Source organism: Anabaena sp. UHCC 0187, assembly GCF_009712035.1.
GTDB lineage: Bacteria > Cyanobacteriota > Cyanobacteriia > Cyanobacteriales > Nostocaceae > Dolichospermum.
The window spans coordinates 54,068-102,669 of record NZ_VILB01000020.1 but is presented as its reverse complement, the minus strand read 5'-3'; the positions used below and the strand labels follow the sequence as shown (position 1 = coordinate 102,669).

The following is a 48,602-nucleotide window of genomic DNA, read 5'->3' as shown; positions in this document are numbered from 1 at the left end:
GTATTTTTAGTATTTTTTCTAATTAGCTGCGGAAATAATGAAACCCAAACAAAATCATCTTCACCTATTTCCGTACCCTCTACACCTTCCGTACCTTCTACACAAAATACTGTAGTAGCTAAACCTGAAGTTACTCCATCACCACCTGCAACGGATTCATACCAAGATGCGATTTCAAAAGCTATAGGTGCAGCAACCATTACTCAATCAGCACAATCACAAAATGATTGGACTTTAATCATTGGTATGTGGCAAGGATCAATTAATTTGATGGAAACAGTTCCTAAAACAAGTCCTAATTATGCCTCAGCACAAAGCAAAATCAAGGAATATCAAGGTAACTTAAAATTTGCCCAACAAATGGCTCTTAAACCTCCATCTACGGCTAATCCAGAACCATTAACATATAGAGTATCTAATGCAATTAAACCGCAAAATAGTAAAATTAATATACAGTCTATAGCGACAAATCAAGTCTCAAATAAAAAACCTTCTCTGGTTAAACCAAGTCCAATTAATAAAAATACTACAATTTCTAATAGTAGTCGAATTTCCGGATATTTAGAGTTAGTTGATTCAAATATTGGAGGAACAGATAGTAACTGTTATGGTACTGAAGGTTTTAAAGATATTGAAGGAGGTATGCCAGTAACAGTTAAAGATGGACAAGGAAAAATTATATCACTTGGAAAAACAAGTTATGGTAAACGACCTAAAGGAGAATATTCTAGTGTTCGTTGTATTTTTTATTTTCAAGTTAACAATGTACCAATAGTAAATTTTTACAGTATTGAAGTAGGTCGTCGTGGTCAATTAAATTATTCATACGAAGAATTAAAAAATAAGAACTGGAAAGTTTCTTTCTCGCTTTCTTAACATATTTGTATCATAGAATATCATTGAGTAAAAAATAATGACCACCTCACTTGTCTAACTAAAATAGCAATAAAATTTAACATCTAATCCCAAATAGTAATCATGACTGCAAAATCTCTCAAATTTTCTCACAAATCGGATAGGCAGGAATTAGATATCAAACTTTGGCTGATTTTAGTTATAGGATTAATTGTTACATTATGTATTTATGCAGCAGTATTCCCCATTAAAAATACATTTTTGGGTATTCTGCTATATGAACGGGGATTTACCCAAATTCTCGCCATATTTTTCGGCGGTATGGTAGTAACAATTACTATTTTAAAGTTTACAAAAATCCAACTTGAATCCAAAGCATTTAGCAAAGATTTACTACCTGAGAGTGTTGTACTTGAAAACCCTAAATCTATCCAAGTAGAAAGATTACAACAGTCCTTATGTAACGAAAAAAGTTTATTAGCTCGTCGTTGTAGTCGGGTTATCGCTGCATATATAGTTTCAGGAAATCGCCAAACGGCTACTGAATTTGCAATGGAAGATTCAGCATTTTATAGTAGTACAGCAGAAACTTCCTATTCCGTAGCTCGTATTTTAGTCTGGGCAATTCCCCTCTTAGGATTTATCGGTACAGTTGTTGGTATTAGTGGTGCAGTCAATGGTTTTAGTGGATTCTTGCAGCAGTCCAGTGATATTGAACAAATTAAACAGGGTATTGGAACTGTTACCAGTGGGTTAGCAGTAGCCTTTGATACGACACTATTAGCTTTATTTGTTAGCGTTTTAGTAATGATTCCTTTGGTATTAGTCGAAAGACAAGAATCACGATTATTATTAGCAATTGATATTTATATCAATGACAAAATATTACTCCGTCTCAAAGAAACCGAGAACTTAAATAAAGCCTTAGTTGATGATGCTATATCCCAAGCATTTAAGAAACATCTTCCAACACCCGAAGTATTGATTCAACCTGCCCAAGAATATGCTAAACAAGCCGCAGATGCTTTAGCTCAGGGGTTTTTAACTGAAGTAGGAAAAATCCAAGGAACAACTAATAAATTGATACAACAGATGAGTTATATCAATCAAATGGCTGTTAAAGATAGGGAAATTTTTGTTAATACATTAACCCAGCAAGAAAAATCTAGTCAAGAAATTATCCAAGAGATTCAACAAATTAGTCAGGCAATTCAAGATAATTACCAAAACGTTAATCATAATTTCACAGAACATACAGAGCAAATTTCTGAAGGACTCCAAAAAGCAGCAATGGCTTTAGATAGTCGGATTGCAGCTTTGGAAAACTGTGCTATTCAGGTAACAAGAATTGTCGAATTTCAGAAGAGTTTAGAACAAAGTTTACAGACATTGGAAAAAACAGCACAATTAGAACAAGTGTTAGGAGAAGTGCGTACCAATCTAGCATTATTAAAACCTGTTTTGGAAAACTTGAATAAACCCCGGCGGATTACATTGGTTGAATCTGAAGAAAAGCGTTCATAAATTTATGCCAAGAAGAATTAGTAATCGTGCTGCCACTGAAATTGAATTATTCCCTTTTCTTTCAATTTTGTTTTGTACCATAGGCGTACTTATTTTATTACTGATGGTTCTGACTGCTCAAACATTTAGCAATCAAAGACAAATTACTATTGTTGCTAAAACTGAAAATGGACAAAATCAGAGTAAACAACCCCGTTATATTGAATGTCGTAATGATGGTATTGTTCTTTATCCTAGCCAAGAATTTGTACCTTTAATTCAAGTTAACAGTTCCTATTCTCCATTACAAACTTTATTAACAGAGGTAAAAACTAATCGAGATAAACAATATCTAATCGTCGCAATTCGCCCTGATGGTATTGAAGTATTTAAAACAATCAGAGCATTAATTGAGTCCGAAGGTATTGATATTGGTTATGAACCTATTGACGAAGGATGGCAACTCAAAATTCAAGGAAATATTTGAAAATAATACTGGTATAAATATGAGAAGAAAACGTTATTTTGCATCTCAAAGTCCCCAACAAAATCTAGATTCCTTCTTAGATATTTTAACTAATACTGTCGGGGTACTAATGTTTATGAGTCTCTTTATTACTTTAGTTGCTGTGCAATCAAGTACAATAGTCAGGACTCCACTGGCAAAGGAAACTGATAAAAAACCAAACTTTTTTGAAATTAGTGGTAATCGAGTTATTTATTTAGATACTAAAGCAGCTAATCAACAAATTAAAGATTTTCTTGGTAATTTACCTACTTGTGTTAAACCTAGTTATATTTCAGGATTTGTTGATGGTTATCTTGATGAATTAAGAAATTATCAAAGTTGTGTGCAAAACCAATTACAACAGTTAAAAGAGTTTCGAGTACAAACAAAAAACTATGAAGTTGAATTAGTTGATTTAGAGTCTGGTTCGTGGCAATATAACCCTAAGTCAGTTAATAGTGGAGAATCCAGTAAAGAACTCACTCAAGTTAATTCTGAATATCGAACAACTTTATCTCAATTTGCACCTCAGAAAGATTATTTGGCATTTTTAGTTAGACCCGATAGCTTTGCTACTTTTCGTCAAGTTAGAGAAATTGCCTGGAAAGCAGGTTTTGATGTGGGTTGGGAACCAAAAACGCCTGACAGTCCCATTATTTTTGGTTCTGGAGGAAGATCAGTCGGCGTACAGTAGCACTTTGATTAAGCCTGATTTTGGGGATACTTAGGCGATTCCTACGGAGTGCTTCGCTATCGCAAGTTTTCATATAAGCAATCTAGCCAAAGTTGCATTTTCCTCTAAGAAAACCCCAAAGAAATATGAAGCAAAAACCCAGTATATCCACTGAATAACGCACACCCTACAGTTTATCTACAAGGAAGTATCAAGGATGCAAAGCCTTTATGGTTATTATGTTCAGCGAATTAGTGTTTATTTGACACAAAGGGCTAATTTACTATTACAACCGTATTTATGCTGAAACTGTATTAGCAGTGTCTAGATTTTCACTGGAGTTTTGTTACAGTGTTTATCTGATTAGCAATCAAAATAAACAAATAAAGTCTTTACAACTACGCTTGAATGTGATTATTATTTTAACTGGTATATTACTTGCTACATCAAATAGTGCTGTAAATTTTATAAATGTTATATATGCTATTCCCTTCTGGTTTGTAATCCGTGGTTATGTTTCGATAGATTCAATAACACTACTACTTTTTTATAAGCAACAACTAAACACTGCTACCAACATTTCGCCATGCTCACACCCCAAATTCTTAGAGGAAACCCATGAACCTAAAACTATTATTAGCAGCAGCCATAACGACTTGCATTGTTACCACAGCCACCCAAGCCAAAGCCGATACTTACAGGGCTGGGAAGTTCAAAGTTACTATAAATGCTAATACCTACGTTGGCTGTGATGCTAAAGGTCAGTGCCTCAAATTAGAAAACGGTACAGGATGGCAAGATCAAGGTTATCGGGGGATGACCTGGAGTAATGGGGATTATTATTACTCGGTTTCTTGGAAGGAAAACTCTAATGAGGGGATGTACTTAACTATTGTCAACAAGGATAAACGAATATTCCGCGAAAAACTGGTGTCTGTTGAAGAAAAAGTGCCTAAAGTTGAGCTTAAATGGGCTATTTGGTGCGATGTAGTCAATATCAAAACTGGACAATTAGCACTGCGGTTTACTCCCAACGGCAAATCCAGAGCCGGTTTAAATAATGGTAATCATGTTCTACTCAAGAAACAAGAGGGGATTTGGGCTTATGTCGATGTGATTAGGGGACCCAACAAAAAAGTTGAAGGATTGGAAGGCTGGGTTAATTCTAATTATTTGACTTGCACTAAAGAACCGATTGATTAATTATAAATATTATTGAGGAAACCATGAAAAACATTTTAAAAACCACAACGTTAGCAGTGATTACAATATTGTCCTTGAGTTCGCAGAACCTAGTATTTAATACTCCGGCAATAGCGCAAAGGAAATGTGGGAATACAAAACCAGTAGAGGCCAACAAAACAACTAGGACAATTAAACTAAAACAATTTGGTATTAAAGTAAAAATTCCTGCTAATTATAGAACAACAGTGCGGAATGATGGTTCTATAATAATTTTAGATCCAGGTTCGCATGAAGCTATGAGATGTAGAGCGCCACACGGGATTTATTCGTTCAGTATTAAAACTTTACCTAATCCTCAAAAACTATCTTTACTCGAACTAGCTAAGATTTCTTACCCCAACATCACGGGTGAAACACCAAATATAACTAATTACAGTTTCAATAATACACAAGCATTAATTATAGATGCTAAGGGTGGCTACAGTGCTTATGGAATTTTTAATGTTCCCAGTAAAGGTGTAATAGAAATGAGTGCAGGTTGTGATTGTGAAGTTGATAAAACATCTGTTATTGAATATTTACAAACAACTGAATTACTTAAATAATCAAGATAAATTATTGATTTTATTATTATGATTGAGGAAAATCTATGAAACCTGTTTTGAAGACCAAAAAATTAGTATTACCACAAGCACAGCAATCGCTATTTATCTTGGGACTCAGTTTATTTACTTTAGGTGCTAGTGAATTATCAGTATTAGCAGCACCAGCACCAATATTTAAGCCTGTAATTAATCAGATTAAACAACACTTACCAAATAATTTAGTTTTTAGATTACCAAGTAGTTTACCTAAGTCTATAACTCAAGGAATTAGTAAAGATAATTTAAAAGTTGTTTTTAATGTGAACGATCTAAATGCTGATATATCCTTACTGAATACAAGTAAATATTGCCAAAATATGAATACTGGAGATAGATTGTACGCTATAAATTGCATACGAATTTCTATTAATGCTGTTTTGGTGTCCTCTAAGTATTACAAAAATTTTCAAGATGATTCTGGCTTAACTACCCCGTTAACTCTTAATAAAAACATCAAAGCATTTTTATTTAAAGGAGATGGATGGAACAACATAACCTGGTTTCAAAACGGCACATTGTTTCTAGTATCCTCCGGTTCTTGTTCAGAGAGTAAATTAATTACAATTGCCAACTCAATGATTAATGAAACCCCAATTAAAAGAACTCGATAAAACAGTTACATTCATAAATAGAGGAGAACCCCATGCAACTAAACTATCTTTATTCATCAATACTGACCATAGGAATTTTCAGCAATTATTGTTTACCAACTTTAGCACAGATACCAGGATACTCAAATAATTCAGAAATATTAATATCGCAATCTAATAATATTCCTGGTAAAGTAGTTTTTGATGTATATGATATGAGCAAGGGTACTGGGGTTATAACTAATTATAATGGAGAAAACCCCAATGTTCCCAGACAAGATAATTTAGGATATTCTATTACTGGTCAAAGAAACATTGAACAGCTTAGTAAAAATCAGTTATTCTCTGTTTTGATATTGCAAGATGGTTTTGTTAGACTGGCTATTTTACAACCTGGACAGAAATCAAAAATAAGTTATGTAGGTAAAGATTACAGATTACAAAAACTCATCAAAGTTGGAGAACGAAGATATATATTAAACTCCGAACATAACCCCAATGAAGGAGGTGATGACTATTATGATGTTGACTTGAGAACCATTAATAGCCCAACTATCAAACAAATAGATTTAGCTGCTGCTCAAAGATTGGGTAGGTCTAGTAGAAATCGTTAGTTGTTCTTTGCTATAGAATTTATAAAACTGTACATTTCCTATAAAGTTACCAACAATTTTTATCTAGCTTTTTCAGTATTCAATACCTCTGAATTATAATATTATGTCAATCCCATTAATTGATTTATCAAAGTTTAAACTTAGTAACCAAGACAGCCAAAAAACTATAGTTAAACAAATTTATCAAGCCTGTCATGAAATTGGTTTTATGTATATACAAAGTTCGCCGATATCAATAGAATTAGAACAGGTTTTCAATGTAAGTAAATCTTTTTTTAGTTCACCATTAGCAGTCAAGCAGCAGTTAGCTTGGAATGATCATTTTAGCAATACTGGTTATGTGGGTTGGGAAAGAGAACGCCTTAATCCTCATCAACCAGGGGATTTAAAAGAGGCTTTTAATATAGGAAATCAAGAAATAAGTAATACCTCTTTATCTTCTGTTTTAGTTGCAAATAATCCTGTCATAGTTAATTTTTATCATGCTTGCACAGAGTTAGCTAACACTATACTTCAAACCTTTGCGTTAGCATTAGAAATGCCAGAGGATTTTTTCATTAGTAGACACAATCAACAAAATCATACTTTGCGACTGTTACATTATCCGCCGTTACAAACATCTCCTAAACCTGGACAAATGCGTGCAGGGGAACATTCCGATTATGGCAGTCTTACTTTACTGTTTCAAGATGGAGTGGGAGGATTAGAAGTACAAACAGCAGATAAAGATTGGATTGCAGTACCATCAATTCCTGGAACGGTGGTAGTGAATATTGGTGATTTAATGCAGCGATGGACAAATCTTATGTTTTGCTCAACTAAACATCGGGTTGTTATTCCCAATGATGACAGCATAAATCAGTCAAGATATTCTATTGCTTTTTTCTGCCATCCTAATAATGATACAGAAGTTGCTTGTTTGGAAAGCTGTTCACAACATCCTATTTATGCTCCCATACTTGCAGGAGAATATCTTATGAATCGTCTAAAAGCTACACATTAATATACATAAAATTGTAGATATAGCGATCGCCCAACATCATATTTATCTTATGAACCAGATACCAGAACCCCTACAACAAATTGAATATCACTTTCATGAACTAATGAGACAACGTGCCGGGGATTTAATTAACAGTCAAAACTTGGAACTCCCCAAACTAGAATTTAACGTGAATCAAGAACAACATTGGTTTCCCATTCCAGGGATGTACGGGGGGTTTAGTTATTGGTGGGAACAAGAAATATTAATCACAGAGAGTTGGAGTAGGGTCGTCGGGGGTTCTGGTCAAAGACACAAAATTACTACTCAGGGTATTGAGTTGTTGGAAGAGGGGTTTGTATGATTTGTTGATTCTTAGAGGAAAACTTGGAATAGGGGTCTTCCAGGGATTCGTATAATACAAAAACTTGAGTTTTGAAGTCAGTGATTATCTAGTGCATAGTAATTAGTTCACCTTGAATAGTAATTTACATAGGATTAATAACATGAGTCAATGGATAGATTTTCAACACACGATTAATCAAAGATTACTCAGAGAAGACTTAGACAAAGAACAAACCAAAGTCAGAAATATGAATACCAAGAAACACGCAATGGTTCGGGGTATTGCTGGTTCTGGTAAATCCTTAGTATTGAGAAACAGAGTTGAGAAAATCATTGATGAATATGATGATATTTTGATTCTTAGTTACAATCGTTTCATGAATGGTTGGCTTACCTCAAAACTAGCAGAAAAAGGCATTAATAGACAAGTCACCTGTCAAACATTTCATAGTTGGGCTTATCGTAGTTTAAAGTATAGTTACGAATTTGATAATAATGATGAACTAAGGGCGCAAATTATAGATTTAGCTCAAAAATCACATTTAAAATACCAAGCCATTTTAATAGATGAAGCCCAAGACTTTTATGATGAGTGGTTTAGGGCTATTTTAGAAGTATTAGATAACGATACCAACTCTCTCTTTTTTGTTTATGATAACACTCAATCTGTTTATGGTCAGTCTCATAGAAGAAAACCGGATTGGTCATGGCGTAAACTGGGAATTGATGTTGTAGGTCGTTCTCAAATCTTTGATGTTAATTATAGAAACTCCCCAGAAATTCTTGAATTGGCTTGGCATTTTATACTTACATCATTGTCTGATGCTAACATAAAAGTTTCCAAAAAAGAACAAGCTGGAGGTAGAATTGGGGATATTATTGAACCGAAAACCAAAAAATCCAGAAGTTCAAATATTCAACCTTTACTACTACAAATTCCCAATCATGAAATGCCTTCAACAGTTGCCCAACAAGTTAAATTAGCATTATCAAGTTATAAAGAATCTTCCATTGGTGTTTTAGTCCATCCACAAAATTGGCAACTCAAAAATTTAATTAGTGCAGAATTATCAAAGCTAAATATTCAACATCACGCCCCCAGAGGTTCTACAGATAGAAACATGAATGTGGTAGATAGACCTTTTATAATTGTTGACTCTTGGAATGCCCTCAAAGGTGTTGAATTTGATGCTGTTATTATTGCTGGTTTAGACATGGCTAATGAATACCCTGATAACCCAGATACCGATTTTCAAGAAAAAGCTGGTATTTACACTGCTATGACGAGGGCAAGGGAGCATTTAGTAATATTATACAATACTAAAAACTCCATTGTTGACTTGATGGAAAATGCTTTGAACTCCCCACCACAATTGGAAAGTGAAGATTAATTTGCGATAGCGAAGCACTCCGTAGGAATCGCCATAAGCATTGCTCACTTCATTCTTAGGAGAACGCAATAGCAAGGTAAAAAGCTTTTCAGTAATCAAACTAGAGTCCTATATTGTCTGTTGAGATAATTTTAACCTATGAAAAAGTTTCCTTTTTTAGCATTTGAAGGATTAGACGGGGCTGGTAAAACCACTTTAGCAGAACTATTTGCAAAGCAGCAAAATTTTGATTATTACGGTAGCATACCACCTGAATTAATTTCTTTGCGGAAACAAATAGCCGCAACTAATTCCCCAATTAGCACATTCCATTTTTATAGTTTGTGCAACATTTTACGTAGTTATGAATACAAACTAAAATTGAATGATTTAGGGGTTGTGGCTGATAGATATGTGTTCTCTACTTTTGCTTATCATAGTCTGTTGATGAAACAAGACTTGTCTTCTTATCTACATATACTGCAATCAGAACAAGAATTTTTACTACCTGATGTCATTGTTTATGTAACAGCATCCCAGTCAACAATTAATCAGCGTATTACCCAACGAAGTCAGAACATTCCTATACAATGGTATGGCGATAAAGTTTCTCTTGAATATAATCTTGATGAATCATACAAACGTATATTTGCATTAGTTAATATACCAATCATACAAATTGATACAACTAATTCAAATCCTGAGCAAGCATATTCTAATTTGTGCTGGGAACTATGCAAAATTAGCGAAAGTATACCAATAATAAGGTCTATAAATTTCGATGTAAATTAGCTAACTTCAAAGTTTGATTTATCAAAAAAATTATCATGAAACCAATTTCTGTAAATTTTCATCTGTGGAAACCATGCAATTATCATTGTCGATTTTGTTTTGCTACTTTTCCTGATATCGAAGGAGCTTTAACTTTAAACGATGCTAAACATCTTCTTTTCTTATTACGTGAAGCAGGAGCAGAGAAACTTAACTTTGCTGGGGGAGAACCAACACTACACCCTAACATTGGTGAACTTGTAGCTGAATCGCATCGTTTAGGATTTATAACCAGCCTTGTGAGTAATGGTGCGCGAATGACTCAATTACTAGAAAAACACGCTCATGAAATTGATTGGGTTGCATTATCGGTGGATTCTGCTTCTGAAGCAGTCCAAAAAGATTTAGGACGGGGGAATGGTAATCATGTAATACAATCAATTGCTTTATTTGATAAGTTACATCAATACGGTATCCGCGTTAAACTTAATACAGTAGTTACACGCTTGAACCACCAAGAAAATATGTCAACTTTTGTCAGGCGGGTGCATCCAGAACGATGGAAAATCTTTCAAGTGTTACCAGTACAGGGTCAAAATGATGGTAGCGTTGAGGAACTGCTGATATCACCACAACAGTTTCAAGAATTTATTGAACGACACCAACCCCTTATAAACGAAGGATTTCAAGTTATTCCAGAATCAAATGACTTGATGAAAGATTCCTACATAATGGTCAATCCACAAGGGCAGTTTTACAACATCACTAAAAACAATGGGCATTCATACAGTTCACCAATATTGAAAGTAGGTGTAAGTGCTGCCCTCGCTCAAGTTGGTTGGAATATAGATGCTTTTTTACGTCGGGGGGGTATTTACTCTTGGAAATAGTTAGTACCAGATCGATCACCATCAGCGATCACCCACATTTAGCCCCCCAAATTCTTAGAGGAAACCCCAAATTATGGCCACACTGATTCCTTCATTTAGTAGTTGTAGTTCCAGAATGACCTCCGGTGAAAAGAGGTTAGCGCAGCGCATGGAGGAAAAACTAGATGATGATTACCTATTGTGGTATGACGTACCCATCGGTAAAAAACAATTACACCCTGATTTCATAGTTTTACATCCTAGTCGGGGTTTATTCATTCTGGAGGTCAAAGATTGGAAACTGAACACTATTCAAACTGTTAATCCTTCCCTATTCACCATAATTACTGAAGATGGAATCAAGGAAGTCAAGCACCCATTACAACAGGCCAGAGATTATGCCCTAGCAGTCAACCAATTACTAGAAAAAGATGACAGTTTAGTTCAACAGGGAGAATATCAAGGTAAGTTAATTATTCCCTACGGTTACGGTGTAGTTTTAACTAACATCAACCGCAAGGATTTTAATAATAGCGAACTCCCCGCAGTATTTGAAGAACATTTAATTATCTGCAAAGATGAAATGTTACCAAGTACCGACCCTGGGGAATTTCAACAACGACTTTGGGATTTATCAGCATATAACTTTAATAAAACCCTAACCAACAAGCAAATTGATAGAATCCGGTGGCATATATTCCCAGACATACGTATCACACAATTATCCTTGTTTAATGTTGAAACTGAAGCACCCCTGCCACTAAACATTCTGCAAATCATGGACTTGCAACAGGAACAATTAGCCCGCAGTTTGGGTGACGGACATCGGGTAATTCACGGTGTCGCTGGTTCTGGGAAAACCATGATTTTAAGTTATCGTTGTCAACACCTTGCACAAAATAATAAACCTATTTTAGTGTTGTGTTTTAATGTTTCCCTTGCTGCTAAGTTAAGGCAAATGATTCAAGAACCCAATAAAATCAGTCGTGTCAAAGTTCGACATTTTCATGGGTGGTGCATGGATCTACTAAAGAAATACAACATCCCCAAACCTGAATCCACAGAATATCAAGGGGAAGCTTACATAGAAGAACTGGTAAACCGTGTAATCTGTGCGGTTGATGCTGGCAAAATACCCAGCGGTACTTATGACGCTGTGATGTTAGATGAAGGACACGACTTTAAACCAGAATGGCTAAAGTTAATCGCGCAGATGGTAAACCCGGAAACTAATTCTTTGCTTGTACTGTATGACGATGCCCAAAACTTATACGGTGAAAAACGCAGTAAGAAATTTAGCTTTAAGAGCGTTGGTATTCAGGCACGGGGACGCAGCACGGTACTAAAACTCAATTACCGCAATACAGAACAGGTGTTGGGGGTGGCCTACGAATTTGCCAAGGAAGTGATGACACCGACCACGGGAGATGATGATCAAGTGGTGTTGCTGCAACCTACCAGTGCGGGACGACAGGGAACAATGCCAGATTTAATCAAACTCCACAGCTTCCAACATGAGGTAGAATACCTAGCCCAACGATTACAACAACTACATGAACGGGGTACACCCTGGAACGAAATCGCTATTATCTATCGGGTAAAGTTTATGGGCGATCGCTTATGTCAAGACTTCCAACGAATGCACATACCTATTGAGTGGGTGAATGCCAATAATGATAGTCGGAATTATAACCCTGATGAACAAAGTATAAAACTGATAACGATGCACTCAAGTAAGGGGTTAGAGTTTCCCATAGTGTGTATTCCCGGTGTTGGTTATATGCCCAATGAAAACCAGGAGTTAGCAGAAGAAACAAGGTTAATGTATGTAGCAATGACCAGGGCAATGGAACAATTGATTATTACCTGTCATCGTTCCTCAGAGTTTACCAATCGGATTGAGTCAGCATTATCAAAAGTGGGAGGATTTTAAATGAGACGGATTGAGTCAGCATTATCAAAAGTGGGAGGATTTTAAATGAGAGAAAATTCAAACATAGAAATCAACGGTAAACCCGGATTACTTTGGGGTAATTTGATTGTTCCTGGTAGTGGCAGATTGAAAATTAAAATTGTTGGTGATTTGCTTCATACTAACACTGAATCATATTACAAACTAGAAAAAAAGGACATTCAAACCCGGATTCAAGATGTCAAATCTATTGAAATTGCCTCTGGTCCATTAAGTTGGTTATTAGGCTTGGGTATCTTTACCCTTCCCTGGGGTATTGGTATTATTTTCCTCATCCTTTACTTTTTCATCAAACAAAATTGGCTGATAATTTACACCACCAATATTAGTATTATTGTGTTTTACAAAAAAACCCAGGATGTAGAGGGATTTAGAACTAGGGTTTTGACATTAGCACGACAACTCAATTCACCATCATTACCAAGGACACCACCACCTGTACCACCAAGATTACCAGGGCAAACTACTGTTAGGGATAAATAATCATGACTGCACAAAACACTTTGGAACTGGCTAAACAGGGGGATGTTCAAGCTATTGCTACCCTAATGAACAAAGCCTTGCTACCTAAAGGAATCACAGTTCAAATAAATATCACAGGTGAAAGTATAACCGTGATTGGGGAATCCAAGGAAACTATAGAACAATCATTCTTTATTGATTATGTGAATAAAGCCATAGAAAAATTAAAATTACCAACAGTAAAAAGGCTGTATATTCGTGGACAAATAACTGGTAATAAAAACCCTGTTTGGAGACAAACTATTAATTTACAAACCGAGATCCTAAAACCAGTTGTTAACACAGAAAACAATTCTACATCTAAATCAAAGTTTGATATATTTAATATTTTAATTCAGTTCAGGGAAATAATCAATACTATACTTCTGGGAGGAATATTAGGAATCCTAGTTTTTAATCTTTGGTGGGAACAACAACCCAAAACTGTAGAATGGGATTATAAAATTGAAAGTTTTGAAGATGTTATTTTTGATAGCGGTATGAACCGTATGGGTAATGAAGGCTGGGAATTAGTGTCTGCCAGGAGAGCATTAACTGGTCCTGATGCTGACCGTCGGGGGATTTATGAATGTATTTTTAGAAGACCAAAGCACAAAACTAATGATAAATCTTGAATCTACAAAGTTAGGACGAGAATAGAAAGCGATAGTTAATAAAGAAGAGACAGAGTTTTATTACATGATGATGCTGGTGAGTGTTACAATCGTCCTATAGATGTTGTTACGGAATTTCTGAATCTATTCTGATAGTCCTAAAATTTAATGATTCCTACGAAGTGCTTGGCAATAGCGAACTATTTACAACAGCACTTCGCTATCGCAATTCTTGAGAGAAAACCCTAAGAAATCGTTGTACTCCAAGAGATAAAATTAAATATTACCCCTTGTAAATGTAAAGACTGGGAGTATCAGTAGCAACAGTTATACCATTTCCTTCCTGACGAAAAGTTGCTGTTTTTGTGGGATCTACTTTTACTAATACAGGTTCAAATCCGGTCTTTGATGTGTTATATATAATGTATTCTCCATCATAAGTGCCTTCTGTATTAGGTTGTAAAGTTTGCACTTGCGCTGGTACATTTGCCCCTAAATTATAAAAACGCCTTGTACCTCCTGAATCATTTCTAATTGTAAACCCTCCAACAATACTAGAAGACTCTTCAGCAGTTAATTCTATAAGTAGTGTGTCTTTTTGAAAACTAATATTTGCGGTTTTGTCAACTGGATTTGAGATAATCATAATAAACCTCATTAATCAGTGCTAAATAATTCAATATTGCTATATTGGTCTGCTCAATGCTTGAGTCTAGGGTCATAAATTGAATTATGTCTTTAGATACAATGCTTTAACTTTGACGTAGTGAAGCACTCCGCAAGAATCGCTTTGTTCAGTGTGGGTATTGCTCGATATTTCTCCCAAGAAAATTATCAATAAGCACCCCAAACAGATATAATAACCATTTAATAGTCAAAACATGGAATTTATTTTTGTTTACGTCACTTGTAAAGACCGTGCCGAAGCCCTTAACGTAGGTAAAGCCGTAGTAGAAGCCCGTCTTGCTGCCTGTGCCAACATAATTAACGGTATGGACAGTATTTATTGGTGGAACGGTGAATTGCAAGTAGAAAAAGAAGCTATTTTAATTATGAAATCCCGCCGTGATTTATTTGCAGAATTAACGGAAAAGGTGAAATCAGTGCATTCTTATGAAGTACCTTGTGTGGTGGCTTTACCAATTGAACAAGGAAATCAGGATTACCTAAATTGGCTAATGGCAGAAACTAAGGGTACAGGCTGATTGGTAAACCTGATAGTGGTTTTGCAACATTCAAGTTATGGAAAAACTTTTTTGTCAAGTTTATCTTGATCAGAACCTTTCTCATCTACATCATAAATAAGATAGATGCGGGGACCAATAGTGTTTTCTGACCGACTGTGAAGCATAGCCGAAACGTTATTAAATACAAATGCGAATGCAGGTGGATAACAATAAAACAAGAATGATATAGTTGTTAGTCCAAACAAGCTCGTTGATAAAAACTTCATTTGCTTTCAATTAAACTGTTATTTTATGATTATAACAAAGTACCAATAATTCACTAACTAATTCCTAAGAGGAAACCTAAGCGATCGCTTCACTCGCCGTAGTCATTGCACCCCGTTTTTGAGGGAAACTATGATAGTAGCGATCACCTACAAACCAAATCTATCGAGAAGATGCAGCAGGGTCAACTTCCTCTCCAAACCACAGAACAGCATAGCCCCCATAAATACCTATTCCCAAGGCTTGCCAGGGTCTATTTTGCCACATACCTTGATTGAGAATAACTGCATTATGGGCACTGCTGGTTTTCCAAGACTCTAAAGCGGAATTTGCATTAGCTTTATATCCCCCTGAACCACCATGAACATTTTCGTAACCATTACCAGGATAGGGAGTTCCAAAACGCTGGGGAGCTTTCCACATACAATCATAGGTTGCTTGGTTAGAGGCATTATAAGGACAATTACTCCAACCGTGTGTTACTGTTTTGATATTTTTTTGTAAGTCTTGCACATGACGATTTGCCACCAAACTTAAAGATGGAGAAAAGGGAATTGCAGGTAGACCATTTTGGGCGCGATATTGATTGACTAAATTGTATAAACGCTGTTCTTCAGAATCTAGACCATCCCCAACACAGGATCTAGAAGTTAAAATTTGCTGACCATTACATTCTTGCTGATTACCAACTGAATTATTAGCATTAACAGTATTATTACTATTACTAGGCTGTGAATTTGGTGAAGTCTGGGATCTGGAAACTCTCAACTGTGAATTTCTTTGTCTAGTCACTACTTCATTGAGTATTCTGCCTGTCTGTGAGTCACGGACACGCCAAGGATGAGTTATGTAAGTCCGTTGATTGTAAGATTGTCCTGGACGGAGAGTATAATACTTAACTTCTTCACATTGATAATTCACCCAATAAATATCAACTTGACGATTAGTATCGTTAACAAATGATATGCTGGCTTGTGTCCTTCCCTCTCTGGAACACTGAGACGTATTTTGAGCTAGGGTCTTAAATGGAGTAGCTGCAATCGTAGTGGATGATAATTTGGGATTTAATACTGTATTGGTATTAAAACATATCACAGATACAGCAGTACCAAAACCAACTGCTCCACAGATAAATGAACGCATTTTACTCATAAATCACCTCACACCTTAGTAGATAACCTCATATTAAGGATACACTCGCCTAAAGTGTTTGATCATAAACATTACACTGCTAATTACTTATAAACACCATAGAAGAATACAAATATTACAGAAAATTATCATCTCAGACACCCTGATACAATTGAATAAGTATTTAATGATTACTGGGAATTTTTGTTAGCGATCACTTCTCTTCGAGACGCTGCGCGAACACTCGCCGTAGACATCACCTATCAACATCTACCAAATTCTTGAGGGAAATCATGATACACAATCTCAACATCACAGATACTGAATATGCCGAATTAGCAGCACAGGGTTATGATCCTAATTTAGAACTTGAACTAATTGAACTCGGTGAACCCCAACAACAGGCCAGGAAATTAACACGGATAGTGGGATTGGTGAAAAATAAACCCCCGGAAACCGATGAGGAATGGGAACAGTTTATGGAGGTGTGGGAAGAACCGTAGGGTTTCCCCTATGTGGTCATTTTACACTGGAAATTTATTTATTTATTCTTAATGTTACTAAATATACTTTCAGCTATTGGTTTTTATGAAATAATCTATACCTAAATCAAATACATTTGTTAAAAGTCACACAAATTAGAAAGAATCAAGGTTTTAGTCATCTTAAAAACTGAGGTTTTGTGCTATTTGTTTCTCATGGCACGCTCGCTAGATTTACCCAATTAGGACAATCACGAGGGATGAAAATGACTGCCAATAAAAGAATTGAACTTCGCAAATTAGATTCCATGACAGTGGGTATGGTTTCATTTTATTCTCTAGCCAACAGTAATCAAACTGCGTTGGTTCATATTGCTAGTAATTTCATAGATAATATGTTTGTCCATAGACATCAAACGGATCAATTATTAGTGGTGAAGGGACAAATTCTCATAACTACTCTGCACAACCGTGAATATCAATATACATTTTTGAGTGAAAAAGAACCAACAATTATTACAATTCCTCCGGGGGTATTACATGGTGCAATTAATCTTAGTGAAGAACCTTGTATAGTTGTTAATGCTGTTTTACTGCACGGGCAAACCGATGAAAAAGATTATCGTCCTGTGAAACCTCCTTTACCTTATGATATAGATTGGGCAAAAAAATTCTTTAGATGATTTATAGCATCAGCAATTGCTTTCTTAATCCCCAATCCCATATTTTTTCCATTAAAATCATTCCACATCTCTTTGTTGAATGGCAATACCTTCGGTCTGGTTAGTGATAGCGAAGCGCTGCTGCAAGCAGATCGCAAATCTTCAAAACCTTATAATTTAGGATTAAGGTAACAATTTTATCCAATTAATACTAATGAAAACCAAAGCGATTTGTAGTGTAATATAATTGGTAAATAACTTATTCCATGTCTCACTTTGCATATTTAACTCAACTAGATCCCTATTCAATAATTCCATATTCTTAGGGTAACATAACACCACCAAAGCTCTATATCTGATTTCCTTCATCTGCGGTGATAGAAATAACCCTGCGGCTTCTTTGGCTATTTTCTCATGTAGTAACCAGTCTGATTTTAAATCATTAACAAAACTATTGAATTTATCTAGTAACCCCATAATTTCGCCGACAGCAGCATTTTTATTGTTAATAACTTTACCAATTTGTGGTATTAAATTATCAACAATAAACTCAACGTTATTGGTAAGACAATTATCAGCATAAACTAATAAACCCTGATAACTTTTGACATTTTTAGTCTGGGTTTTCAATTTATCATAATCTTTGAAGTTTACTGCCATATTGGTTTTTACATATTTCCACATACTAATATTAAGTTTTTGAAGTCGTTGCTTCTTAGCTTTAGATGCAAAAGCTTCAATATCTTCTTTGCTATATTTGCCTATTCTCAATTCGCAAGCACTGATTTCCGGGACTGCCTTATGATGGACAAAACTGGCTTTAATTTGTTTACGCTGTCTTAAATGCCCCTGGCGTAGAAATACAGGTTCATTACATTCAGGGCATTTGAGAAAGCCATAATAGTCCTGATAATCAGCCCTAGATGCCTCTATTAATTCCCCACCGATTTTTGTTAATAGTGCGTATTGCATACCCTGATGAATTTATATTGTTTATACTTTGTTATTAGCTATGTCAGTGTTGTAGGCGAGTGCTTGTTTGTCCCGATTTACTAGACTTTATTGAGTGTAGGAGTTCCAGCATATATCAGTACAATTCTTAGAGGAAAAATCAAATACAGTGGAATCTCAGAGATAGAAACAAAATTTACTCATTACTTATTAATTCATCCCATATTTGGTTAACTTTGGCGTTTATTGCATCCATTGTGATGGATTCCCCTTCATAATTAAGACGCTGACAGGCTTCATAAAACAAAATCATTTGCTCTACCTGTGCGCCCTCGGTTCTACCTTGACGGTCGGCTATCCGTGACAAAATACCCCTGATGTCCCTATCAAGTTTGTAATTAACACGGTCAGTTGGTCGGTTTCTTCTTGGTCTTCCCACAGTAGTTATTGTCATATTTACGCCCTTATTAAAGCAAAATACATCAGCTATTTTTTATTTTACATGATAATTAGTTTTTTATCTGTACAGAACACATAAGATTAATTATAATAGTTATGACAAAGGCGATCGCCCTCCCGCCAAGAAGTTGCAATCGCCCAAACCATTTATCAAAGTTAATCTCATCATGACACAAATAGAGAAAACCAACGATAGCTTGCGTGGCGAAGCCATAGACCAAAGTTACTGCACCCGTTTTAGTGATGGTGTCAGTGGCATGAGTGTAACAGCTTTAGCTCAGTTTTGTGGGGTAGATAAATCTGCCATTACCCAGACATTAAACCGTCTTAGGGATTCTGACCCCATTATGAATGATCTTCAAAATACCCTAAAACCCTTTATTGGCAAACAATTACGGAGTTTACCAATTGACTGCTATGGAACAGTATTAGTTAGCTTTGATGTCTGCTTTGCTATCCTTGAATATTTTGCTTGTAGTGCCAGAAAATACAAAGGTAGAAATATTGTAAGAATGAGATTTGCACAAATCAAATCTTTGCTTTCACATAATTTAACATTAACGGAATCGTTTGAAAAAAGTATTGAAGATACCAAAAACCTAAGAGTAAGACCAGATTCCAAGAAGCGTAATTCTTACCAAAGTGTTGAGCGTAAAATCCAACTACATTTTCAAAAAGAATCACAAGCAAAAATTAATGTATTAGTGCCTGTTGGTTATATAGATGTACTAACTTCAACAGAAATTATCGAGATAAAACAAGCATCTGATTGGAAACACGCTGTTGGTCAAGTAATGTGTTATGCCGTGTATTACCCATCCCACCAAAAGCGATTACATTTATTTGGAGATACACACCAACAATTTCAGCAGTTAGTAGAAGAGTCTTGTTTTACATTGGGTATCCGAGTTACTTGGGAAGATAACAGCATCACGAATGAAACCTTAAAACAAGCTCAAATTCTTTGCTAGTAATGATTGCAGACCCATCACGAATAACTATAAAAGCAGGGTAGTTATTTACTGATGATCTGTTATTTACTACAAATGCCGCTACTGAAAAATTCCAATCAAACACTAAGCCAACAAGGATTGTTATGAATTTAATCGCTTTTACTGAAGGTACAAATCCATTTGATAAGATTAAACAAGTTGATGAAGATGGTAATGAGTATTGGTTAGCCCGTGAATTACAACCATTATTGGGGTATACACAATGGCGACGGTTTGAAGAAACAATTGAACGAGCAAAGTTAGCTTGTCAGAACTCAGGTTACACCATTGATGACCACTTTGCCGACGGTGGCAATCTGGTGAAACGACCACAGGGAGGAGGCTCTAAACAATCTGATTACAAATTATCACGGTATGCGTGTTACCTCACAGCCATGAATGGCGACCCCCGAAAATCAGAAATTGCGGCTGCTCAAACTTACTTTGCTATCAAAACCAGAATGGCGGAAACTGCTTCTGTTGAGGTAAATCAGGAATTTCTGAATGCCATAATCACCACCGCTATTGAAAAATCCCTAACTCCCATCACCCAACAACTCAACGAGATTCAAGAGCAATTGCAATTAGTACCCGGTGTCAAACCCAAACGTCCTTGGACACTGCCAGCATTCACACCACAGGAAGAAGTGCCACCAGATTATGTACAGTTAGAAGATGGTTCTTGGTTATCGCCAGAGGGGTATCAATCAATTTTGAACCAAAGTCGTCGGTCTTTGCCTTGGGATGTCCGCAGACTTGATGGTTTTAACTAAGTATGGGGGCAGTTGTGGTGACTGCCTCGTAATTCTTAGAGGAAATTTTTATAGTACATAATAACTAGAAAATTCTTAGAGGAAAAGTTCGGGGATGTCTACTACGAGTGTAGTGATCACCTTTGAGCAATAATCAGTTCATAATTGTTAGCAAAGTCATCGCTACTAAACAATGTCAATCACCTAACAACCATATCGAATAGCTTTGACAGTTTCCTGTCCAGCAATGCCATCGGGTTTGATGTTGGCAATTTTCTGAAATTCTTTGACTGCATTTTCTACTGTTTGAGTGAACACCGCATTATTAGGGTTATCTTTTCTTTCAGTATTAATATTAATACCAACGCAGATTAAACCACCAATGAATTGACTAACCAATTCACCTCTATCCCCCCGTCGTAAGCAATACTCTTGACTATTCTTACATTTGGAATACTTAGGTTTTGGGTTTGATAATGCTGGTAGTATATCCGCCACTAACACAGTAAATATCATCGCTGTTGGTATCCCATATTTCAGTATTTTTTTCATATCTTTGTTTTTTATTTATTGATGTATTTGTATATAAACTAACATATTCTGTGTAATATAACTAGATTTCATTTTTCCTCTAAGAAAATTCCTCAGTGATTACACTAAAACAATAATTACTTTGGCATTTCCTCTAAGAATTTTTCAGTCCCATCACAAGGTTATCCAAGAACCCTAGTAAACAATAACTAACCAGGGTGGTTTTAAGTGAATACACATAAGATTTTGCTGTTCTTAAAGTTTTGATATTCTTTGTGTTTAATGTTGACATTAATGTTATTGTCCAGTAGTTACATTTATTTACAAAACATCAAGATGAAAAAGTTAATCGTTGTACCATTAGTAGCAATGGTGTTATTGTCGGCAATTAGTCCAGCATTTTCTCATTCTGGCAGAACCAATCGGGCTGGGTGTCATCATGATTCCAGAAGCGGTGGTTATCACTGTCATTAATCTATTATTGACTTCAGGGATTTTCTATTAGTAATCCCCTGATTATCTACTATCTAACAATGTTTAAAAGGTTGACCCCAAAGTTCCCACATTTCCTTATTGAAAGGCGATCGCCAAGTCTGAATCATCTTTTGCTCTAATGCTTGACGTGGTTTTCTGTCTATTGGGGCATCCCACCAAAACCCGATATTAATAGCTGTTGTTATATCATATTTATAATGTAATTCTTGATAACTACCAATATATTCTTTACAGTCGTGGGTATTCTTCCACCGCTTGTTACTTTGGCAGGTTTCCCCAACATAAAGCAGTATTTCCGCAGCAGAATCAATCACAAAATATAGGGCAGATTGACCATAATTATCGGGCATTCTATAAAACGCCATTGACTGTAATTGTAGTTTAAAAGGGTTAATCTCTTCAGGATTACAGTGAGAAGATGGAACGTCAAACAAACTTACCTGCTGTGGTGGTTCGGTGTTTCTAATGCGCTGTTGATAAGTAAAGACCCGTGATTTCCACTGCTGTAGGGCTTCAGCATCCATCACTGGTTTTTGACTTCTTAATGTTTTGTACTCGGTGGCTGAAAATAAACTAAGTTGTTCCATCTGCTACTGTCAATATTTTCTTAGAGGAAAATCCCAAAGTTAAGTTATCAAATATTAATTATTCTGATTCTATTATATCATGACAATATTTTTCTAGATTTATATGATTACTACAATTATGTTATAATCATCAAATATAATTTAGGTCAAGATTATGGATAGAAGTCATTACGATAAGTTAAGCGGTGAACAAAAGTTAGCATTCTTAGAAACTGTGATGGAACATTTGAGCATAGATGAAAAAGCCAAATTAGTCAAGAAATTATTCCCTGTCAAAGATGATAGTAGTTGTAATATCACAATGGTAAATTCTCAGGTTCACGCTACTACTGTCTATCAATTCAATCTTAACAGTAAAGATGAAATTGCACATTTATGGGAGGCAATGGCTGACAGAATCCGCAATAATTCTGATGATAAAGTTGAGTAGATATGCCAGAACCCCAGAACCAAAATAAATCACGTCATGCAGCCGCCGATGAGGAATGTTGCGATGAAATGGCAGAAAAGTACGGTTGGAAACTTGTTGACGTGGAAGAAACTGGTAACGAGATTTTGCCAGTAGACTGTGTATTTGACGGTCAAACAGAGTTTCCCAAATCATATTACGATACCGAGGAAAAAGACGATGCGTAGATGGATTGTTTTCCGGGCTGAAAAACGTCAACCAGGTTGGCAAAATAGGAAATATGCTCACACCGGTTCTTTAACCAAAACTTTAGCTGAACACTATGATTGTTCTGATACACCATTACCCACGCTTGGTTATCGTCCACCAGAGTTTATTAAAGTTGAACAGTTTGTTGATCCTGAATATCCAGAAGCTAAAACCCATCATCGTTTAAGTGATTGGGAAGTAACTAATGTTGAAACCTATACTCCTGATATTCCTAGTATGGGATTTGAGATGATAGTAATTTGTTATTGTAAATACTCGCCTATTAATGCACCGCTGCAATTAATGCCAGAACGACAGATGCCGCTACAGCAAAAACAAACAGTACAAATTTAACAGTACATAAACTTCCTTTGTGGGAGTTTTTTTATTTAGATACTAAGTCTAAATTCGCACTGTGGAATTAACTGGAAAAAATTCTTAGAGGAAAATTATTATTTATTGGATTTCCCCTTATTTTTACTGAGTGTTATAAACTCTTTAATCTCACGCACATAATAACCTTGATTAATCATGTTGGCAACAGCGTAAACTATTTTGTTGGGGACTCCCAGAGAACGGTTTTTCCATTCACCATCAATCTTCTCCTCCCAACTATACCCCCATCGCCAATGTGCATAATTGTGTTTGTCTCTTTCACCGTCAACACGGGGATAACTAACTATTGACCCATTTTTGAGTTTCTTGTTCTCTATATATTGATATAAACAACCACAGGCACGGGATTTATCCGTACCTAAACTTTCCTCTAAGAATTTCTCAGTAGTCGGGGTTTCCTTACTTAATTCCCCACTGTTATCTTCGGGGTTTTCAGTACCTAAACTTTCCTCTAAGAATTTCTCAGTAGTCCCCGGCGATGCTGGCAAGGTATTGAACTCTGGAAACTCCGACGGACGCAATTCTGGGGTCGAGAAGATTTCCTGCTGCCTGTCTTTGTTTTCTAATAATGCCGTTGCCGGACGGGACTCCCAGGGGTCTAGCCAACTCGGCGGGATATCGTACCACTCGCTGAGGATAACCGGGTTTAGCACTTCGCCTTTGTGCAAGAGTCCCAGCTTTTTCAATTGTGTTTCTAACTTGGTTTGGCCAGGGGGTCGTGATTTCCCAGTTGAGCTTAATGCACCGGGAGATTCCAACCAAAAGTAGTCGTTCTCTAAGGAAGGGGGCGGTAAAGTGTCCTGAACATACACAAATCCATTCCGCATCGTACCCGTAGCTGTCAATGGTTGCGACCACTGCCCTAAAATATGACCCTGATGGTTGTCCTGGGTAGTGTGGACAGGTGAGCAGTCCGGTAACGTTTTCGATACAAAAGAATTTGGGTTGGATTCTGGTAATACTTTCCAGCACTGCGGGAAAACAGTCTCGTTCGTCGGTTGCTCCCAATCGTTTACCGTTGATGGAGAAGGGCTGACAGGGTGGTGAAGCTGTAAGCACGTCAATTTGTCCTGGTTTTCTAACTGATAACCCTCGCACGTCTCCGTAGTTGGGGATACCGGGGAATCGTTTTGCAAGGATGTCTGTACAGTAGTCGTCGTTGTCGCAGACACCCCTGAGTTGCCAACCTGCACGGAGTCCGGCAATTGCAAAACCTGCACCAACGCCGGAGCATAAATCGAGTTGTCGCATTTTTCCTCTAAGAAAATCAAACTGACTTTTTCATTAATATCAAACCACCCCATTGAAAACCCCAGTTCCACCGTTCGATTAATAACTGATATGTCAGTGTTGAGGGCTTGACTGAGTTCTGTTGTGGAAGCTGCTGATCCATCGCTTAGGAATAAAGTTACTCCTCCCAACAATTCCCAGTGTTCAACGAGTTGGTTTAGATACCAAAGTGGACTTAGATATCGTTGTTTGATGTAGTCAGTAACGGGAATGGTCCAGTCTTTCCAGATAATCTTGTGACCATCATAGAAACCGTCATGCCAATGTTCAGGGTAATTCCAAGGTGTAGTTAGTACATGAGTTGTCATTTTACTCACTCCCTAGATATGCTTTTGAAGCCGCTGCCCAGTCAAAGTTTTCAGCTTCTTGTTTGCGTTGTTGAATTTCGCGGTTCTCGTTTTCCGTGCGGTTAGCGACTCCAGACATTGCCATTGTTTTAGCTAAGGCGCGAATATCAATCTGACGCTGTACTGTGTTATGCCAGTTTCCTCTGTCCTTTAAATCCAACTTCTGACAAATTACGGGTGTAAATCGAGTATCAAAGTTCTCAATTGGTAGATTTTCCCAATGTTTAAATGCTTTGCAGCCTACGTTTTGGCATAGTACCCATTTATCTTGGCTGTTATCGTAGTTCGGTATGATTAAACGAACTAAATTTTGTGAAACCAAGCCAGAATCTTGGCAACAGAAACAATGCCACTTAGGGTAAAAAAATTCCTGATCCTGGGGTTCTTCAGGATTGATAGGGTTACGTTCAAACTTCGGTAAATGGTTGATCATGGTTCACTTTGGGGATTTCGCCCCATACTAGGTTTTTACTATCTGCCCACTTATAAAATTCCCTGCGTTCTTGTTCTTCTGGCTTACTCTCAGCAAAGAAACCGAACTGTCCTAACTTGCGAATTTTCTCCAGCCATTCTTCTCGTTCTGGGTGGTTCTCCCATTTATTGGCCTGTGTAGCGGAAACTTTACCTTGGGATTTTTCCCACTGCGATCGCAATTCCTCAAAATGCACTTCAATCCATCTTTGGGGCAATGTTGGAACGTTAGGTAATTGCTTGACTTTTGTTAAAGCAAACTTTTCAAAGTTCTCTCTCTCGCCATTTGATAAGTCTGAGAGAAAGTTTTGGTAAGTTTGGTTAGTTTGATTAGTCTGAAGAGCGCCGAAATTATTTCTTGGCAAGGGTTCTAGCTGTTGATCGGGGCTTAAATAATCTCCTTCGGGGTTTAAATAATCTCCTTCGGGGTTTAAATAAGCTTCTTCAGGGCTTAAATAATCTTCTTTGGGGCTTAAATAATCTTCTTTGGGGCTTAAATAAGCCGAACGGTTATCCTGACTGGGTTTGGGCTTAGATTTAGACTGAGATTTTAACCGATCTGCCTCAGCCCTAGCATTAGCAGCAGTAGTGTTATGACCCTGAATGACCACAGTGCGATATTCATAAAGCCCCAAGCTCCGAAGTTTTCTTAAATCTTTTTCAACGGATTCTACTGAACCACCTATAGCCACAGCGATTTCCGCAACAGAAGGCAAATCGTGATATTTGACCTCACCATCAGCGGTATAATCAGCAAACGGGTCAATAAGCATCAAATAAAGCCAAAGACGACACTGACTGCCTGTTAGCTTTTTGGTAATAACCACAGCAGCATCACGCTTAGAAATCATGAAATAACCTTGCATTCTTGATTCCTCGATAGGTTGTGGATAACGAACGGTACGAGTTTTGGTAGTCATGGCTAATGCACCCCCAAAGTAATTGAGAGTAAATAACTGGTTATTGCTTTTGGTTGAAAAATCTTGGTGAGTACGCCACCCAAGCTATCACCACAGTCAACCCCTAAATCCTTGAAAGTCCTCGTAGGAAATACTTTCAATGTGCTGGACTGTAGAAAAACACTGATGAGAAATGTCAGTAAATCCGGTTTTATTGATGCTGAAATCCAACAATCTCCTAGTTCGGACTGGAGACAGTGGAAAAATCCCTGGTTATGAGTCATAATTTAGTTAAGAAATTTATTTTTTTAACGTTTGCCTTAGCCACTGTTTATGGTTAAGGTATTTCTTTACAACTGAATTTAAGTTCCCCCCTTGCCGAAAAATTAGTTTTTGCCATATAACAAGAATATAAACTATAATTCTGCTAAATAACAATGTTAGAACCTAAAGAAATATTAATTGAGGCGATAGAACAGGCAATGAGTGAAGGAATGACCAATGCCAAACTTTCTCGCGCGTCCGGTGTAAACAATAGTATGATTTCACGGTTGTTAACTAGAGAAAGAGAAGATATAAGGTCTAGAGATTTCTTTAAGCTGGTTTATTCATTGCCCCAACACATCAAATCAGCAACTTTGGCTAAGTTAGGAATGGTGAACTTTGACTTAGCGGCAATTGCGGCAAGTTCGCCTCCAGAAGAAAAAGCTAGGGTGTTGGAAGCGATCGCCCATTCTTTAACAGTGCAAAACAAAGAAAAAGCTAAAGCAGTGGCGTAAACTAAGAAACCTGATCCATTTGTTTAGAAATTGACTACCCCCCATTGCAAACTAAAGGTAATTAGATTAAAATCGTTGGTGTGTAACTTATGGAAATTTCTAAGTTAGACGCTAAAGCGAAATGAGTTGGATACTGTTGTGGTACTATTGGCAGTAACTATCTAATTTGCTATAAACTAAATATAATCTTAAATTACCTATAACGCAATATGAATCACAGAGAAATTTTAATTGACGCATTAAACAAAGCGATCGCACGGGGACAAACCGCAGCTAACATATCGAAAATGTCTGGAGTCAGCGGCAGTTCTTTAAGTCGGTTAATAAAGGGTCTTCAAGAAGATTTATATGCTGGCTTTTATTTCAGCATTTTGGATTGCTTAGATGAGGATATTCGCAAAGAAGCACTGATAAAACTGGGGATAAAAACCGAAGTTCAGCCTGAAGAAATGGTGAAATATTTGAAAGGACGGGAAATAGCGAAATTAATTCCCTTTTTAGACAAAGAAGATAAAGCAGATATTATGCAAGCTTTGGCATTATCACTGCGTTCATCTGACCGGAAGATTTGCGCTTAAAACCGAATAATAAATATAATTATCAAGTTGTTTGTGGTGGATAGTGCCAACATTCTATGATCCATAGTGTTTTGATATAAGTTGCCGCATGATTTACCATAACCTCAGTATTTACTTAGACAATAAAGTTAAGACTTGTCAAGAATTCAGTGTAAATACGAGCGTAATTATCCGGTTGATAAATAGAGAGAAGGATGATATTTGGTCTAAGAAGTTATTAAAAAAATTGCATAATTACCAAGGTGTATGAATTTACCAATATTTGCTAAGTTAGGATTGTAAACATTGATTTAGCAGTGGTGTTGATAGAGTATCCCTAGAAGAAAAAGCTAGAATATTGCAGTATCAATAATTTTATGCAGGTCAACAGTAGGAAAATAGAGAGTACCAGGGTGAGTCAAGATATTTTGAAGCAAATACTTAATCAATGCCATCAACTGGATGACACAGGCATTAGCAATGTCATCAAAAATTTAGTGGATAAACTGGAGCATCAGGAAAAATCGGCTTTGTTGGAACAGCTTGCTTCTGATATGAGTCCAGATATTAAAGCCAAACTCATTAAGGGGTTATTAGGTGATGGTAGTTTCCAAATAACTTTGGGACAAGCACAAGTTACCGCAACGAATTTCTATAATATTCAGTCGGCTTCTACAGAACAATTATCAGACCTCATTTTAGCTATTGCCGATATCATCAGAAAATCTTAGTTTGCTTGTATTAGTGTGTTCTCTATTAAGCTCGGTTTAAGTTCATTGATTTATTGACTTTATTGGTTAATAAAACACTGTCTATTGCTTACTTATATAAGAATTTTATATTTTAATCATAGATTTTTCCATATATGTGATAATGTCAAGTGAACCTTACTTCAAGGTTAGCTTGAATGGCAAAAAGAACCAAGTTTATCAAACTGTTGGAACATCGGGGTTTAACTCAAGAAAAGTTTGTAGAACTTGTACAGAATGCCTGGCGTACCATTTCCGGTCGTCCACTTTCACGACAGGCTGTGAGTGCTTGGGTAAACGGTCATGCAATCCCCAACTTATCACCAGCAGAAACTTTGGCTGTTATCGAAATCCTTGAATGCACCCTGACTGAACTGGCACTGGCTTTTCCTCATGAGGATGATTCTTGACAATGTAAAGTTAACCTTACATACTTTGTATAGATACTAAGGTGCGCTATGAAACTACCAACAACATTCCAGGAACTCGACCTCACCGGATTTGATATTGAAACTAAGCAGTACAATAGTATTACTAAATCAATGGTTGATATTGCTTGTGCTGTTTTACAAAAGAATCAGGTTGGTATTGTTATCCGTAGTGTGCAATCAGCTTTAAAATACATTTACGGCATTGGTGGCAGTTCTGACACGGTTTGTGATTTCTTACGTCAATGGCGGGCTGAGAACATGGCACTTAAAAGCAACGAAAAAAGCCTAATCACCGCAATTCTTGAATCTGTTGATGACGGGGTTCTCGATGTGTCCGATATTCCAGGGGATTATTTGACTGCTATGAACCAATGGGCGATCGCTGTTTACCGACTTGCCTACCAAAATGCTGACTCCTCGGTTGTCGGTGACAGAATGAAATATCTAGTTACTGAGAATGAATTGTTAAAACAACAACTTAGAGATTTTCCGGGATTACAACTTGAGCTTAATTTCCATAGGGCTGAATGTGAACGCCAGCGAGGGGAACTTAAAGAAGCCTATATAAATCTTAATAAACAACAATTAGCTGATAGTGAAGAGATTCGGACTAAGTTGGATGGGTTATATCAAGAACGTAATGATTTGATTGTTAAAAATAATGAACTTGGTAAAAGGTTAGCACAGTTACAAACTCAATTGGATGAAGCTAATGCTACTATTAATCTTCAATCCAATGGTAGGGTGTCGGTAGCAATTAGGTAAATGCTATCGCTTTGAGGTGCTGTTCTCTTTGGTATTTTACCATGATTTCAGCACAAGAATTACAACAATCTCTCAAGCATTTTACTGGTACTGATAATTATTACCGACATTTGTTAGGTATTCGCTATACCGACGGGGTTCAGTATTTAGCAGAAGAAGCGCAGTGTTATTGGTTAATAGATGTGATTGCTAGTTATCAAACCAAGAAACTATTAACTGATCAAATGCTCAGAAATTTTCAGTTATGGTATTTGATGGTTGGTGACAGTCATGAATTTATCAAACCCCAACCTCATCATCAAGCGGTAGTCACTTGTTGGGGGGATACACCCAATATAGGAATCACACCACCTGTCAGACAGGATATTGACTTTACTGATTTTCCCCTATCTGAAATCAAACTTTTTCTTGTTCAGGGTGTGTTGATGTTACCTGGGGAATACTAATGAAAGAAATGGCTTTGGTTGCGGTGCAATTACCGTTTCTTGATAATGGACACCATCAACGAATTAGTGAATGTCCCAAAGACAGATTCTCGGCGATTCTTGGTTCTTCTGGTAAAAGTTATGATGTGATTTATCATAATTCATCTTGTTTATATTACCATCAGATTTTGTTTACCTAAGAGAAAAGCGAAATCTTTGGCTAACAAATTGAATCAAGCACTCGACGACTGGCAAAGTAAATAGCATTATGGTGGGGTAACTCCCACTATTTAACTATATCATAGTTTGTTATTGAATAACAGAATAACATTATTTGTTATTGATATTTTTATTGATACTTTAGTCTAATCAAATACTGGTTTTCAGCAAATCATTAACATAATAATTCAGCAATTATCTCAGAAAGAAATAGTATTAAAAAACTCGAATTATCCCTGCTAAATCGGCAGTTTTTGGTTAAAATAGTCAAAGTTCAAGACGAGGAATTGAGATGTTTTTAACTGCGAGTAAGGCTGCTTCTTCTATCAGAGCCGTTATCAAAGATTATAATTTCTGGGGACAAAGTGAGTCTGATTCTCCCTTAAAAATCAGCACTACCAAAGCTGTTATAGATAACGATAAAATCCTGTCTTTGGATAGGTCACTCCGTACCAAAAATGCTGGGGTTGCCCCAACTAAAGAGTTCTTGGAAACCAGGACAATTGTTCAAAAGACCTTAGACGAAGTATTTAAACCATTGGCTTTGAATGCGATTGAGGCATTGAATGATCAAGGCGAATTACTTAGTGCGGGAACTGCCAGTTTGGAAACGTTAGCGGCAGAAGCAGAATCAGTTGAATATTATGTCCAACTGTATGCGGCGTTTAAACAAGTCACCAATCCTAAAATCTATTATGTTGATGCTCCTGCTGACCCCAGCGTGGGAATGTTCATTGTGGGAACAGTTGGCACGGAAACTGTTTATGCCAGTGCATTGTTAACTCAAACTTAGACCGCTTTTATAACCTCGGACTACAAGTTCGGGGTTATTTTTGAAACAATAGGAATCTATAAATGCCGATAGCACCAGGAATTTTACAATTTAGCCAACCAATTTATCGGATTACCGAATCTGGTGAATGGTTGACAGAACGAGTACAAGTATTACGTACAGATGGGGCAACAGGGAATGTATCAGTTAAAGTTAATGCCAAAACTGAAACTGCCACCGTAGGTAAAGACATAGAGAAAATTAGCCAGACTTTGACCTGGGCAGATGGTGATACAACTCCTAAATTTGTGGATATCAAACCGATTCAAGATATGTACATCGAGGGAGAAGAATTTGCAACTTTATCCTTATCTGGTATCAAAGGTGCTAAATATGCCAGTGTGAAAACTGCTCAATTGGTGATTAGTGAAAAAGTTAATGTTGCCATTCAAAATCCATCAGATTCACTAATAATTTTAGTACATAATGAAAACCAACCGCATATACCAATAGGTGTAAAACTATCTGACTTAAAAAGGTTTTTTGCTCCGACAACAGGACAAATGCTTTGTACAGATTATAGTCATGATGGTGCGGGTAAAGTCTATGAATTTAATGTTAGTAGTGCAACTGAAATTGAGTTAAATATTCAAGTCAGTCCTCAATTAAACATTACCCCAGGTGCTAACTCCATTATTGTGCATAGATGGAATCAATTGCCAAATTATCAGCAACATGGCAAAGAAGAAACGGCTATTATTAAACTCACTGAATCTGGTGGACAAGTTCGTTTAAATGTCACCCCTGAATATAAGTGGATACACTTTGGCTGTAGAAACCCAGAGAAAAATAATATGTATGACGTTCCCTTCTTTACTATCAATGGGTCTACGGTTAATTTGTTGAGATATGATTGATGTTTTGATAGCAAGTTTATTTACTTTGATACCCCAACAAAGGGGGTTATTTCTATTGCAGAAAAATGAACTTGCAGTTTACTTAATACTGAGAAAACAAGCTATACTTTACCCAGAGTTGCAAAATTTATTTGAGGAAATGTCAAAAAGTGAGTACAATCACGCGATGATTATTTCCTCATTACTTGGTAATAAGTTACAATTAACTGCTAATGCTTTATTTTCTAAACAGCAATCCATCACCTGGACTAAAATAGGTTGGGATTCTAGCAATAAAAATTATCAAATAGCTGGGTTGGTTTATGAGAAATTCTTCTTCACCAAACTATTTTTCTGGTTTCAACATCCTAATTTATATTCGTTAATAGATAAACTAGCATTCATGTATGTGTTAGAGAAATTCCAAGTCAATTTCTATCGGGTTTTATCACAATCAGAGAATTATAGAAAACTGGGGTTGTTGATTGAAGATGAAGCAGAACACACAGAGAAGTTACTAACTGAACTAAAAAAATTAACACCAAATTATCAACGGATAATTATCAAATGGGAATGTAGAAAAATATTATCAATTTTAGGAATTGTTTTAGAATCTGTTATTATTTTTATTGAACTATTACATAGTTGATAACCCCCCATAATATTTAAGGAGGGTTATTGATAAAAACTAGGCAACTTTCTGAAATAAATAACCGAGTTCAGCAATTTCGCTGGCACGTTTCCAACCTGTTTCTTCACTCCATAACGGAGTAGTTTTTGTTAATCCCTTGGAGATTAATTCTGATTCAGGTATTTCCACAGGTTGATCACCAATATTCATAAACCAATTTCTATTACTTTGTGTTAGTAATTCTGTGGGAATCGGTGGAATTGGCGGACTATTATGCTTAATTGCTTCAATGATTGGCAATGTCGCTGGGTCAGGTTCAACACTAAAAGATTTAGAGAATTTAAAGGTTGGTCTTCGTGTAGCCTCTACATCAATTTTTTCACCAGTGCGAGGATTTCTGCCTTCACGGTCTGGTAAATCTTTAAAACTAAAAACTCCAAACTTATTTATTCTTACTTCCTCACCATTGCGAAGAGAAACTTGAATAAATTTACAGAAAGATTCAATCACGCTAGTTACTGTTGGTTCAGTATAACCAGTGGATTGTTGCAAATATTCGGTTAAGTTAGCGTTCATATTCTCGGAGCATTTAGCATCAGGTCGTGATTTAATTATTACTCAAAAACAGGTGGATTTGACAAGTGGTAAGTAAGATTTTTTAAATATTATTTAAAAGTCAGAAAATCCTTGATATCTTCCTTGTCCATATTCGGGTCAAATAATGTCAGTTCGCTAGTTTTCCCAGTTGCAGTGACAAATCTTGTACTATAAGCCAACATAGTTTTCGTGAGTCCTGGGGGGTAATAAGGACGATATTGTTCGCCAACTAATCCTAGATGATGCCAACCAAATTGTTGTTTAGCATCAGGGAATTGCATCTCAATTGCTAATTTTTGTCTACCTCCCTGCTCTATGATTTTGGAACGGATTTGTACTGTCTGACCTATCCAGGGTGTTGCTCTGGGGGCAGACCAACTACCATGTTGCACAGCATAAACTTTCAAAACTTTGGCTATTTCGGGTTGCATATTTTTCAACTTTTCTATAATCTCATCAGCAAACATTGTAAACACCATGCCGGCTTCACCAGTTTCCGCCTGATGTGCAACTTTCCAATACACCGCCACCCATGATTCAGGATGGTATAAACTACCGTCTGGTTTGGGTGTGGTATAAATACTTTCCTTACGGGCTTTAAATAGTTCGCAAACTTCCCGGATCATGCGGGTGCTATCATCATTTTCTTCTTTCCAAAGAAACGCTTTTTTCATTGCCGCCCGATATTCTGTCCGGTCAGCCATTGCTTTCTCTAATTGTGCCGGTGCATATTCAACATTCCCAAACAACACCTTCTCATAGGTTCTAGGTGAAGAATCTATCCTTAAATCCGGGGCTTTCCAATAACTATTAACAGTTTGCACCAGTCTGGAAATCGTATCACGGGCATCATCTTTAACCGCACAGGGACGTTCCAAATAACACTCCTTGTCTTTGAAGTCTTTTAACCAGGGGGATTCCGCACCCTGTTCATTTAAAAAATCCCTGACTGCATCCAATCCGTTTTTATTGTTGGGATATGCCGACTTCAAACTATCAACAGCAATTTGTACCTGTTGAGATAGAAAATCAATAATCGGCATTTCCTCATCTTCTTTTTGTTCACCCCCGGCGGGAATCTTCAATACTATTTGTTCACAACCACCAGAACGGGCGCGTGCCAACAATGAGGCCACCACACCAGTCATATCATTCATGCTATTAATGGCAATCTGTTGTAAGTTCCCCTGTAACGCCATCTTCGGGAATTTCTTCGTCGCTGGGGGTTTATCAAAATTGGCGATCGCATTCCTCATATTCGGATACGCAGAAGATTTGATTAGTTGTATAAAATCCCCATCCGTATCCCGTCCCAGATTCAGTAGTAGTAACCGAGGAGCGGCCATGATGCCGGTGGCGTTGATGTAAGTGCCTTCGTGTTTGTTTTCCCAGAGTTGACAATCCCCCCAATGACGCATGGGATTACAGAACACTATGTACTCACCTGGTTCAAAGTCCGGGGCGCAAAATACCTTTCTGCCTTTGATCCGTCCATCAGATAGTACCTCATGGTAATGTGCCAGGGATTCATCAGGTTGTGCCATTGTTGAATAGAATCGGATACCAGCAGCTTTAGCTAAGTTTAACCATGCAGCCCTCATCCGTTCTTTGACGCGAGTTACCACATAGGGATGTAACAGTAAAAGACCCGCTTTATCGGCTTTAATAATCCGAATCATCGTGTTTTCATATTCAGCTTCGGATTGAAGTTTGTCGCTACCCTCTTCAATTTCGGCTTCGGCTTCTGATTGGTCAATTCTCAGGATTTCTGCTAGGTCGGTGATGTTGTTATAGGCTTTGGATAGGCGATCGCACTTTTTCCGCAGGTTATCAATAATTTTATCTTTTTCTAGCACTGCAAATGAGAACCACTGGAGTAACATCCAACCTGGTTTAGCCCGGCGTAATTCCCCCTCAAACACCAAACCAAATAATAGTTTACCCTGATGATTACCTAACGCTGGTTTATTACCTTTGAGTGAAGATAAGGGAATGACTAAATCAAATTCAGAATCATCGAGTTTAGGGTTATAACCAACAGTTCCTTTACCAATCCATTCTACTAAATTATCATTGCTTCTGAATGCTACTCTGAATTGTAAGGGTTTATTTTCATCAGGTTCAAGTTCTTCATCTTCCCCAGTATCTGGATTAAATTGTTTTACTGGTAGTCCCAATAATTGCATCAGGGCTTTACTAGCTTTGGCGTGACTATCCCCAGTTTCCCAATGAACATTATTGACTGCATCATCTAACTCGTTACCATCGGCATCTTTATTTTCATCGTCTACCACCACATACTTCATTTGTTTGTATACCAGTTTCTTACAACCAGTATGCAAAATACTACCGTAAATTATGCGTTTCCATTGCTCTTTAGCTGCTTCCCCAAAATACTTTTTACCGATGGTTTGTTTATTCGTAAATGTGAATCTCCCATGATTTCTAGAACCACTGGCTAAATCCAGAAAGAATGCTGCTGCATAATCTTTGGGTTTAAATGCGTTTAGTGCTGATGGGTTTGTTGTTGTTGTTTCGATTTCCCCAATACAAAAATCTAGGGTTGGGTGTAAACCTGTTAATAAAATGTTGCGTAATACTACTTTGGGTGCTGAAGACCATTTCTTGTCTAGACAATTCCATACTGAAAACTCAGCAACGGTGACGATTGTGCCAACTGAACCATCTTCGATATAACGGGTGTTTGTGAATGTTATTGTCATAATTAAAAATCCATATATTCTAAACTTGATAATCCTTCTTTAATTGTGATAGCTGCTTCTTCAGGGATAATTACCGGAGTTTCCTGTGATATATCCAAACTTCTAGCAATCTGTTCATTCTTAAATGTCAAGGCATAAATAAAGTCATAATTCTTATTGGTTTCGGCAATAAATCCCTCTTTCAATGTTTGGATATCCTCCATTTTCTCGTCACCAATTACCCTGGCACAACAGATATCGGGTTCTGTTTGTGATGTCAGTAATCCCAGTATCAATATAAAATCACCAAGTTGATTGGTTTTAGCCATCTTGATGGCAATAATCACCAATATTGCTGCTGCTAAAATATAAGGAGCGCAAGCTGTTAATAGACCCCATGCCCCCGCAAACATTCCGGTATTATTGAAAACTGCTGGTAATAAATCTTTGACTGTTCTTAGTAATCCCCCGGTAATATATCTGATGGCTTCACCTCCGGGAATATCCAATCGTTTTAAGATTATGGAAATCGTAGTATTTTTTAAGGCTTCAACGAAAACCCCCGGTAATTGCACTCCCTTTAAAATAAATGTTGTCAGTATACTTTCGGTAATCTTTTTTAATACTTCAATGGCGTTGATGGTTGTTGGTGCATCCACAGGAACTATTGCTCCATAAGCACTCGAAATATTGCCAAATTGGGATTTAATTGTATCTTCTTTATAATTATTTTCTTCTTTATTAGATAACAATTTCCCGGCTTTTCTAAATAGTTTTTTGATACCGTTAATCGTTGGATTCACAATCTTCCCTTTCAGAAATTTCAACACTCCTGATTTACCTTTGTGTTCTTGTCTGGCTGCTGCTTTAGCTGTCTTGGATTCATCTTTACCTAACATCAATTCTTTGATTGATTGTAAAGCATTAGTAAGTTGTTCTTTGAGTTTATCTAGGAGTCCTTGGAATACATTGACAATGTTGAGGTTGTCCTGGGGGAAATCAGCGATCGCCGATGAAAACTTCTTATCGGTTTTCTCCCTAATTGCCACAAAGTGATTCCTTACCTCTTGTGGTACAGGGTCTTGTTGTTGTTCAAATTGGGATAATAAATCATCATAGGCATTGAGCATTAATGTTTTTAAATCCGCAATTTGTTGAGAAAACCAACTCTTATTGACTTGTTCTACAGATTTGATTCTGTCATAAATTGAATCATCGTTAGCATAATCACTGTTATTAATATTCTGCCAATTAATCAGGATATTATTAACTTCTACGGCTGCTTTATAGGTTTCGATATTCGCTGGGCGTTGTCCAATGGTATCAAGTTTTTGTTGTCCAACTGCTGTTGGATTACCGTGTACTTTAGAATTAAAAACTTTGTTGACACCATAACAAGATTGCAAGATTTCCGCAGAAGTATAGCCAATTTCATCGTCTAATTCTGATTCGGAAAAGTAATTAATAATCGCTTTTATATCCGGTAAATTATCTTGCGAGTATGTCACAGGTTGAATTGAATCAAACCAATCTTCTTTATTTGATAAGGCTTGGACAACTTCTGATGGGACTCGTAACCCACCCTTGTTTACCCAAATTCCATCGGTTATTTGACTTAAAACTTCTTCTGGTGTCATGGTCTATCAATTTAATTTAGTTAATAAAAATATGTTGGGGATGCTAACGCTATCGCTTTGGGGTGGTGTTGTTGTTAGTTAATATCATGACCACTGCATTCTTTAAACGTACAGGAATCAAACCTTCAAACTCAATTCAATTAACGGTTGAACAATTAAATCTGTTATTCAATGAACCCCGCATTACTGGAGTTGTTGATATTTCAGGTTCGGGTAAGTTAATTGTTAACTGTGAAGATGGTTTAGCTAAGGTGATTGGGTTTGCTGATAGTGAAATAATCTGGTTTGATAGTTACCCCCAGGATTAATGAGAAAGGGAATAGGCATGAGTCAATCTATTCCCATCACTTCATCATCTAGTTAACTGAAATCTAGCCATTGTTTGATTTTAGCACAAGCACTAATAAAATCAACTTTTATATAGTTAGATGAAGATTACAAAAATCATTGATGCTATCGCTTTTTAGTTTTGGTGTTTTGAGATTTTAATAATGAACACAATCAATTTTGCGGGTATTGAAGGTAAGGTTTTACAAGTTAGTCCACATGGGAATTATCAGGTGGTGGAACTTAGCGATCGCATTACCATCGTCGGCACTTACTCGAACAAGTTTAACTGGCAGGAATCCACCGATGAAAGTTCGGGATTCACCAGTTTTATCACTTACATTGGTTTGAAACAATTGGAGTTCCCCAGATTCCGAGATTGGGTAATTGCTAATAATGGGTATTTTGAGGGAGACGACGGTACACCCCGACAATCAAAACGAGTCCGCAGATTTCCACTGGAGATTAAGGTGCGGGGATTACTCGCTGAATCTGTTGTTGAGTTAGTTCAGCAATAACAAATAGCAAATAGCGTTATTGATTATCGGTAATGCTATTGCTTATTCAATAATATAAAGGATTGTATCATGATTGGACAATTATTTACCACGGGAATCGGTATTTATCAAATGTATCCTGGCACTGAAAATAAATGGATTGCCCAAGTTGATTTTGAAGATGAAAGTCATGCCCAATTACGGGGAGTTCAGGGAACTTTAACGACTAAATATGGTGATGATTTATTTGAGTCCGTGAGAACCGTTAAACAGGATGCCGAGAATTTGGGAATTAGAATGTTGACATTACCTGATACTAAACTCAGACTCTATGTAAAACGATTGTTTGTTGATAATGCTGAAGTCTGGAAACAAATTGAATCTGTAGCTAAGGAACTCGATTTGGAAGTGATTTCTTGTTTACCTGAGTAATAAAACCAAAGTTATCGGTGGGGGTGCTATCGCAAAGAGAAGTTAGTTTTTATTTGGAGGTTTCGTCATGGTTAACACAGCAATTTACTCAACTAGAGTTGATTACAAGGATAACGATATCTTTGTTATTGCCTGTGAGGAATCAGTTGTTTATTCTGTAAACGGTGATTCTTGGAAACCCGAAGAAGATACACAATCAGCAATCGAAGCTGGGAAGTGTCTTATAGATAATGGTTTGATAGAATCTGCAAAAGTAGATCCATCAGTTCCATTTTAGTTAATGTAATTTAAAGTCTAATTCCTAAAAGGAGTTAGGCTTTTTTTAAAGACGTAACATGATAGAATTTAAGGGTAAAGGATTAGCACTACAATTTAAACAGCGTTATCCTGGGAATTTCCGGGTTTATAAATCAGCTTGTGAAAACCAGGAATTAATGATTGGTAAAATATTGATTACAGAGAACCCAGGGACACCCAAATACATTATCAACTTTCCTACTAAAAACCATTAATAGTGTCTGCATTCAATTACTTAGATATTAACATCATTGTGTTTGAACCAAAGTTATCGGTGGGGGCGCTATCGCTGAGAGGGGATGTTGTTTTTTGGTATAGATATGAAAGTTGCAAATGGCAAAACCACCGGGTTTATTGGTGAAAATAGAATCTATATTGGTAGAGCTAATAGTTATTATGATTTACCAGAATCACCCTTACATAATCCATTTAAAATGTCTGGTAATGGAGAAAGTGAAAGAGAGAAAGTTTGTAGTTTCTTTCATAAATATCTTTACCATAAGATTCTTAAATGGTCTCAAACAGGTGAACTTGATGAAACTACAAGTGCTTTGAGGGATATCTGTTTAAAGTTAGTGGCTGGAGAAGAAATAATTCTAACTTGTTGGTGTAAACCCTATCAGTGTCATGGTGACAATATTATCAGGGCTGCTGAATGGATAATCAAACAAGATTGGTTTAAATCTGCATACAGCGAATATTTTTAGGAGTTTCGGTAGCATCTATTTATCTGTAGGTGCTATCGCAATATGAATTTAGTTGATTTAAAATAAACCCATGATAGTAATAATCTCTGGTAGTCGGTGTATTCATGAATTACCAACACCAACAATTATCAGTTTAAACAAAATCATTGAACTGGAATTTAAAGTAATCATTGGTGATGCCCCCGGTGTTGATAATTTAATTCAACAGTATCTAAAATCCCAAGGTTATCAAAATGTTACCGTTTATTATGCGATGTTTAATGGTAATGGTAAACCCCGCAATACCAGTGGTTTTAATGTAGTTGGGGTGCTTGGTAATTATGTTGATAGGGATAAACAAATGTGCAGTATCGCTGATTATGGTTTAGCAATTTGGGATGGTAAAAGTCGGGGTACTGCTGCTAATATCCAACGAGTTCAACGTACTAAAGTAATACTTGCATAACATTAAATCCAGTGTTCCTTAATGCTGGGTTTTTTTTATTGCGGAAATGTAGCGATGCTTACCTTGACCATAGCGATCGCTCATTCTAAAACCCCCCGACAAACACTGTAAACATGGTCTACTCGTTGGCGTTGGAGTCCTGAGTTACCTGGAAGTTATCGGTAGGGGCGCTATCGCGCAGGGGGGGCGTTGTTTACCCGGTATCGTTATGGCTATCAACATTCTTTCCAAAGCTAACAAGAAACTTTCTCAACTCAAGGATGGAATTCGAGTTTTAGCTTGGGAACAGTACAAGATTGATAATCGTGTTAAAGGTGAGGAAGGTTATAAAATCTTTGAACAGGAATGGTTAACTCATGACATTCATAAGATGGATCAAGCCAAGTTTGATAAGTTCATTGCAGATTTGGGTTATACCGTAGATGATTTGCTTGGTGAAAGAACCAGATATTACCAGAAGCGTAATAAATCTCAAGGTATTGGTAATGAACCTGCCAATCCTGATGATATTCCATACTAAGTAGTTTAAAGTCCTAGTCTCCTTTGGGGATTAGGGCTTTTTTTTAATGTTATCACTTGGCGTTTTTGATTATCTAACATCAGGAATTTATGGCTATTAACATCCCCAGTAAATTTGGTAGTGGTTTACCTCCTGAACAACCTAGAAAGGGTATTGACTTTGGTGAACTTACTCGAAAAACCCGCTTTGAACGTGAGCATATTCAACCCTATTTAACCAATCATCAACTTGTATTATATCATCATCGTTGTGATTTATTTGTTGGTAATTACTATCATGGTAAAAATCATTTTCTTAATTTTACTAGCAATGAAAGTGAAGAATACCCGCCCCATCGTGATGCTGAATATGATGAAGTTGGTCAGATTTTAGTTAATTTGTAGTCCTTTAGTCCTGGTTCTCTATGGGAATCCGGGCTTTTTTTATTGTTCAAATACCTCTGGGTTTTCTGTTGGCGTTGCAGTCTTGAGTTACCGGGAGGTTATCGGTGGGGGCGCTATCGCGGAATGAGAGTGATGTTGTTTGGTATTTACCATGATTACTCTCGAACAATTCAATCCCCAAATCTGTCAAGTTGAAAAGACCAAATTTAGACTTAGTGACAAGGTTTTCAATGTTAGTGAGGGTTGGACTCAAGATTATGATGTTCTTGGCAGTTCTCATCTTTGGAGATATGACCGTACCATTGAACAACAAAGAATCATACTCTGGCAGGAAATCAAAGCCTATCTTCCCCGTTATCAGGAAGGTAAATTGAAAGTTTGGGGAGCAGAACCCAATTGGTATCGTGGAATGTATTTCAAACATCTCATCCACATTGTTGAATTTGCAAAACAACATGAGAATGTGAAATTGATTTATATTAGCGATCGCTCTCATGCAGAGTTAATCCAACGTTGTGTTGAATGGTTATTAACTCAAGTTTAATTGATAAGCTGGTATTCTCATTGGGGATACTGGCTTAATCACTAACAATCACATCAACCGACTCGTTGAGCCAATACCGCCGTGTCCTGCAAGCAGTCCAGGGCTATTCTTTGCAAACTTGATTTAGAATCGCTGGCGCTCAATGTTGTTGATAGGTTATCTGTGGGGGCGCTATCGCTGAGGGGAGTTGAGTAATTTGGAGAATTTCATGAATCCTAACCCCAGTGATTTGAAATTAATTAGCAAAGTTAAATCCGAAACTTTAGCTGATTTAAGAAGCTTTTGTCGAGAAAGCGTCAATTTAATGACTAGCGATGTTTCTAGTTACGCTAGAGGTAGATATCGTCTTTGGTTATTTCATGAGTGTGATTTGAGAACTCCTGGAACAATCACTAAAGCTTATCATAATGATAGACTTTGGAATTTCTGTCAGCGAGTTTATCCCGGAACTAATATCGGCTTGTTAACTTTTGGTGGCAAGATTGGTAATATTCAAAGTACCGGATTGATTATATCACATCGGGATCATACTTATTCTAGACCAATTGCTAGAACTGTGAATCTTGGTAGTTGTATATTTAATTATGATGGTAAAGATTATCAACTTAATGATGGTGATATCATTGAGTTTAATTGTAAGAAACTTCATGGAGTAACTGAAATCTTGAGTGAAGAAAGATTTAGTATTAATCTCTGGCAGTTGAATCAACAGAAAGGTTATTTCCCAATAGTTTAGTTGTAAACATAAATAACTCCAGTTTAGCAATAGATTGGAGTTATTGTTTATTTATCTGTGGGGGCGCTATCGCGGAAAAGTGATGATTTTATTGGGAATTTAACCATGCTTCACTTACAACAACATTTAACATTAGAACAGCAGACTGAAATCCTCAAAGTTTGCAGAGAAGTAGCCAGACAATCTCCTTTATTCACTCCTGTAATGCCATCTGGTAAACCTTTTAATTACCAAATGACTAACTGCGGTGAACTTGGCTGGATTTCTGATACTAAAGGTTATAGATACACCAAAAAGCATCCAACTACTGGAAGAGTTTGGACACCAATACCAGAGATAATTAATAATCTCGCTAAAGATTTGGCTAATCAGATTGGTGAACCCGATTATCATCCTCAAACTTGCTTGATTAATTTCTATAAGTCAGCAGGTAAACTCGGACTTCATCAAGATAATTCTGAGAAGAATCTGAAACCAGCGATTATCTCTATTAGTCTTGGTGATGATGCAATCTTCTTAATCGGTGGCAACAAAAGAAACGCTCCAACTCAAGAGATTTTGCTCAAAAGCGGCGACATCTTGATTTTGCATGGTGATTCCAGACTTGCTTTTCATGGCATTAAGAAGATAATACCAGGTACTTCCAGTTTGCTCAAGAATGGTGGCAGACTCAACCTGACAATTCGACAAGTTTATTAATTTACTTAACTCCAGTCTAACAAGATTGGAGTTATTGTTTATTTATCTGTGGGGGCGCTATCGCTGACAGGGGGCGTTATTTTTTGGTATTCATCATGTTTTATCAAGCCCCTGAAATCCAAGGCAGTATTCGCAATCTTCGTCAATATTATCGTGAATCTATGCGTCAGAACGTATGGAGTTATGAAATATATATTGATGACGTTTTAGTGAAGAGTGAAGATTGTCATTGGTGGTCTAACACCCGTGAAGAAGTTATCACAGCAGTTAAAGAAATCGGCGAACAACTCAAACAAAAGGAGTTAGTTAAACGAGAATTAGCTACTGTTGGCGATCACATTTACGTGAAGTGGTGTACAGATATCACCAGAGCAGGTAAAGCTCAAGGTATCACCGGCTATTATGGCATCTTTGTCAAACGCAAAGCTTATTGTATTTATTCAACTCAAAGTTTGGATGAAGCATTGGCTAAATTGGATGAAATAGAAGCTAGAAATCGTGCTGAAGTAGCAGAGTTTATTCACAATAAGAAATACTAGTAATTAACAATAACCCCAGTCATTAGATTGGGGCTATTTAATGCTATCGCTTGTTGACGATGGTGTTTTTGTAATATCATTATGTCACAATATACTGAATATCATGAAGCTCATGGAATGCCCGTTTCTGTAACAAAACATGAACCAGAAGATTGGGAGTTAGAGGTTCAGGAATACGAACAACGAGATGATGAAATGAAAATAAATTTAGCAGTGGCTCTCAATAATATGTTATCGGCAAAGTTCCAAATTGAAAATCTGAATGATCCTACTATATCGTATGAAGTAAGGATTGAATTGATTAGTAGATTGATTAACAACACCATTAAATCTATTCAGGAAGTTCAAAAGTTAACTGACATTGAATAAACCCATGAGTCTCTAGTCTAACTAGGGACTTTTTTATTGCTAATGCTATCGCTTGTTAGTGATGTTATTTACATCAGCATTATGAAAGCATTTTTCACTGGACACCGGGATATCGTCAATATCAAAGATGGAATCAATCAATTGATTGATATTGCTTGGGAACGTGGTGTTACTGAATTTATGAATGGTATGGCTTTGGGTGTTGATCAGGAAGCTGCTGAAATATTAATTGAAAGAGAATTAAATTGGACTGCTGTAATCCCCTGTCAAAACCAAGACAGATTATGGAGTCCCCAACAAAAACTTAAATACCAAGAACTTCTGAAGTCTGCATCTAACAAGATTGTATTGTATCCAGAATATACACCTGGTGTTATGCAAGCCCGTGATATTTGGATGGTCAAGCATTCTGATATTTGCTTGGCTGTTTATGATGGTCGGTTGACTGGGGGTGCTGCGCTGACTGTAAATTTGGCGATCGCTCACAATCTCCCAGTAATCCAATTTAATCCCAGAACCTTGGAAACCGCAGTAATTGAACCCAGACAACTAAGTTTATTTTAATGCTATCGCTTCCCGATGCCGTTGTGTTTTGGGAAGCATTTTGGAAAATAAGTCTTGTTTTCGTTGGATTGTCAAAAACAACTTTGCTAATGCCGATTTCTGGCTGGTTAATAAGGGTAGTTTAAACGATTTGGGAAACCCTGTCAAACAATTCCAACCATATTATACAGGTCTTAAATGTCCGGTGTTGATATTACCTGATTATGGATATTATCTCTGCGTTTATTTCCAGCAAATTGGTGTGTGGAGAAAATACGCAATTGGGGCTACTAACTATCAAAGTCTGAGAATCACGGATATTCGCCGGGTTTTTAATGAATTATCTCAACAACATTCAATGCAATACAATGGGGGAATCAATGTCAAAATTACCTACTAATGTAAACTTTCTGATATTACGTTATCAACAAATTAGGGAAAATGTCCATTTTGTGATGTTACGGAATAATGATGGTATTTATTCTGTAGGAACTTTAGCGAATATTCCCAAACAAGAATCAACGGATGGGGGTTGGCATTTATTTGGGGAACAGAAGTTTGAGAAAGAACGGGCTGCGGTGATTGTCTATAACAAACTATGTCGGGGTGTACCAGTGAAAATCAAATGAACTAATGCTATCGCTTTTTGATGTTGTTGTTTTCGGTATTCAGGAAATGAATGAATTTCTAGAATCTTTAGCTAGTACATACTGGAAAATGGATTACCCACAGTTTCTGCAAAGAACTGGGTTTGTTGAGTCAGATTATGCCCTGCAAAAGTTTAAACTGTTTCAACAAAGTGTCAAGGGTTTGTTAGATTTTGACCGGGAAACCCTCACATCAATTCTAGCACAGGAAACAGTAAATAAATAGAAATTAACAGACTGGTGTACCCACACTGGTCTTTTTTTTAGGAGTAATATGACCAAGAATCTGGATTTGTTATTAAGTCTGCGAAACACCGTAATTAAAACCCAGCACGAAATTGAGGCTATTATGCCCGACGCTATTGCTGAGGCTTTGAAACTTGTGGAAACTGCTAAGAACAGGGTTGTCTATCATAATAAGGATGGCAGAATTGTTTTAGTGTTGAAGAAAAAGTTTGCTACTACTAAAGAGGATACCAAACTTGCCAGATTAGACGAGGATATTCAACGGATTACTGGGGAATTGGCTAATAAACACTCTGGGGAAATTGCAGATATTGAATCTCAGATTGCTAATCACCGGGATGCTATTGAAGAATTGGAGAAACAACAGGCTAGATTATTGAGCGATCGCCGGATTAGCACACTCAAGAAACAGTACCATGAACACCGGGAATCAACGATGTCTTTAGACCCCAATTTATCGGTGTTTTTGAATTAATACTATCGTTTTCCAGTGTTGTTGAGTTCAATGCTAAACAATGGAATTAAGAAGATATCGGTTTAATCGCAAAGTAGGTAAAGTTTATCTGGAAGTTGGCAATCAATTGAGTGAAATTGGTGCAACTTTGAAGATGATTATATTATGGGCATCTGCACCAGTATTTGGTAAACCATTTGCTCATTTACCTGCACAGAATTGGGTGCAAATAACGTTTCTTGATATGCAAGGAAATTGGTGTTATGCACTGTTAAATAGCGGGATTACTGATGCTTTGAATCCTTGGTTACAATACAGAAAACAAGTTGAAAATGAGATTGAATTATGTGGAGTAGTCACCACCATTAGTTTAGTGAAATTTGAGGAACAAAGTGAATTCTTTGATTATTCATTTTCGGGTGTTCGGGGAAAACCAGGACTCGAAGAACGGATGAAAACACTGATTGATAATAGTGGTCATGCTTTGGTGGATACATCGGTGAATTTATTGACGTAATAGTTAGGAGATAGGGGAAACCTTATCTCTAATGCTATCGCTTTTTGATGTTGGTTTCTATGAAACTAAATGATGTTAATGTCTTTCGATTTTGATTATGACTAGAAAAAAAACCGCCAATAATGTTGACACTGGAGTTAATGAAATGACTGAGAATAATGTTGAAAATGGAGTTGATGAAATGACTGAGAATCTTGAAAACACAGTTGATGAAATGACTGATAATGTTGAAAACACAGTTGATGAAGTTACTGAGAATCTTGATAATCAAGAAGTAGATGTTAGTGCAGAATTTGAGATTGACCCTGCGGTAATGGGAGAAGAGTTTAATTATGTAAGACCCAAGCGATTTCCTTATGGTATTGTCATCAATGCCGAAACAGCCGGGTTATTCATTCCCGAAAAGAGTTTAGTTAAGGCTGGGTGGTTTGGCACTCCTCAGATAGTTGAGAAAGACTTATCCGGTGGTGTTGAACAAGGGTTGTTTATGACCAATGCCAGAATGATAGTGTTGGGTAATGTGCGTCCATACCTACGATATAAAAACGACCTGGAGAATAACCGAGAATTAGAAGGAGTCATGATTGGTTGGTATGACGAATATCCTGAAGAAATTGACAAGAAAATGATGAGTGTAGTTTCAGAGCATTTAGTCATGTTTCTGGATAATGCCAACAATTTTCTCCATGAAACCCCAATCAGAATCAGATTCAAGAATGTATCGCTGTGGAGTTTACGAGAAGCTTTGGAACAGTATTACTCTCAAGCTGAGTTGACATTTGCGAGAATGCTGAACAAGAAACCCAGTGGTAAAGATGATAGATGGCGGTCATTGTGTGTTGTTGATGTGGAGTTCAAAGGTGTTAAGGAAGGTGACGCTAGACAGAAATCTTATTGCTGCAAAGTAGGGAGTTACATTCACCCCGATGAAGAAAACTTCCCAGCTTTGTTTATGGGAACAAGAACTAAAATGTCTGCGGTGTTGGAAAAGTATGATACTAGTTTAGGCTTTGATGAAACCGTCAAGGCTTTGTTACCAGCACCTACTAAGTTAGCATTACCAGAAAGTCAACAGTAGTCAAAGGATTCACGGAAAATTAAGGACTCAGGGGAAACCTTGGGTCTTTTTTTTATTACTATCGTTTAAATGCGTTGGTATTAAATTAAATAGAGAACCAAATGAAACTATTAATTATTGACACCGAAACCACAGATATTAATGATGCAAAGATATGTGAGATTGCGGGGACTTTGTATCAAGTTGGTGATAATGTCAGGGAAACCGGGGCGATTTGTAGTGTTTCAGCATTATTACCAGTGACAGAAAACCCCGCAGAGTTCGTTAATGGTATTACCTGGGAGTTAACAAGCAAGAATCCATTTGTTGACGAGTCTATGAGCTTATTAAAAAGAATGGCTGCTTGTGCTAATTATACAGTTGCTTTTAATGCTGAATTTGATGCACCATTGGTAGATGAATTATTGGATACAAACCTCAATTGGTTATGTGCCATGCGTGATTTTGACTGGGATTATCCTGCTAAAAATGACAGTTACAAACTCACTGATTTAGCTTTATGGATGGGTATTGGCATTAGCACAGTACACAGGGCTGGTGATGATGTCCGGTTATTGGTGGAGTGCTTTAATCGGCGTAAACAACAATTACCAGAAATAGTTGAACAAGCGATATTTGTCTCCAATTCACCGATGATTGAGTTGAAGGCATTGGTTGAATATGAAACTCGTAGTTTGGCTAGTAATGCAGGGTTTTGGTGGGATGGCGATCGCAAAGCATGGACAAAGAAAGTCCGGGAATGTCGAGTTGCAGATTTCATGAAAACATTGTCTTTTGAGACTGAGATAGTTTAATTCTAACATAAAGGTCAGGGGTTTCCTGGCTTTTTTTAATGCTATCGCTTCAGGGTTTTGGTGTTTTTTGAGAATTGATAATGACTGGCAGAATTTTAAACTTTGATTCTTCTTCTAT

71 protein-coding genes (1 of these 71 cut by a window edge) are annotated in these 48,602 nt (G+C 36.9%); 58 read left to right on the top strand and 13 right to left on the bottom strand.

Going from position 1 to position 48,602, the window contains the following annotated elements; all coding sequences use genetic code 11:
- From FJR11_RS20000 to FJR11_RS19925, 16 genes are all read left to right on the top strand, one after another.
- A partial coding sequence (locus FJR11_RS20000; protein WP_371417598.1) for a hypothetical protein occupies positions 1-876 on the top strand: 876 nt, incomplete at its 5' end.
- Positions 877-978: 102 nt separating this feature from the next.
- Complete coding sequence (locus tag FJR11_RS19995) at positions 979-2,379, top strand: MotA/TolQ/ExbB proton channel family protein (RefSeq protein WP_168506880.1); 1,401 nt, start codon at positions 979-981, stop codon at positions 2,377-2,379.
- Positions 2,380-2,383: 4 nt separating this feature from the next.
- Entirely contained in the window at positions 2,384-2,845 is a 462-nt protein-coding gene (locus FJR11_RS19990) for a hypothetical protein (protein WP_168506879.1), read from the top strand.
- 19 nt (positions 2,846-2,864) lie between these two features.
- Entirely contained in the window at positions 2,865-3,560 is a 696-nt protein-coding gene (locus FJR11_RS19985) for a hypothetical protein (protein ID WP_168506876.1), read from the top strand.
- Between the two features lie 597 nt (positions 3,561-4,157).
- A complete protein-coding gene (locus FJR11_RS19980; RefSeq protein WP_168506874.1) occupies positions 4,158-4,742 on the top strand; it encodes a hypothetical protein in 585 nt (194 codons plus the stop codon).
- Between the two features lie 23 nt (positions 4,743-4,765).
- On the top strand, positions 4,766-5,329 hold the full coding sequence (locus FJR11_RS19975; RefSeq protein ID WP_168506872.1) for a hypothetical protein: 564 nt from the start codon (positions 4,766-4,768) through the stop codon (positions 5,327-5,329).
- A 44-nt stretch (positions 5,330-5,373) separates the two neighbouring features.
- On the top strand, positions 5,374-5,979 hold the full coding sequence (locus tag FJR11_RS19970) for a hypothetical protein (RefSeq protein ID WP_168506870.1): 606 nt from the start codon (positions 5,374-5,376) through the stop codon (positions 5,977-5,979).
- Between the two features lie 32 nt (positions 5,980-6,011).
- Positions 6,012-6,572: a hypothetical protein gene (locus FJR11_RS19965; RefSeq protein ID WP_168506868.1), complete on the top strand. Its 561-nt coding sequence runs from the start codon at positions 6,012-6,014 to the stop codon at positions 6,570-6,572.
- A 100-nt stretch (positions 6,573-6,672) separates the two neighbouring features.
- Positions 6,673-7,575, top strand: a complete 903-nt coding sequence (locus FJR11_RS19960; RefSeq protein WP_168506900.1) for an isopenicillin N synthase family oxygenase — start codon at positions 6,673-6,675, stop codon at positions 7,573-7,575.
- A gap of 49 nt (positions 7,576-7,624) precedes the next feature.
- Positions 7,625-7,918 (top strand): hypothetical protein, encoded by a 294-nt coding sequence (locus tag FJR11_RS19955; RefSeq protein ID WP_168506866.1) that lies wholly within the window; start codon positions 7,625-7,627, stop codon positions 7,916-7,918.
- Between the two features lie 142 nt (positions 7,919-8,060).
- A complete protein-coding gene (locus FJR11_RS19950) occupies positions 8,061-9,290 on the top strand; it encodes a UvrD-helicase domain-containing protein (RefSeq protein WP_168506864.1) in 1,230 nt (409 codons plus the stop codon).
- 138 nt (positions 9,291-9,428) lie between these two features.
- Positions 9,429-10,061 carry a deoxynucleoside kinase gene (locus FJR11_RS19945; protein ID WP_168506862.1) on the top strand — a complete coding sequence of 211 codons (633 nt, stop codon included), beginning with the start codon at positions 9,429-9,431 and terminating at the stop codon, positions 10,059-10,061.
- A 35-nt stretch (positions 10,062-10,096) separates the two neighbouring features.
- The gene (locus FJR11_RS19940) at positions 10,097-10,930 is read left to right on the top strand and encodes a viperin family antiviral radical SAM protein (RefSeq protein WP_217358250.1); all 834 of its coding nucleotides are present in this window, start codon (positions 10,097-10,099) and stop codon (positions 10,928-10,930) included.
- Positions 10,931-11,003: 73 nt separating this feature from the next.
- On the top strand, positions 11,004-12,842 hold the full coding sequence (locus tag FJR11_RS19935; protein ID WP_168506860.1) for a DEAD/DEAH box helicase: 1,839 nt from the start codon (positions 11,004-11,006) through the stop codon (positions 12,840-12,842).
- Positions 12,843-12,887: 45 nt separating this feature from the next.
- A complete protein-coding gene (locus FJR11_RS19930; protein ID WP_168506858.1) occupies positions 12,888-13,364 on the top strand; it encodes a hypothetical protein in 477 nt (158 codons plus the stop codon).
- Between the two features lie 2 nt (positions 13,365-13,366).
- Positions 13,367-14,017 carry a hypothetical protein gene (locus FJR11_RS19925; protein ID WP_168506856.1) on the top strand — a complete coding sequence of 217 codons (651 nt, stop codon included), beginning with the start codon at positions 13,367-13,369 and terminating at the stop codon, positions 14,015-14,017.
- 262 nt (positions 14,018-14,279) lie between these two features.
- Here FJR11_RS19925 and FJR11_RS19920 read toward each other — a convergent pair whose 3' ends face one another.
- On the bottom strand, positions 14,280-14,642 hold the full coding sequence (locus tag FJR11_RS19920; protein WP_168506854.1) for a hypothetical protein: 363 nt from the start codon (positions 14,640-14,642) through the stop codon (positions 14,280-14,282).
- A gap of 235 nt (positions 14,643-14,877) precedes the next feature.
- Between FJR11_RS19920 and cutA the strand changes: the two genes are divergently transcribed.
- Positions 14,878-15,201 carry a divalent-cation tolerance protein CutA gene (gene cutA, locus FJR11_RS19915; RefSeq protein ID WP_168506852.1) on the top strand — a complete coding sequence of 108 codons (324 nt, stop codon included), beginning with the start codon at positions 14,878-14,880 and terminating at the stop codon, positions 15,199-15,201.
- Positions 15,202-15,609: 408 nt separating this feature from the next.
- Here cutA and FJR11_RS19910 read toward each other — a convergent pair whose 3' ends face one another.
- Positions 15,610-16,599 (bottom strand): CAP domain-containing protein, encoded by a 990-nt coding sequence (locus FJR11_RS19910; protein WP_168506850.1) that lies wholly within the window; start codon positions 16,597-16,599, stop codon positions 15,610-15,612.
- A 272-nt stretch (positions 16,600-16,871) separates the two neighbouring features.
- Here FJR11_RS19910 and FJR11_RS19905 point away from each other — a divergent pair, with 272 nt between their 5' ends.
- Positions 16,872-17,081, top strand: coding sequence for a hypothetical protein (locus FJR11_RS19905; protein WP_168506848.1), 210 nt, complete (start codon positions 16,872-16,874; stop codon positions 17,079-17,081).
- 245 nt (positions 17,082-17,326) lie between these two features.
- A complete protein-coding gene (locus tag FJR11_RS19900) occupies positions 17,327-17,743 on the top strand; it encodes a cupin (protein ID WP_168506846.1) in 417 nt (138 codons plus the stop codon).
- A gap of 162 nt (positions 17,744-17,905) precedes the next feature.
- On the opposite strand, the gene FJR11_RS19895 is transcribed toward FJR11_RS19900, so the two are convergent.
- Entirely contained in the window at positions 17,906-18,694 is a 789-nt protein-coding gene (locus FJR11_RS19895; RefSeq protein WP_168506844.1) for a hypothetical protein, read from the bottom strand.
- A gap of 175 nt (positions 18,695-18,869) precedes the next feature.
- Positions 18,870-19,127, bottom strand: coding sequence for a hypothetical protein (locus FJR11_RS19890; protein ID WP_168506842.1), 258 nt, complete (start codon positions 19,125-19,127; stop codon positions 18,870-18,872).
- A 172-nt stretch (positions 19,128-19,299) separates the two neighbouring features.
- Between FJR11_RS19890 and FJR11_RS19885 the strand changes: the two genes are divergently transcribed.
- Positions 19,300-20,103, top strand: a complete 804-nt coding sequence (locus FJR11_RS19885) for a hypothetical protein (RefSeq protein WP_168506841.1) — start codon at positions 19,300-19,302, stop codon at positions 20,101-20,103.
- Positions 20,104-20,228: 125 nt separating this feature from the next.
- Entirely contained in the window at positions 20,229-20,897 is a 669-nt protein-coding gene (locus FJR11_RS23350; protein WP_174763145.1) for a BRO family protein, read from the top strand.
- A gap of 183 nt (positions 20,898-21,080) precedes the next feature.
- Here FJR11_RS23350 and FJR11_RS19875 read toward each other — a convergent pair whose 3' ends face one another.
- Positions 21,081-21,428: a peptidoglycan-binding protein gene (locus FJR11_RS19875; protein WP_168506839.1), complete on the bottom strand. Its 348-nt coding sequence runs from the start codon at positions 21,426-21,428 to the stop codon at positions 21,081-21,083.
- 315 nt (positions 21,429-21,743) lie between these two features.
- Here FJR11_RS19875 and FJR11_RS19870 point away from each other — a divergent pair, with 315 nt between their 5' ends.
- Complete coding sequence (locus FJR11_RS19870) at positions 21,744-21,881, top strand: YHYH domain-containing protein (RefSeq protein WP_168506837.1); 138 nt, start codon at positions 21,744-21,746, stop codon at positions 21,879-21,881.
- Positions 21,882-21,934: 53 nt separating this feature from the next.
- Here the strand turns inward: FJR11_RS19870 and FJR11_RS19865 are convergent, their stop codons facing one another.
- Complete coding sequence (locus FJR11_RS19865; protein WP_168506835.1) at positions 21,935-22,489, bottom strand: GIY-YIG nuclease family protein; 555 nt, start codon at positions 22,487-22,489, stop codon at positions 21,935-21,937.
- Positions 22,490-22,643: 154 nt separating this feature from the next.
- Between FJR11_RS19865 and FJR11_RS19860 the strand changes: the two genes are divergently transcribed.
- Genes FJR11_RS19860 through FJR11_RS19850 form a run of 3 tightly spaced genes read left to right on the top strand, consistent with a single transcriptional unit; the run spans position 22,644 to position 23,501 of the window.
- Entirely contained in the window at positions 22,644-22,919 is a 276-nt protein-coding gene (locus FJR11_RS19860; protein WP_168506833.1) for a hypothetical protein, read from the top strand.
- Between the two features lie 2 nt (positions 22,920-22,921).
- Positions 22,922-23,125: a hypothetical protein gene (locus FJR11_RS19855; RefSeq protein ID WP_168506831.1), complete on the top strand. Its 204-nt coding sequence runs from the start codon at positions 22,922-22,924 to the stop codon at positions 23,123-23,125.
- Positions 23,118-23,501: a hypothetical protein gene (locus FJR11_RS19850; protein WP_168506829.1), complete on the top strand. Its 384-nt coding sequence runs from the start codon at positions 23,118-23,120 to the stop codon at positions 23,499-23,501. The genes FJR11_RS19855 and FJR11_RS19850 overlap by 8 nt, the downstream gene beginning before the upstream one ends.
- Positions 23,502-23,599: 98 nt before the next feature.
- On the opposite strand, the gene FJR11_RS23935 is transcribed toward FJR11_RS19850, so the two are convergent.
- From FJR11_RS23935 to FJR11_RS23345, 4 genes are all read right to left on the bottom strand, one after another.
- Positions 23,600-24,031, bottom strand: a complete 432-nt coding sequence (locus FJR11_RS23935; protein WP_168506827.1) for a hypothetical protein — start codon at positions 24,029-24,031, stop codon at positions 23,600-23,602.
- Complete coding sequence (locus FJR11_RS23930) at positions 24,006-24,794, bottom strand: DNA (cytosine-5-)-methyltransferase (protein ID WP_168506825.1); 789 nt, start codon at positions 24,792-24,794, stop codon at positions 24,006-24,008. Before FJR11_RS23930 ends, FJR11_RS23935 begins: the two co-directional genes overlap by 26 nt.
- 348 nt (positions 24,795-25,142) lie before the next feature.
- Positions 25,143-25,613, bottom strand: a complete 471-nt coding sequence (locus FJR11_RS19835) for a hypothetical protein (RefSeq protein WP_168506823.1) — start codon at positions 25,611-25,613, stop codon at positions 25,143-25,145.
- Positions 25,588-26,571, bottom strand: coding sequence for a hypothetical protein (locus tag FJR11_RS23345; RefSeq protein ID WP_174763144.1), 984 nt, complete (start codon positions 26,569-26,571; stop codon positions 25,588-25,590). Before FJR11_RS23345 ends, FJR11_RS19835 begins: the two co-directional genes overlap by 26 nt.
- Before the next feature lie 416 nt (positions 26,572-26,987).
- Here FJR11_RS23345 and FJR11_RS19825 point away from each other — a divergent pair, with 416 nt between their 5' ends.
- The 10 genes from FJR11_RS19825 (at position 26,988) to FJR11_RS19780 (ending at position 32,792) form a co-directional block, all read left to right on the top strand.
- A complete protein-coding gene (locus tag FJR11_RS19825; RefSeq protein WP_168506821.1) occupies positions 26,988-27,329 on the top strand; it encodes a hypothetical protein in 342 nt (113 codons plus the stop codon).
- Positions 27,330-27,538: 209 nt separating this feature from the next.
- Positions 27,539-27,907, top strand: a complete 369-nt coding sequence (locus FJR11_RS19820) for a hypothetical protein (protein ID WP_168506819.1) — start codon at positions 27,539-27,541, stop codon at positions 27,905-27,907.
- A gap of 392 nt (positions 27,908-28,299) precedes the next feature.
- Entirely contained in the window at positions 28,300-28,617 is a 318-nt protein-coding gene (locus FJR11_RS19815) for a hypothetical protein (protein WP_168506817.1), read from the top strand.
- A 176-nt stretch (positions 28,618-28,793) separates the two neighbouring features.
- The gene (locus tag FJR11_RS19810) at positions 28,794-29,045 is read left to right on the top strand and encodes a helix-turn-helix transcriptional regulator (protein WP_168506815.1); all 252 of its coding nucleotides are present in this window, start codon (positions 28,794-28,796) and stop codon (positions 29,043-29,045) included.
- 48 nt (positions 29,046-29,093) lie between these two features.
- Entirely contained in the window at positions 29,094-29,831 is a 738-nt protein-coding gene (locus FJR11_RS23340; protein ID WP_174763142.1) for a hypothetical protein, read from the top strand.
- Positions 29,832-29,872: 41 nt separating this feature from the next.
- Positions 29,873-30,277 (top strand): DUF6876 family protein, encoded by a 405-nt coding sequence (locus tag FJR11_RS19800; protein WP_168506813.1) that lies wholly within the window; start codon positions 29,873-29,875, stop codon positions 30,275-30,277.
- A complete protein-coding gene (locus FJR11_RS19795) occupies positions 30,277-30,456 on the top strand; it encodes a hypothetical protein (protein WP_168506811.1) in 180 nt (59 codons plus the stop codon). Before FJR11_RS19800 ends, FJR11_RS19795 begins: the two co-directional genes overlap by 1 nt.
- Positions 30,457-30,767: 311 nt before the next feature.
- The gene (locus tag FJR11_RS19790; protein WP_168506809.1) at positions 30,768-31,268 is read left to right on the top strand and encodes a hypothetical protein; all 501 of its coding nucleotides are present in this window, start codon (positions 30,768-30,770) and stop codon (positions 31,266-31,268) included.
- A gap of 62 nt (positions 31,269-31,330) precedes the next feature.
- Complete coding sequence (locus tag FJR11_RS19785; protein ID WP_168506808.1) at positions 31,331-32,164, top strand: Calx-beta domain-containing protein; 834 nt, start codon at positions 31,331-31,333, stop codon at positions 32,162-32,164.
- 55 nt (positions 32,165-32,219) lie between these two features.
- The gene (locus FJR11_RS19780) at positions 32,220-32,792 is read left to right on the top strand and encodes a hypothetical protein (RefSeq protein ID WP_217358249.1); all 573 of its coding nucleotides are present in this window, start codon (positions 32,220-32,222) and stop codon (positions 32,790-32,792) included.
- Positions 32,793-32,831: 39 nt separating this feature from the next.
- On the opposite strand, the gene FJR11_RS19775 is transcribed toward FJR11_RS19780, so the two are convergent.
- From FJR11_RS19775 to FJR11_RS19765, 3 genes are all read right to left on the bottom strand, one after another.
- Positions 32,832-33,350: an HU family DNA-binding protein gene (locus FJR11_RS19775; protein ID WP_168506804.1), complete on the bottom strand. Its 519-nt coding sequence runs from the start codon at positions 33,348-33,350 to the stop codon at positions 32,832-32,834.
- An 89-nt stretch (positions 33,351-33,439) separates the two neighbouring features.
- Positions 33,440-36,094, bottom strand: a complete 2,655-nt coding sequence (locus tag FJR11_RS19770) for a hypothetical protein (protein WP_168506802.1) — start codon at positions 36,092-36,094, stop codon at positions 33,440-33,442.
- 2 nt (positions 36,095-36,096) lie between these two features.
- The gene (locus FJR11_RS19765; RefSeq protein WP_168506800.1) at positions 36,097-37,710 is read right to left on the bottom strand and encodes a hypothetical protein; all 1,614 of its coding nucleotides are present in this window, start codon (positions 37,708-37,710) and stop codon (positions 36,097-36,099) included.
- A gap of 86 nt (positions 37,711-37,796) precedes the next feature.
- Between FJR11_RS19765 and FJR11_RS19760 the strand changes: the two genes are divergently transcribed.
- From FJR11_RS19760 to FJR11_RS19650, 23 genes are all read left to right on the top strand, one after another.
- Positions 37,797-38,018, top strand: a complete 222-nt coding sequence (locus tag FJR11_RS19760; protein WP_168506798.1) for a hypothetical protein — start codon at positions 37,797-37,799, stop codon at positions 38,016-38,018.
- Between the two features lie 183 nt (positions 38,019-38,201).
- Entirely contained in the window at positions 38,202-38,555 is a 354-nt protein-coding gene (locus FJR11_RS19755; RefSeq protein WP_174763141.1) for a hypothetical protein, read from the top strand.
- 69 nt (positions 38,556-38,624) lie between these two features.
- Positions 38,625-38,966, top strand: coding sequence for a hypothetical protein (locus tag FJR11_RS19750; RefSeq protein WP_168506796.1), 342 nt, complete (start codon positions 38,625-38,627; stop codon positions 38,964-38,966).
- A gap of 67 nt (positions 38,967-39,033) precedes the next feature.
- Positions 39,034-39,243 (top strand): hypothetical protein, encoded by a 210-nt coding sequence (locus FJR11_RS19745; protein WP_168506794.1) that lies wholly within the window; start codon positions 39,034-39,036, stop codon positions 39,241-39,243.
- Positions 39,244-39,301: 58 nt separating this feature from the next.
- A complete protein-coding gene (locus FJR11_RS19740; protein WP_168506792.1) occupies positions 39,302-39,478 on the top strand; it encodes a macro domain-containing protein in 177 nt (58 codons plus the stop codon).
- Between the two features lie 105 nt (positions 39,479-39,583).
- Positions 39,584-39,970, top strand: a complete 387-nt coding sequence (locus FJR11_RS19735; protein ID WP_254444802.1) for a DUF4326 domain-containing protein — start codon at positions 39,584-39,586, stop codon at positions 39,968-39,970.
- Between the two features lie 70 nt (positions 39,971-40,040).
- Positions 40,041-40,415, top strand: coding sequence for a hypothetical protein (locus tag FJR11_RS19730; RefSeq protein WP_168506788.1), 375 nt, complete (start codon positions 40,041-40,043; stop codon positions 40,413-40,415).
- Between the two features lie 208 nt (positions 40,416-40,623).
- On the top strand, positions 40,624-40,935 hold the full coding sequence (locus FJR11_RS19725) for a hypothetical protein (protein ID WP_168506786.1): 312 nt from the start codon (positions 40,624-40,626) through the stop codon (positions 40,933-40,935).
- Positions 40,936-41,024: 89 nt separating this feature from the next.
- Positions 41,025-41,318, top strand: a complete 294-nt coding sequence (locus FJR11_RS19720) for a hypothetical protein (RefSeq protein WP_168506784.1) — start codon at positions 41,025-41,027, stop codon at positions 41,316-41,318.
- 151 nt (positions 41,319-41,469) lie between these two features.
- Positions 41,470-41,862 carry a hypothetical protein gene (locus FJR11_RS19715; RefSeq protein ID WP_168506782.1) on the top strand — a complete coding sequence of 131 codons (393 nt, stop codon included), beginning with the start codon at positions 41,470-41,472 and terminating at the stop codon, positions 41,860-41,862.
- A 208-nt stretch (positions 41,863-42,070) separates the two neighbouring features.
- The gene (locus FJR11_RS19710; RefSeq protein ID WP_168506780.1) at positions 42,071-42,598 is read left to right on the top strand and encodes a hypothetical protein; all 528 of its coding nucleotides are present in this window, start codon (positions 42,071-42,073) and stop codon (positions 42,596-42,598) included.
- Between the two features lie 105 nt (positions 42,599-42,703).
- Positions 42,704-43,297 (top strand): alpha-ketoglutarate-dependent dioxygenase AlkB, encoded by a 594-nt coding sequence (locus FJR11_RS19705; protein WP_168506777.1) that lies wholly within the window; start codon positions 42,704-42,706, stop codon positions 43,295-43,297.
- A 95-nt stretch (positions 43,298-43,392) separates the two neighbouring features.
- On the top strand, positions 43,393-43,836 hold the full coding sequence (locus FJR11_RS19700; protein WP_168506775.1) for a hypothetical protein: 444 nt from the start codon (positions 43,393-43,395) through the stop codon (positions 43,834-43,836).
- A gap of 81 nt (positions 43,837-43,917) precedes the next feature.
- Positions 43,918-44,205 (top strand): hypothetical protein, encoded by a 288-nt coding sequence (locus tag FJR11_RS19695; protein ID WP_168506774.1) that lies wholly within the window; start codon positions 43,918-43,920, stop codon positions 44,203-44,205.
- A 42-nt stretch (positions 44,206-44,247) separates the two neighbouring features.
- Positions 44,248-44,769, top strand: coding sequence for an SLOG family protein (locus tag FJR11_RS19690; protein ID WP_254444801.1), 522 nt, complete (start codon positions 44,248-44,250; stop codon positions 44,767-44,769).
- Positions 44,770-44,809: 40 nt separating this feature from the next.
- A complete protein-coding gene (locus FJR11_RS19685) occupies positions 44,810-45,148 on the top strand; it encodes a hypothetical protein (RefSeq protein WP_168506770.1) in 339 nt (112 codons plus the stop codon).
- The gene (locus FJR11_RS19680; protein ID WP_254444800.1) at positions 45,129-45,377 is read left to right on the top strand and encodes a hypothetical protein; all 249 of its coding nucleotides are present in this window, start codon (positions 45,129-45,131) and stop codon (positions 45,375-45,377) included. Before FJR11_RS19685 ends, FJR11_RS19680 begins: the two co-directional genes overlap by 20 nt.
- Positions 45,378-45,381: 4 nt before the next feature.
- Positions 45,382-45,621 (top strand): hypothetical protein, encoded by a 240-nt coding sequence (locus FJR11_RS19675; protein WP_168506766.1) that lies wholly within the window; start codon positions 45,382-45,384, stop codon positions 45,619-45,621.
- Positions 45,622-45,669: 48 nt separating this feature from the next.
- Positions 45,670-46,116, top strand: coding sequence for a hypothetical protein (locus FJR11_RS19670; protein ID WP_174763140.1), 447 nt, complete (start codon positions 45,670-45,672; stop codon positions 46,114-46,116).
- A 40-nt stretch (positions 46,117-46,156) separates the two neighbouring features.
- Positions 46,157-46,612: a hypothetical protein gene (locus FJR11_RS19665; RefSeq protein ID WP_168506765.1), complete on the top strand. Its 456-nt coding sequence runs from the start codon at positions 46,157-46,159 to the stop codon at positions 46,610-46,612.
- 97 nt (positions 46,613-46,709) lie between these two features.
- On the top strand, positions 46,710-47,690 hold the full coding sequence (locus FJR11_RS23650; RefSeq protein ID WP_254444799.1) for a DUF5895 domain-containing protein: 981 nt from the start codon (positions 46,710-46,712) through the stop codon (positions 47,688-47,690).
- A gap of 101 nt (positions 47,691-47,791) precedes the next feature.
- Complete coding sequence (locus tag FJR11_RS19655; protein WP_168506763.1) at positions 47,792-48,484, top strand: 3'-5' exonuclease; 693 nt, start codon at positions 47,792-47,794, stop codon at positions 48,482-48,484.
- Between the two features lie 80 nt (positions 48,485-48,564).
- A protein-coding gene (locus FJR11_RS19650; RefSeq protein WP_168506760.1) for a hypothetical protein crosses the window boundary here: on the top strand, positions 48,565-48,602 show its 5' end (the start). The gene runs 469 nt beyond the window's last position; only the first 38 of its 507 coding nucleotides appear in the window; its start codon is at positions 48,565-48,567; its stop codon lies beyond the right edge, outside the window.

Excerpts from the sequence above, each read along its gene's own strand:
- FJR11_RS19785 (WP_168506808.1), top strand. The coding sequence starts at position 31,331 with ATGCCGATAGCACCAGGAATTTTACAATTTAGCCAACCAATTTATCGG.
- FJR11_RS19975 (WP_168506872.1), top strand. The coding sequence starts at position 4,766 with ATGAAAAACATTTTAAAAACCACAACGTTAGCAGTGATTACAATATTG.
- FJR11_RS19965 (WP_168506868.1), top strand. The coding sequence starts at position 6,012 with ATGCAACTAAACTATCTTTATTCATCAATACTGACCATAGGAATTTTC.
- FJR11_RS19995 (WP_168506880.1), top strand. The coding sequence starts at position 979 with ATGACTGCAAAATCTCTCAAATTTTCTCACAAATCGGATAGGCAGGAA.
- FJR11_RS19885 (WP_168506841.1), top strand. The coding sequence starts at position 19,300 with ATGACACAAATAGAGAAAACCAACGATAGCTTGCGTGGCGAAGCCATA.
- FJR11_RS19675 (WP_168506766.1), top strand. The coding sequence starts at position 45,382 with ATGCTATCGCTTTTTGATGTTGTTGTTTTCGGTATTCAGGAAATGAAT.
- FJR11_RS19980 (WP_168506874.1), top strand. The coding sequence starts at position 4,158 with ATGAACCTAAAACTATTATTAGCAGCAGCCATAACGACTTGCATTGTT.
- FJR11_RS19860 (WP_168506833.1), top strand. The coding sequence starts at position 22,644 with ATGGATAGAAGTCATTACGATAAGTTAAGCGGTGAACAAAAGTTAGCA.
- FJR11_RS19955 (WP_168506866.1), top strand. The coding sequence starts at position 7,625 with ATGAACCAGATACCAGAACCCCTACAACAAATTGAATATCACTTTCAT.
- FJR11_RS19940 (WP_217358250.1), top strand. The coding sequence starts at position 10,097 with ATGAAACCAATTTCTGTAAATTTTCATCTGTGGAAACCATGCAATTAT.
- FJR11_RS19870 (WP_168506837.1), top strand. The coding sequence starts at position 21,744 with ATGAAAAAGTTAATCGTTGTACCATTAGTAGCAATGGTGTTATTGTCG.
- FJR11_RS19760 (WP_168506798.1), top strand. The coding sequence starts at position 37,797 with ATGACCACTGCATTCTTTAAACGTACAGGAATCAAACCTTCAAACTCA.
- FJR11_RS19945 (WP_168506862.1), top strand. The coding sequence starts at position 9,429 with ATGAAAAAGTTTCCTTTTTTAGCATTTGAAGGATTAGACGGGGCTGGT.
- FJR11_RS19865 (WP_168506835.1), bottom strand. The coding sequence starts at position 22,489 with ATGGAACAACTTAGTTTATTTTCAGCCACCGAGTACAAAACATTAAGA.
- FJR11_RS19970 (WP_168506870.1), top strand. The coding sequence starts at position 5,374 with ATGAAACCTGTTTTGAAGACCAAAAAATTAGTATTACCACAAGCACAG.
- FJR11_RS19730 (WP_168506788.1), top strand. The coding sequence starts at position 40,041 with ATGATAGTAATAATCTCTGGTAGTCGGTGTATTCATGAATTACCAACA.
- FJR11_RS19935 (WP_168506860.1), top strand. The coding sequence starts at position 11,004 with ATGGCCACACTGATTCCTTCATTTAGTAGTTGTAGTTCCAGAATGACC.
- FJR11_RS23350 (WP_174763145.1), top strand. The coding sequence starts at position 20,229 with ATGAATTTAATCGCTTTTACTGAAGGTACAAATCCATTTGATAAGATT.
- FJR11_RS19835 (WP_168506823.1), bottom strand. The coding sequence starts at position 25,613 with ATGATCAACCATTTACCGAAGTTTGAACGTAACCCTATCAATCCTGAA.
- FJR11_RS19985 (WP_168506876.1), top strand. The coding sequence starts at position 2,865 with ATGAGAAGAAAACGTTATTTTGCATCTCAAAGTCCCCAACAAAATCTA.
- FJR11_RS19705 (WP_168506777.1), top strand. The coding sequence starts at position 42,704 with ATGCTTCACTTACAACAACATTTAACATTAGAACAGCAGACTGAAATC.
- FJR11_RS19710 (WP_168506780.1), top strand. The coding sequence starts at position 42,071 with ATGAATCCTAACCCCAGTGATTTGAAATTAATTAGCAAAGTTAAATCC.
- FJR11_RS19665 (WP_168506765.1), top strand. The coding sequence starts at position 46,157 with ATGGAATTAAGAAGATATCGGTTTAATCGCAAAGTAGGTAAAGTTTAT.
- FJR11_RS19755 (WP_174763141.1), top strand. The coding sequence starts at position 38,202 with ATGAACACAATCAATTTTGCGGGTATTGAAGGTAAGGTTTTACAAGTT.
- FJR11_RS19695 (WP_168506774.1), top strand. The coding sequence starts at position 43,918 with ATGTCACAATATACTGAATATCATGAAGCTCATGGAATGCCCGTTTCT.
- FJR11_RS19875 (WP_168506839.1), bottom strand. The coding sequence starts at position 21,428 with ATGAAAAAAATACTGAAATATGGGATACCAACAGCGATGATATTTACT.
- FJR11_RS19895 (WP_168506844.1), bottom strand. The coding sequence starts at position 18,694 with ATGCAATACGCACTATTAACAAAAATCGGTGGGGAATTAATAGAGGCA.
- FJR11_RS19890 (WP_168506842.1), bottom strand. The coding sequence starts at position 19,127 with ATGACAATAACTACTGTGGGAAGACCAAGAAGAAACCGACCAACTGAC.
- FJR11_RS19825 (WP_168506821.1), top strand. The coding sequence starts at position 26,988 with ATGTTAGAACCTAAAGAAATATTAATTGAGGCGATAGAACAGGCAATG.
- FJR11_RS19765 (WP_168506800.1), bottom strand. The coding sequence starts at position 37,710 with ATGACACCAGAAGAAGTTTTAAGTCAAATAACCGATGGAATTTGGGTA.
- FJR11_RS19950 (WP_168506864.1), top strand. The coding sequence starts at position 8,061 with ATGAGTCAATGGATAGATTTTCAACACACGATTAATCAAAGATTACTC.
- cutA (WP_168506852.1), top strand. The coding sequence starts at position 14,878 with ATGGAATTTATTTTTGTTTACGTCACTTGTAAAGACCGTGCCGAAGCC.
- FJR11_RS19855 (WP_168506831.1), top strand. The coding sequence starts at position 22,922 with ATGCCAGAACCCCAGAACCAAAATAAATCACGTCATGCAGCCGCCGAT.
- FJR11_RS19700 (WP_168506775.1), top strand. The coding sequence starts at position 43,393 with ATGTTTTATCAAGCCCCTGAAATCCAAGGCAGTATTCGCAATCTTCGT.
- FJR11_RS19735 (WP_254444802.1), top strand. The coding sequence starts at position 39,584 with ATGAAAGTTGCAAATGGCAAAACCACCGGGTTTATTGGTGAAAATAGA.
- FJR11_RS19800 (WP_168506813.1), top strand. The coding sequence starts at position 29,873 with ATGATTTCAGCACAAGAATTACAACAATCTCTCAAGCATTTTACTGGT.
- FJR11_RS23340 (WP_174763142.1), top strand. The coding sequence starts at position 29,094 with ATGAAACTACCAACAACATTCCAGGAACTCGACCTCACCGGATTTGAT.
- FJR11_RS19920 (WP_168506854.1), bottom strand. The coding sequence starts at position 14,642 with ATGATTATCTCAAATCCAGTTGACAAAACCGCAAATATTAGTTTTCAA.
- FJR11_RS19990 (WP_168506879.1), top strand. The coding sequence starts at position 2,384 with ATGCCAAGAAGAATTAGTAATCGTGCTGCCACTGAAATTGAATTATTC.
- FJR11_RS19810 (WP_168506815.1), top strand. The coding sequence starts at position 28,794 with ATGGCAAAAAGAACCAAGTTTATCAAACTGTTGGAACATCGGGGTTTA.
- FJR11_RS19775 (WP_168506804.1), bottom strand. The coding sequence starts at position 33,350 with ATGAACGCTAACTTAACCGAATATTTGCAACAATCCACTGGTTATACT.
- FJR11_RS19690 (WP_254444801.1), top strand. The coding sequence starts at position 44,248 with ATGCTATCGCTTGTTAGTGATGTTATTTACATCAGCATTATGAAAGCA.
- FJR11_RS19655 (WP_168506763.1), top strand. The coding sequence starts at position 47,792 with ATGAAACTATTAATTATTGACACCGAAACCACAGATATTAATGATGCA.
- FJR11_RS19925 (WP_168506856.1), top strand. The coding sequence starts at position 13,367 with ATGACTGCACAAAACACTTTGGAACTGGCTAAACAGGGGGATGTTCAA.
- FJR11_RS19745 (WP_168506794.1), top strand. The coding sequence starts at position 39,034 with ATGGTTAACACAGCAATTTACTCAACTAGAGTTGATTACAAGGATAAC.
- FJR11_RS19740 (WP_168506792.1), top strand. The coding sequence starts at position 39,302 with ATGATAGAATTTAAGGGTAAAGGATTAGCACTACAATTTAAACAGCGT.
- FJR11_RS19750 (WP_168506796.1), top strand. The coding sequence starts at position 38,625 with ATGATTGGACAATTATTTACCACGGGAATCGGTATTTATCAAATGTAT.
- FJR11_RS19910 (WP_168506850.1), bottom strand. The coding sequence starts at position 16,599 with ATGAGTAAAATGCGTTCATTTATCTGTGGAGCAGTTGGTTTTGGTACT.
- FJR11_RS23930 (WP_168506825.1), bottom strand. The coding sequence starts at position 24,794 with ATGCGACAACTCGATTTATGCTCCGGCGTTGGTGCAGGTTTTGCAATT.
- FJR11_RS19900 (WP_168506846.1), top strand. The coding sequence starts at position 17,327 with ATGACTGCCAATAAAAGAATTGAACTTCGCAAATTAGATTCCATGACA.
- FJR11_RS19820 (WP_168506819.1), top strand. The coding sequence starts at position 27,539 with ATGAATCACAGAGAAATTTTAATTGACGCATTAAACAAAGCGATCGCA.
- FJR11_RS19715 (WP_168506782.1), top strand. The coding sequence starts at position 41,470 with ATGATTACTCTCGAACAATTCAATCCCCAAATCTGTCAAGTTGAAAAG.
- FJR11_RS19680 (WP_254444800.1), top strand. The coding sequence starts at position 45,129 with ATGTCAAAATTACCTACTAATGTAAACTTTCTGATATTACGTTATCAA.
- FJR11_RS23650 (WP_254444799.1), top strand. The coding sequence starts at position 46,710 with ATGACTAGAAAAAAAACCGCCAATAATGTTGACACTGGAGTTAATGAA.
- FJR11_RS19795 (WP_168506811.1), top strand. The coding sequence starts at position 30,277 with ATGAAAGAAATGGCTTTGGTTGCGGTGCAATTACCGTTTCTTGATAAT.
- FJR11_RS19670 (WP_174763140.1), top strand. The coding sequence starts at position 45,670 with ATGACCAAGAATCTGGATTTGTTATTAAGTCTGCGAAACACCGTAATT.
- FJR11_RS19930 (WP_168506858.1), top strand. The coding sequence starts at position 12,888 with ATGAGAGAAAATTCAAACATAGAAATCAACGGTAAACCCGGATTACTT.
- FJR11_RS23345 (WP_174763144.1), bottom strand. The coding sequence starts at position 26,571 with ATGACTACCAAAACTCGTACCGTTCGTTATCCACAACCTATCGAGGAA.
- FJR11_RS19850 (WP_168506829.1), top strand. The coding sequence starts at position 23,118 with ATGCGTAGATGGATTGTTTTCCGGGCTGAAAAACGTCAACCAGGTTGG.
- FJR11_RS19720 (WP_168506784.1), top strand. The coding sequence starts at position 41,025 with ATGGCTATTAACATCCCCAGTAAATTTGGTAGTGGTTTACCTCCTGAA.
- FJR11_RS19725 (WP_168506786.1), top strand. The coding sequence starts at position 40,624 with ATGGCTATCAACATTCTTTCCAAAGCTAACAAGAAACTTTCTCAACTC.
- FJR11_RS19770 (WP_168506802.1), bottom strand. The coding sequence starts at position 36,094 with ATGACAATAACATTCACAAACACCCGTTATATCGAAGATGGTTCAGTT.
- FJR11_RS19905 (WP_168506848.1), top strand. The coding sequence starts at position 16,872 with ATGATACACAATCTCAACATCACAGATACTGAATATGCCGAATTAGCA.
- FJR11_RS19790 (WP_168506809.1), top strand. The coding sequence starts at position 30,768 with ATGTTTTTAACTGCGAGTAAGGCTGCTTCTTCTATCAGAGCCGTTATC.